This is a genomic window from Stenotrophomonas sp. YJH_SMC_135 (assembly GCF_059372355.1).
Map to the genome: position 1 here is coordinate 1 of NZ_JCAFVN010000011.1, position 52,727 is coordinate 52,727.

A 52,727-nucleotide genomic window follows, 5' to 3' on the forward strand; every position below is an offset into this window, starting at 1 on the left:
CGGCCAGCGGCCGGCGCTACCGGATAGCCAAGGCCTCGGGCCATTCGGCGTTCGAGGCCGACAACGTGGACGCGCTGGTGCGCGCCACCGATGGCTTCGCCTGATCGGTAGTGCCGGCCGCTGGCCGGCAACGCCTTGCCGGGTCGTTTCGCCGCCGCCCGATGTGGCTCGCCGGCCAGCGGCCGGCGCTACCGGATAGCCAAGGCCTCGGGCCATTCGGCGTTCGAGGCCGACAACGTGGACGCGCTGGTGCGCGCCACCGATGGCTTCGACTGATCGGTAGTGCCGGCCGCTGGCCGGCAATGCCTCACCGGTCCGTTTCGCCGCCGCCCGATGTGGCTCGCCGGCCAGCGGCCGGCACTACCGGATACCCAAGGCCTCGGGCCATTCGGCGTTCGAAGCCGAGAACGTGGACGCGCTGGTGCGCGCCACCGATAGCTTCGCCTGATCGGTAGTGCCGGCCGCTGGCCGGCAATGCCTTGCCGGTCCGTTTCGCCGCCGGCCGATGTGGCTCGCCGGCCAGCGGCCGGCGCTACCGGATACCCAAGGGTTCTGACCCCGCCGAAACCTTCATCCACGCATGGCGTGGATTTACCAATCCCCGGCCAGCAACGCGTCGGCCAGCACCTGCAGCTTCGGCGAGTGCTGGCGCGACGGTGGGTAGATCAGCGACAGCGCGCGGCTGCGGCCTTCAAGCGGCTGCAGCACGCGTTGCAGGCGGCCGTCAGCGAGCGCGTCGGCCACGGCGAAATCCATCACCTGCACGATGCCGATACCGGCGATGGCCGCTTCCACCAGCGGATCGCCGCTGTCGAACACCATCCGCGTCGGTGGCGTGAACTCGCGCAGTTGGCCCTCCTGCAGGAACTGCCAGTCCACCAGCCGGCCACTGCGCAGGTTGCGCACCGCCAGGCACGCGTGGTCCCGCAGCGCGGCCACATCGTCCGGTGCGCCACAGCGGGCCAGATACGCGGGGCTGGCCACCGTCACCCAGCGCAGCGGACGCAGCGGGCGCGCGACGATGCGCTGGTCGGCGATGACGCCGGTGCGCAGGGCGGCATCGAAACCTTCCTCGACCAGATCGACCAGACGGTCACTGAGCACGGCCTCCACCTGCAGTTGCGGGTGCTGTTGCAGCAACGGCGCCAGCAGCGGTACCAGCACCTTGCGCCCGAACATCGAGGGCGCGCTGATCTTCAGGGTGCCCGCGGGCGTGCAGGGACGGTCGGCCAACTGGCGTTCGGCATCCTCCAGGCCACACAGCAGCGGTGCCACCTGATCGACGAACTGGCGGCCATCCGGGGTCAGCGCCACGTTGCGGGTGTTCCGCTGCAGCAGCTTCACCCCCAGCGTGGCCTCCAGCCGGCCGATCGCGCGCGACAGGCCGGACTGGCTCAGGCCCAGCTGCCCGGCGGCGACGGTGAAACTGCGGGCTTCGGCTACCTGCACCAGCATGCGCACTGCATTGAGGTCCATCGAGGTTCCATTCATGATGAAAATCATGACAGATATGGCTGGCAGGGGGTTTATTGATTCGGTCGCATCAATGAGACTGCGCTCCCCCACCGCACCAGACCGCCGATGCCTCCCCTCAAGTACCCGCGCTGGGCGCTGACCCTGCTGGCCACTGCCCAGCTGATCATCGCCCTGGATGCCACCATCATCTTCGTCGCCCTGCACGACATGGGCCGCGCGCTGCAGATCAACGCGCAGCAGCTGCAATGGGTAGTCAGTGCCTACACCGTGGCGTTCGGCGGCAGCCTGCTGCTGGGCGGGCGCGCCGCCGACCTGATCGGCCGCCGCCGCTTCTACCGGCTGGGCATGCTGCTGTTCGCGCTGGCGTCGCTGTTCGGCGCGCTGGCGCCGAATGCCACCCTGTTGATCATCGCGCGCGCGGCGCAGGGCATCGGTGCCGCGTTGCTGTTCCCGGCCACGCTGGCGCTGATCAACACGTTGTATGCGGAAGGCCCGGTGCGCAACCGCGCACTGGCGATCTGGAGCATGGCCAGTGCGGTCGGCCTGGCGCTGGGCACGCTGCTCGGTGGCGTGCTGACCCAGGCGTTCGGCTGGCCGGCGGTGCTGGCGGTGATCGTTCCGCTGGCCACCGCCTGTGCAGTCGCGGCCGGCGCGTGGTTGCCGGCCGATGGCCCGCGTGTGCAGGGCCGTTCCTTCGATCTGGCCGGTTGCCTCACCGTCACCGCCGGCGGCAGCCTGCTGGTCACCACCCTGGTGCAAGGGCCGGAGTGGGGCTGGACGGCCCGCGCCACGCTCATCTGCCTGCTGCTTTCAGCCCTACTGTTGACGGTGTTCGTACAGATCGAAAAGCGCAGCCGTGACCCGCTGATGCAGTTTGCGCTGCTGCGCCTGCCCGGCCTGCGCGCGGCACTCGGCCTGACCTTCGCCTTCATGAGCAGCTATGGCGTGCAGTACTACTTCCTGGCGCTCTACTTCCAGGATGGTTACGGCTGGAGCCCGCTGCAGGCCGGCATGGCCTTCCTGCTGCCGACCGTGGTGTGCACCTTCGGCATCCGCATTGCCGAACGCATGCTGCGGCGCCGTTCGCCACGGCAGGTGCTGGCCTGGGGCTTCGCGGCCGGTGCCATCGGCATCACTGCGGTGGCGCTGGCGATGCCGCATGGCGCCGGTTACTGGCCGCTGCTGCCGGGCATCGTGGTGCTCAGCGTGGGCCAGGGCATGAGCTGGACGGTGATGTGGATCGTGGCCGGGCAGGGCGTGCCGGGGCCGCAGCAGGGTGTGGCGTCCGGCATGGCCGCCACCGCACAGCAGATCGGCGGCGCGTTGGGACTGGCGGTACTGGTGATGGTGGCCAACGCCGCGCGTGGCACGCAGGAGGCAACCAGTCCTGATGCGCTGCAGGGCATGGTCAATGCGCAGTACGGCGCCGCGCTGTTCGCCGCGCTCGGCGTGGCCATCGCGCTGGGCCTGCGCCCGGCGCCGGTCGAATCGGCTGCTGCCGTCTGCCCGGTCAACGAGGCATGATTGAAGGCGCTGCCGTAGGTGGATGTGCCACGCCTGCGGTGGTGCCGGCCGCTGGCCGGCAACCTCGGGGTGGTTGGATCATTGAGGTTGCCGGCCAGCGGCCGGCACTACCGATCCGGGATGGGTCCAAGAGCGTTCAACCGAACGCCAGCAACTGTGGCTGCAAGGCGCTGAGGATCCGCGCCAGCCGCTCCGCCCACGCCTGCTGCCCGGCGGCATCGGCGATCAGGTCCTGGCGGATCTCCAGTTCCACGTGCACCAGGCCGCGCCCTTCGCCGTGCACCGGTACCGCGTAGTCGCTGGTGCTGCTGACCGAATACGGTTCGTTGTCACCCACCACCAGGTCGCCTTCATCGCGCAGTGCCTGCAGCAGGGCATGCGCAAAGCGCGTGTCCTGGTGGTACAGCACGCCGGCGTGCCACGGCCGCTGCGTGCCGTTCATCACTGGCGTGAAGCTGTGCATCATCACCAGCAGGGTGGGGCGGCCGGCATCGCGGCGTGCATCCAGTTCCGCGTCGATGCGCGCATGGTAGGGCGCGTGGATCGCATCGATGCGCTGCTGCCGCTGTGCAGCCGACAGCCTGGCATTGCCCGGGACCACGGTGTGGTCGCTCACTTCCGGAATCAGCGTCGGCGAGGCCAGTGGGCGGTTGCAGTCGATCAGCAGCCGCGAATAGGTCTGTTCGATCGCCCATGCATCCAGCCGTTCGGCCAGTGCGCGGGTGGTGCCGGCGATGCCGATGTCCCAGCCGATATGGCGGTCCAGCTCGGCCTGGGCCAGGCCGAGCCCGGTCAGCGCGCGTGGCACCTGCTGGCCGGCGTGATCGGCCAGCAGCAGGTACGGCGAGGCGCCCTGCGGCCGGTGGAGGGTATAGATCGCCGGGTCGTCGGCGCCCAGCAGCGCCGGCAGTACGTGCAGATCGGCGTCAGCCACGCGGGCGCCCGTCCAGGTGGTGCTCGATCATCCACAGGCCCGCCCACAGCTTGGCATCCAGCTCATAGCCTTCGCCCATCTTCTGCACCAGCCAGGCCGCCGCCTGCGCGCGCGGAATCTCGTGCACGGTGATGTCTTCGCTGTCATCGCCGCCACCGTCGCCGATCCGGCGCAGGCCGGTGGCGCGTACGAAGGCGATCTTCTCGCTGCTGGCGCCGGAGGACGTCGGGCCGATCATCAGCACTTCGGCGTGATCGGCGGTCCAGCCGGTTTCTTCTTCCAGCTCGCGCACGGCCGAGACTTCGATCGATTCGCCGGCGTGGATGTCGCCGACCAGGCCGGCCGGCATCTCGATGGTGGGGGCCTGCAGCGGCACGCGGAACTGTTCGACGAACAGCACCTTGTCCTCCGGGGTCACCGCGATGATGATCGCGGCCAGGCCACCGGCATGGGTACGTTCGCTGTATTCCCAGGTGCCGCGTACCAGCATGCGCTGGTACTTGCCTTCATAGACGACACGCGGGGCTTCGGTGTTGCGCTGGCTCATGCGGGCTCGCTGTGGGTGGGAAGAATATCGGGTACGCCGGCGGCATCGAACAGCCGGCGGCGGGTCATCGGGCCGAAGCGCAGGGTCTGGCACAGGCCGCCGAGCAGCTCGGGGTCGGCGGTCTGGCGCAGCAGGCCGGGTTGGCTGCCTTCCAGCGGCGCGTCCAGCGCGATGGTGGTCAGCTGGCGCCAGAGCAGGGCGTGCTCGCGCTGCTCGCGCAGGCGCACCGCCATCTGGGCGGCACCGCGCAGGCGCAGGAACGGCACTTCGTCCAGGCGTTCGTACAGCGCATCCAAGCTGCCGAAATGGGCCAGCAGCACGGCGGCGGACTTGCTGCCGACACCACTGACACCGGGAATGTTGTCCACCGCATCGCCGCACAGCGCCAGGTAATCGGCAATCTGGTGCGCATGCACGCCGTGCCGTGCCTTCACGCCGGCCACGTCCCAGCGCTGGTTGCGGGCGTAGTCCCACTGTTCGTCGTGATCCAGCAGCAGCTGCGACAGGTCCTTGTCGGCGGAGATGATCACCCCGCGATGGCTGCCGCGGTGCACGTGCAGTGCGCTGCCGATCAGGTCGTCGGCTTCGTAGTCGTGGTGGGCGAGGATGGCAAGGCCCAACGCCGCGCACAGCGCCTTGCAGTGCACGAACTGGCGCTTGAGCGCTTCCGGTGCCGGATCACGGTTGGCCTTGTAGGCCGGATACAGGCGGTGGCGGAAGCCGCTGTCGAGCGCTTCGTCGAAGGCAATGGCGATGTGCCGCGGGCGCTCGCGCTCCAGCAGGTCCAGCAGGAAGCGGGCGAAGCCGTGCACAGCATTGGTCGGCCAGCCCTGCGCGTCCTGGAACTGGTCCGGCAGCGAGTGCCAGGCGCGGAACACGTAGATGCTGGCATCGACCAGGTACAGCGACGGCGGCGGTGCCGGCAGGGTCATGCCGGCGGCGTCCAGTCCTGCAGCAGGGTCGCTGGGTCGGGGCGCTCGCGCTCGGGCACGTCGGCCTTGGCGGTGCCGATGTGGATGAAGCCGGCGATGCGTTCACCCTCGACCAGGCCCAGGTGGGCCTGCACGACAGGATCGAAGGCCATCCAGGCCGTCAGCCACTGTGCGCCGAAGCCAAGCGCCTGCGCGGCCTGCAGCAGGGCGAAGCAGACGCAGCCGGCGGTCATCAGCTGTTCCTGTTCTGGCACCTTCGGGTCCGGGCGTGGGCTGGCGACCACCACGATCACCAGCGGGGCGTGGCTGAAACGCTGGCGGTCCTTCTCGAACACGGCCTCGCCGGCATGCGGGTCGCGCTGGCGGCTGCGCTTGGCCAGGAAGTCGCCCAGAGTGTGACGTGCATCGCCGGCGATCTTCAGGAAGCGGAACGGCACGCGCTTGCCGTGGTCGGGCACGCGCACGGCCGACGCCAGCATCCGCTGCAGGGTGGCCGGGTCCGGGCCGGGCTCGCCCAGTTGCCGCGAAGGCACTGAGCGGCGGGCATCCAGGGCGAGCAGGGCAGCGGGGTCGGGCATGGAGTCTGAACCGGTCATCACGGGTGTTTGATTATAGTCGGGGTGGTCAATGACGCCGTCTGTGTCGCGTCCGGCCCCTGAATACCAAACTGTGATGAACATCATGCCACTGGCGGGAAACGGACAGCCGCTTCCCCTCGCCTCGTGGGCCTTGCACGGCTTACGATACCCCTCTTGCCGGGCCGCCGGTCATGAGGTTTGAAGTGAGGACTGTTTCACTGTCCGTGACGGGCTGGCCGGCCTACCATCGACGTTCCGGTACATGGGGTGTGCCGGTCGTCGCGATGTCCATGCTGTCTGTCGTACCAGAGAAGGTGGGGAGCCTTCCCGAATGATGAGCGTGCCCACACCGATGGGATCGCCGGGCCGTGACCCGGCCCAGCTCCAGCTTGCCCGGGACATGGTCCTGCCCGCGCTGTGCCAGGCCTTCGGGGCCGCGCTGGCGCGTTTCGACGATGCCCTGTTCGACCGCGCCGGCAATGCCGGCTCGTCGCAGTTGCTGTTCCTGGACGCGATGCGCGAACTGCGCCGCCGCCGTGAGGAGATCGCTGCCGCCTTCGCCGGCCACCTGCAGCAGGCGTGGGCCGCATTGGCGGCCGGTGAGCCGCTGTCGGCCGAGGCGACCCTGTCGGGGCCGGCCGAGGATGGCCTGAGCCTGCTGGCCGAACACGTACTGGAATCGCGGTTGGCGGTGCGCAATTTCGCCACTGTATTGCTGCGTGACTTCAAGCCGGTGCTGGCGCGGCTGGACCGCCGCCTGGGCCGGTTGATCGGCGGCGTGGAACTGGACGCCGACCACAATCCCATCAGCCCCGAACATCTGGGCGTGGCCATCCACGAGGCCTTTGCCGGCTGCGAACTGGCCCCGGAAGTGCATCTGGTGCTGATCAAGCTGTGCGAGCGCGACCTGCGTGCACCGGTCGGCCGCATCTACGAGAAGCTGGACGAGCAGCTGGCCGCAGCCGGCGTGATGTCGCAGATGGGGGCTCCGCAGCGCCCACAACCGCCGGCACCGGATCCGCGCATGACCGGGATGCTGGATGACCTGGTCGAGCATCGCCACGGCGCGGGCGTCGATCCGGGGTTCAGCGATGACGAGCAGGCCGCACCGGCTTGGGCGCAGCGCTTTGCCGCCCGCTGGTCCGAGCGCCGCGGGCATATGCAGCAGCACCTGGGCGGCGATGATGGCGCCGCCGGCGAGGCCTACGCCGGCCAGCAAGGCATGCTGCTGGAAGCGTTGCACGAACTGCTGCAGCAGACCCGCCATGTGCGTGAGGACGCCACGTCTGCGGCACAGGTGGCGGTCGGCCAGCAGCGCCCGCTCAGCCAGCGCGAAATGATGTCGGTGCTGTCGCTGCTGCAGGCCACGCCGAGCGCGACGCTGCGTGCAGCCATCGGCGAGGACGGCGAATCGCTGGCGCAGCGGCTGAAGAGCGAAGTGCTGTCCAGCGCCACCCAGCTCGGCGTCGATCCGGGCCAGACCCGGCTGGACCCGCAGGATGAAGATGCCATCGACCTGGTCGGCATGCTGTTCGACGTGATGCTGGACGAGCGTGAACTGGAAGGCCGCTCGCGCGAACTGATCGGCCGCCTGGTCGTGCCTTTCGTCAAGGTCGCCATGCTCGACCGCCGCATGTTCGTGCAGAAGACCCATCCGGCGCGCAAGCTGCTCAATTCGCTGGCCGAAGCCTGCGAGGGCAACACCGGCGAAAGCCAGGCCGAGCGCATGCTGATGGCCAAGGTCGAGGAGATCATCGAGCGCCTGGTGGCCGAGTTCAACGAGAACCTGGCGATCTTCCTGACCCTGGAAGAAGAATTCCGCGAGTTCCTGGTGCAGCATCGCCGCCGCGTGGAAATCGCCGAGCGTCGCGCCGCAGAAACGCAGCGCGGCCAGGAAAAGCTGGAAATGGCCCGCACCCGGGCCGGTGCGGAACTGGATCGTCGCATCGGTGATGCCACCCTTCCGCCGGCCATTGCCGAGTTCCTGCGCCAGCCCTGGCAGCACCACCTGACCCTGGCGCTGCTGCGCGAGGGCGAAGAAGGCGCGTCGGTGGCCGAGGCACTGAGCCTCGGCGACGGCCTGCTGGAGGAAGTTGCCGAGGCACGCCGGCAGATTGTCGGCAAGCCATGGCTGCAGGCCTGGCAGCCGGTGCTGGCCAAGGTGTTTGCCAGCGTCGGTGTGCACGGCGATGCGGCTACCGGCGCGATCGACGCCCTGCACGACACGTTGCAGGGCATCGCCGAGTCGCGGCCGGAACTGCAGCGCGCGCTGCCCGAGCTGCCGCAGGTCGCGCTGCCGGCACCGCCGGTGGCCGAATCGCCAGCGGTGGAACTCAGCGGGCAGATCGATGCCGACGATTTCGACAACGCCGATGCCGACCGCTTCCGACGCATGGAAATCGGCAACTGGTTGGACTTCGTCGACAAGGACGGCAAGGTCCAGGCGGGCAAGCTGTCCTGGGTCAGCCCGATTTCCTCGCGCCTGCTGTTCGTCAACCGTCGCGGCGTGCGCTTCTGCGTGGCCTCGCCAGAAGAGCTGGCGGTGATGGTGCGGCTCGGCCGCCTGCGTGCCCACGTTGACGATGGCGCCTTCGACAGCGCCATGCAGGGCGTGATCGACCGCCTCGACCCGGGCAGCACCACCCTGCACTGAGTGCTGGCTGCCTGCTAGGATCGGGAAAACTCACCGATCAGCGGGGACCTGCATGGCCGTGGCGTTGCTGGGGATCAAGGAGACCGCGCCGGGTGAACGGCGCGTGGCGTTGACACCGGAAACCGCGCGCAAGCTCGGTGCCCTCGGCATTACGGTCTGGTACGAGGCCGGCGCCGGGCTGGCCGCCGGCTTCACCGATGCCGCCTATGACGACGCCGGCGCACGTGTCTTCGACGCGGGCCGCTGGGCCGAGATCGATATCCTGCTGTGCGTGCAGGCACCTCCTGCGACGGTGCTGGAGCAGCTCAGGCCCGGTGCCAGCGTGGTTGGCCTGCTGGCACCGGCCAACGATCCGGCGCTGGCCGCGCTGGCGGCCGATGATCGCCTGCAGCTGTTCCCGCTGCAGCAGCTGCCGCGCACCACCCGCGCGCAGGCGATGGATGTACTCAGTTCGCAGGCCGGAATGGCCGGCTACAAGGCCGCGCTGATTGCCGCCGAACGCGCGCCGCGCTTCTTCCCGATGCTGACCACCGCCGCTGGCACCGTGCGGCCGGCCAAGGTGCTGGTGATCGGTGCCGGCGTGGCGGGCCTGCAGGCCATCGCCACCGCGCGGCGCCTCGGTGCACAGGTGGAAGGTTTCGATGTGCGCCCGGAAACCCGCGAGCAGATCCAGTCACTGGGTGCGCGCTTCCTCGACCTCGGGGTGAGCGCGGCGGGCGAGGGCGGCTATGCGCGGGCGCTGACCGATGACGAGCGCGCCGAGCAGCAGCTTCGGCTGGCCGACCACCTGCGCGGCGTGGACGTGGTGATCTGCACGGCTGCCGTACCCGGTCGGCCGGCGCCGACCATCGTGACCGCCGCGATGGTGGAGGGCATGGCCACCGGCAGTGTCATTGTCGATCTGGCGGCCGAGAGCGGCGGCAACTGTGCACTGACCCAGCCGGGGCACTGCATCGAACACCAGGGCGTGACCATCGATGGTCCGCTGGGCCTGGCCAGTCGCGGCGCGACCCAGGCCAGTGAGATGTATGCGCGCAACCTGCTCAACTTCGTTGCGCTGTTCGTGCGCGAGGGGCGGCTCGGTTTCGACTGGGACGACGAGCTGCTGGCAAAGACGCGCTGGCAGGCATGAATGACGTGGGGTCAGATCCCTTTGCCTCTGGCAAAGGGATCTGACCCCGATCTCCCGCAATCTGCCAGGGGTCGGATCCCTTTGCGTCAGCAAAGGGCTCTGACCCCGTTCCCCGGGGCCTTACCGCGGCTTCGCCGGCGGCGGGTTGTCGCGCACCCAGTCCCGGCGCTGCTCCGGCGTCATCTGCGACCAGCGCTCGCGCAGCGCGTCGCGCTGTGCCGGCGGCATGTTGCGCATCTGCCCGAACAGGGCGCGCGCCTGCTCGCGCTGTTCCGGGCTCATGTGCTCGAAGCGGCGCAGGCCGCGGCGGGCCTTGTCGCGCTCCTCCGGGCTCATCGATTGCCAGCGCTGGCCGTGCGAGAGCATGCGCTGGCGCTGGCCGGCATCAGCGCTGTTCCAACGGTCGCGCAGCGGCGCCAGAAGGGACTCTCGCTGGGATTCGCTCAATTGCTCCCACGCAGGCAATGGCGCGACCGGTGCGGCAGGGGCGGGCGTGGCGTTCTGCGCCAGCGCCGGAACGGCCGGCAGCAGCGCCAGGGTCAACAGCAGTGGCAGGTCAAGCAGTCGGGACATGATTTACTCCATCGCCAGGTCGGTATCGCCCAGCCACAGGTACAGATCGGGATTCTCGTCGTAGAGCGCGCCGTTGTCTTCCACTGAAGCAAGCACGGGGTCCGGCGGCGGACCCGCAAGCGTGCCATGGCCGGTGAACTGCAGGCCGATGCCCAGTGCAACCACCAGTGAGCAGGCGCTGGCCAGCCACCAGCGCCAGCGCCCACGATGGGGGGTGGCCGTGGCGCCGTGGCGAGCTTGGCGCAGCCGGGCCAGCGTTGCCGGCGACAGCGCCTGCAGCGACTGCGCGTGCAGGCGGCGCAGGGTGTCATCGGAAGGCAGGGAGCGGTTCACGGGTGGGTCTCCAGGTAGTCCTGCAGCGCCTGCCGGGCGCGTGCCAGATGGGTTTTTACCGCGCCTTCGCTGCAGCCCATGGCGCGGGCGGTGGTGGCCCCGTCCAGGTCCTGCAGCACGCGCAGGGTGAAGGCCTCGCGCTGGCGGGCGGGCAGGGTGCGCAACGCGTCCACCAGCTGCTGGTACTGCTGGCGCTGCTCATGTGCCTTTGCCGGGTCCGGGCCGGGATCGGCCCAGTCGATCTCGCCGCCTTCCGCGTCCTGGTTGTCGCGCCAGAACGGCAGGCGGAAGCGGCGCCGGCGCTGCAGGTCGATCACCCGGCGGCGCAGGATGCTCCAGAACAGCGGCGCCCATTCGGCGGCCGGCTTGTCGGTGTAATCCAGCATGCGCAGCAGCGCGTCCTGCACCGCATCCATGGCGTCTTCGCGCTGGCGCAGGCCGGCCTCGGCGAAGCGGAACGCACGCGGGCCGACGCTGGCCAGGAATGCCTCCAGCGATGCCGGCAGGGCATCGGTCTCGGCGCTCGGGGGGGCGGGGCTGCTCACCAGCACAGGGTACGGTTCCTCGCTCGGGGTCACCATCGACAACGCGTGAGCGGCGCTCCGGTTGACGCCGGGTGCGCGCCGGGTTCAGCCCATGGTTATGATGGGCCGACGAAGACAGAGCAGGAGCGTTGCCGGTGAGTGACGGGTTCGTAGCGCTGTACATCTTCATGCTGGCGGCCATCGCCGGCCACGTGATCATTTCGCGGGTGCCGGTGATCCTGCATACCCCGCTGATGTCGGGCTCCAACTTCATCCACGGCATCGTGCTGATCGGCGCGATGGTGGTACTGGGGCATGCGCAGACGCCGCTGGAGAAGGCACTAGGCTTCCTGGCCGTGGTGCTCGGTGCCGGCAATGCCGCCGGTGGCTACGTGGTCACCGCGCGCATGCTGGAAATGTTCAAGCCGAGCGCGCCCAGGGGCGGCAAGGACGAACCGAAGGAGCCGCAGGCTTGAACATCAGCACCGTCGAACTGCTCGACTGGCTGGTCAAGGCCAGCTACCTGGTCGCCGCCACGCTGTTCCTGCTCGGCCTGCAGCGCATGGCCTCGCCGCTGACCGCACGCAGCGGCATCCGCTGGGCCGGGCTGGGCATGCTGCTGGCCACCGCGGCCACCTTCTTCCTGCCCGAACTGCACAACGTGCCGTTGATCCTGGTGGCACTGCTGCTGGGTGCGGGCCTGGCCTGGTGGTCGGCCGGCAAGGTTGCCATCACCGACATGCCGCAGATGGTGGCGCTGTACAACGGCATGGGTGGTGGCTCGGCGGCGGCGATCGGTGCGGTGGAACTGCTGCGCTATGCCTTCCTGGCCCACCGCGATACCAGCCACTGGAGCGCGCAGGCGCTGGCCGACCTGGCCGCGCGCCAGCCGTCCGGCACGATGCTGCTGCTGGCGGTGGTCGGCGCGGCGATCGGCGCGGTGTCGCTGTCCGGCTCGGTGATCGCGTGGGCCAAGCTGGATGGACGCCTGGACAAGCGCGTGACCTGGCCCGGCCAGCAGGTGATGAACCTGCTGGTGGCGCTGGCGGTGGTGGTGCTGGCGATCATCGCGGCCAGTACGCTCAGTGCCTGGGCGATCGTTGCCTTCTTCGTGCTGGCACTGGCGCTGGGCGTGCTGATGACGCTGCCGATCGGCGGTGCCGACATGCCGGTGGTGATCTCGCTGTACAACGCGTTCACCGGCCTGGCAGTGTCGTTCGAAGGTTATGTGCTGGGCAACGAGGCGCTGATCATCGCCGGCATGATGGTCGGCGCGGCCGGCATCCTGCTGACCCGGCTGATGGCCAAGGCGATGAACCGGCCGATCCGCAACGTGCTGTTCTCCAACTTCGGCGGCGGTGCTGGTGGCGAAGCGCAGGCGATCAGCGGCGCGCAGAAGCCGATCGAAGCCCCGGATGTCGCGGCGATGATGGCCTACGCCGAACGCGTGGTGATCGTGCCTGGATACGGCATGGCCGTGGCCCAGGCGCAGCACAAGATCTGGGAACTGGCGCAGCGGCTGGGCCAGCGCGGGGTGAAGGTGAAGTTCGCCATCCACCCGGTCGCCGGGCGCATGCCCGGGCACATGAACGTACTGCTGGCCGAAGCGGGCGTGCCCTACGACCTGATCGCCGACATGGATGACATCAATCCGGAGTTCACCAACACCGACGTGGTACTGGTGATCGGTGCCAACGACGTGGTCAATCCGGTCGCGCGTACTGATCCGGCCAGCCCGATCTACGGCATGCCGGTGCTGGACGTGGTCAACGCGCGCAACGTGGTGGTGATCAAGCGCGGCAAGGGCACCGGCTTCGCCGGTATCGAGAATGCGCTGTTCTACGCTGACAATACCCGCATGCTCTATGGCGACGGCGCCGAAGCGGCCGCCTCGCTGGTGAGCGAGCTGAAGGCGCTCGACGGCGGGCATTGAAGACCGGGGTCGGATCCCTTTCCGCAGGACAGGGCTCTGGCCCCTTTGCCGGCCAGCGGCCGGCACTACCGGATCCGCGCGTGGTGGTTGCACCTGGTAGGTGCGGACCTGGGGCCGCACGCTTTTGCCGGCCAGCGGCCGGCACTACCGGATCCGCGCGTGGTGGTTGCATCTGGTAGGTGCGGACCTGGGGCCGCACGCTTTTGCCGGCCAGCGGCCGGCACTACCCTCCATCGGCGCGTGGCGGCTGCATCTGGTAGGTGCGGACCTGGGGCCGCGCGCTTTTGCCGGCCAGCGGCCGGCACTACCGGATCCGCGCGTGGCGGTTGCATCTGGTAGGTGCGGACCTTGGTCCGCACGCTTTTGCCGGCCAGCGGCCGGCACTACCCCCCATCCGCGCGTGATGGTTGCCTCTGGTAGGTGCGGACCTTGGTCCGCGCGCTTTTGCCGGCCAGCGGCCGGCACTACCGGATCCGCGCGTGGCGGCTGCCTCTGGTAGGTGCGGACCCTGGTCCGCACGCTTTTGCCGGCCAGCGTCCGGCATTAACCCCATCCGCGCGTGGCGTGGATCTACGCGCTCAGCGCGCCAGCCAGGCGCCGACGACCACGGCCACGGCCAGCCACAGCCATTCCATCGCGCCATTGGCCAGGTTGATCAGGGTCCAGGCCAGGTGCGGGCCCATCCGCGTGGTGGCGTCCCACAGGTCCAGACCGATCGAGCCGCCCATCCAGGCGCTGGCGATGGCCCAGTTGGCCACGGCGGCCACCAGCAGGGTGCCGAGCACGACCAGGGCGATGCGCAACCGGCCCGGGCCCAGTGTGCCCAGGCGCAGCATGAACACCAGTTCCAGGGCGGACACTACCGCCATCCAGCCGACCTGCCGGCCGGTCATCAGCGCCAGGACCATCCAGGCGAGGGGAGCAACAAGCAGACCCAGCAACAGCATGAGGGACCAGAGCCAGGTGACGGTCCTGGCACGCGTGGCAATGGAGGACATCGAAGCTCCCTGAAGATCACCCACAGGATACTGTGGTTTGCCGCAGTGCACCGGCGGTGCCGGGGCGGCTGGGCTAGAATGCCGTCTTGCGTGGCCCCGGCCACGGCCCCATATCGGTCCCCATGTATTCCCGTAGCAGCGAACCTGTCCACTTCGAACGCGATTGCGAGGCCGTGATGGTCCCGCAGGGCGATACCGTGACCCTGCCTGCCGGCAGCTATGGGTACATCACCCAGGCGCTGGGCGGCAGCTATTCGGTGTTCGTCGAGGGCAACCTGTTCCGCATCGCCGGCAAGGACGGCGACGCCATCGGCAAGGAGGCGCCGGCACCGCTCGAGCTGCCGGCCGACGCCACCGATGAGCAGGTGGAACAACTGGTGTGGCAGCAGCTGCGCACCTGCTTCGACCCGGAGATTCCGGTCAACATCGTTGAACTGGGCCTGGTCTATGAAGTCGAGATCAAGCATCTGGACGAAGGCAAGCGCGAGATCGACGTGAAGATGACCCTGACCGCACCGGGCTGTGGCATGGGCGAGATCCTGGTCGACGACGTGCGCAGCAAGCTTGAAATGATCCCGACGGTGGCCGAGGCCGACGTCGACCTGGTGTTCGACCCGCCGTGGAACCAGCACATGATGTCCGAGGCGGCGCGGCTCGAGACCGGCATGCTTTGACCCAGGGCCCGCAGTGACGCGGGCCCGGCACTACCCGCAACCAGAACAGGAATCCTCCGGTGTCCCAGTCCATTCCCAGCTTCGCCGTCACCCGTTCGGACCACCCGCGCAGCGCTGAAGAGCGCGCCAAGATCCTGGAGAAGCCGGGCTTCGGCCTGCACTTCACCGATCACATGGTGGAAGTGCGCTGGGACAAGGATGCCGGCTGGCACAACGCCAGCGTGCGTGCCTACGGCCCGCTGCAGCTGGACCCGGCCGCGGCCGTGCTGCACTACGGCCAGGAGATCTTCGAAGGCATCAAGGCCTACCGCCATGCTGACGGCTCGATCTGGACCTTCCGCCCGGATGCCAACGGCCGTCGCCTGCAGCGTTCGGCGCAGCGCCTGGCGCTGCCGGAACTGCCGGTGGGGATCTTCGTCGAATCGCTGAAGCAGCTGATCGCCGTCGACAGCGAGTGGGTGCCGTCGGCCGACGAGTCGAGCCTGTACTTCCGCCCGTTCATGATCGGCGACGAAGCCTTCCTCGGCGTGCGCGGCGCGCACAAGGCCGGCTACTACGTCATCGCCAGCCCGGCCGGCCCGTACTTTGCCAAGGGCGTGGCCCCGGTGTCGATCTGGCTGTCCACCGAATACGCGCGCGCGGCCAAGGGCGGCACCGGCGCCGCCAAGTGCGGTGGCAACTACGCCGCCTCGCTGCTGCCGCAGCAGAAGGCGCAGGCGCAGGGCTGCTCGCAGGTGCTGTTCCTGGACCCGGTCGAAGGCAGGTACCTGGAAGAACTGGGCGGCATGAACGTGTTCCTGGTCTACAAGGACGGCACGCTGGTCACTCCGGAACTGTCCGGCAGCATCCTCGAGGGCATCACCCGCGAGAGCATCCTGCAGCTGGCGCGCGACCGTGGCATGAAGGTCGAAGAGCGCAAGGTCAGCATCGACGAGTGGAAGGACGGCGTGGCCTCCGGTGCGATCAGCGAAGTGTTTGCCTGTGGCACTGCGGCGGTGGTCACCCCGATCGGCCAGCTGAAGGGCGAGGGTTTCTCGGTGGGCGACATCAACGCGCCGGCCGGCGAAGTGACCATGTCGCTGCGCAAGGAACTGACCGACATCCAGTACGGCCGCCTGCCGGACCGGCACAACTGGCTGGTCAAGCTGGGCTGATCGCCCGCACCGGGTTGTAGACCCGAGCGCGCGCTCGGCTGCGTTGTTCCTGGAAAGCCCGTCCCTGTGACGGGCTTTCTGCGTTGTGGACAGGTGGGTGGGGTCAGATCCCTTTTCCGTGGGAAAAGGGATCTGACCCCACCCACTCCGACCCCGAATCGGCGGATGCCGATGTCGGCAAAGTCATCGCACGACAGGTGATGACCCAGTCAGGTGTGTGCAGGAGATGAGAAAGTTCCTTCACCTTCACAAACCCTCGACCCGGGAAGTCTCAGAACGAACATTTCATCTTGCTGAAAAGACGCTGAAAATCTTGTGGTGTCCGGTTTTGGTCATTAGCGTCATCTGCACGGCGGATCGATAGGGGGATCCGCTGACTCGCCGGACTTCGAACCTCGCCAACGCAAGCCAGCCCATGGTTCGGGCCGGTGCTTCTGCCGATTCCGGCATTCACACCACTAGAAGGGGAAATACGATGTCCCAGGTAACGCAACCGCGTGTGCGTCGAGTGTGGGTGGTCCTTGGTGCGTCCGTTCTGTCATCGCTGCTGCTGGCCACGCCTGCGCTGGCCGGTGACGTCCAGCTCAGCGGCCTGCAGTCCGCGCCGACGCACCAGCGCTTCATCGTGAAGTACCGCGACGGCAGTGCGCCGGTGGCCAACACCACCGCACTGGCCTCTTCGCTGAAGAGTGCCGCCGCCGGCCTGGCCAGCAGCCAGGGCCGTGCGCTGGGCCTGCAGCAGGTCCGCAAGCTGGCCGTCGGCCCGACCCTGGTCAGGACCGACCGCCCGCTTGACCAGGCTGAATCCGAGCTGCTGATGCGCAAGCTGGCCGCCGACCCGAACGTGGAATACGTCGAAGTCGACCAGATCATGCGCGCGACGCTGACCCCGAATGACACCCGCTTCAGCGAACAGTGGGGCTTTGGTACCTCCAACGCGTCGATCAACGTGCGGCCGGCCTGGGACAAGGCCACCGGCACCGGCGTGGTGGTGGCCGTGATCGATACCGGCATCACCAATCATCCCGATCTCAACGCCAACATCCTGCCCGGCTATGACTTCATCAGCGATGCCGCGATGGCGCGCGATGGCGGTGGCCGCGACAGCAACCCGAACGACGAGGGCGACTGGTATGGCGCCAACGAGTGCGGCTCGGGCATCCCGGCGTCCAACTCCAGCTGGCACGGCACCCACGTCGCCGGCACCGTGGCGGCGGTGACCAACAACAGCACCGGCGTGGCCGGCACGGCGTTCAACGCCAAGGTCGTCCCGGTGCGCGTGCTCGGCAAGTGCGGCGGCTATACCTCCGACATCGCCGATGCGATCGTGTGGGCCTCCGGCGGCACCGTCAGTGGCGTGCCGGCCAATGCCAATCCGGCGGAAGTCATCAACATGTCGCTGGGCGGCGGCGGCACCTGCTCGGCCACCTACCAGAACGCGATCAACGGCGCGGTCAGCCGCGGCACCACCGTGGTGGTCGCCGCCGGCAACAGCAACACCAACGTGTCCTCGTCGGTGCCGGCCAACTGCGCCAATGTGATCGCAGTGGCGGCCACGACCTCGGCCGGTGCGCGGGCCAGCTTCTCCAACTATGGTGCCGGCATCGACATTTCCGGCCCGGGCCAGAGCATCCTGTCCACCCTCAACACCGGCACCACCACGCCGGGCAGCGCCACCTATGCGTCCTACAACGGCACCTCGATGGCGGCGCCGCATGTGGCCGGTGTGGTGGCCCTGATGCAGTCGGTGGCGCCGAGCCCGCTGAGCCCGGCACAGGTCGAGAGCATCATCAAGAGCACCGCACGCCCGCTGCCGGGCGCCTGCTCGGGGGGCTGCGGCGCCGGCATCGTCGACGCCAACGCGGCCGTGGATGCGGCGATCAATGGCGGTGGCCCGAACCCGGGCGGCAACGTGCTGCAGAACAACGTGCCGGTGACCGGCCTGGGCGCCGCGACCGGTGCCGAGCTGAACTACACCGTCGCCGTCCCGGCCGGCAGCACCCAGCTGCGCGTGGCAATCAGTGGCGGCAGCGGTGATGCCGACCTGTACGTGCGCCAGGGCAGTGCCCCGACCGATACCACCTACACCTGCCGTCCGTACCTGAGCGGCAACAGCGAGACCTGCACCATCAACAGCCCTGCCGCCGGCACCTGGTATGTGCGGGTGAAGGCGTACAGCACCTTCTCGGGCCTGACCCTCAACGCCCAGTACTGAGCCCAAGTCCCTCTCCAAGGGCACGCCCTGGCTTCGGCCGGGGCGTTTTTGTCCGGGTGGGTGCCGACCTCGGCCGGCACGCTGTTCCTCAGACCGACTCGAAACGGTTCGCCGCCACGTTCTTGCGCACATGCTGCGGGTCGAAGATCCGCCCGTTCATCGCGATGTACACGCCGCTCGGCAGCGACTGCACCGCACCGATCGCACAACCGATGTTGAACTCCGCATCCGAGCCGCGGAAGCGTGCCGGGCTCAGCGCACCGGTCATCACGATGGTCTTGTCCGGGATCGTCGCCAGCACCTTGCCTGTCTGCACCATCGAATCGGTGCCGTGGGTCACCAGCACGTGCCGGGTGGGCTGCGCGGCGATGGTGGCGCGGATCAGCTCGCGGTCTTCGTCGTTGATGTGCAGCGAATCCTTGCGCAGGATCGGAATCACGTTGAAGCGGAACGTCACGCCCAGCTCGCGCAGGATCATGCCGATCTGCGGATCGCCGATCTGGTAGTCCGACTTGTCGTCGAAGTAGATCTTGTCGATCGTGCCACCGGTGGTGACGACCAGGAGCTCTTCCATCATGTGCATGCGCGAAACCAGGACAGGGACTGCGGCGCGGGGCCAGGAATGCAGATGATAAGGCCCTGGGCGCGCAGCGTCAGCGCCGCTTGCCGAAGCGGGCGCGCAGGCCGGGCAGGCTGGCGCTGAAGATCACCAGCAGCGCCAGCGCGATCTCGATCAGCGCCAGCCAGCGCGTTTCCGGGTGACTCCAGGCGCTCATCACGCCGTGGCTGAACCAGCCCAGCGCCAGCACCGAGGCCCAGAAGCCGACCTTGCGCCAGCCCAGGCGCACGGCGATGGCCAGCGCCAGCGGTGGCGCGGTGAACACCAGCTGGGTGGCCAGCCAGTGCCTGTCATTGATGAACCAGCCTGCGAACAGCGCGGCCAGCCCCATCAGGGCCAACAGCAGGACCGTGCGCGGCGCGCGGTTCATCGGGCCAACCGCTGCGCGATGTCGGCCACCCGGCGCCCCAGCGCGCGCGCCAGCACCGCTTCGTCGTCGGTCGGCTGCGGATCGTCGGCGGCACCGGCCACGTGGCTGGCGCCATAGGGCGTGCCGCCACTGGTGGTGTGGCTCAGCGCCGGTTCGGTGAACGGGATGCCGACGATCACGCAGCCGTGGTGCAGCAGTGGCACCTGCATCGACAGCAGGGTCGATTCCTGGCCGCCGTGCATCGAGGCGGTGGACGTGAACACGCCGGCCGGCTTGCCGGACAGGGTGCCATTGACCCATTCGGCGCCCAGCCCATCCAGGAAGTGCTTGACCGGCGCGGCCATGTTGCCGAAGCGGGTGGGGCTGCCGAGCAGCAGGCCCTGGCAGTCGACCAGGTCCTGCACGCTCACGTAGGGGGCGCCATCGTCGGGTACCGGTGGCTGCGCGGTCTGGGTCACGGCGGCCACCGGCGGCACCGTGCGCAGGCGCGCGGTCATGCCCGGCACTTCGCCGATGCCCCGCGCGATCTGGCGCGCCAGCCGTGCCACCGAACCGCCCCGGCTGTAGTACAGCACCAGAATCTCGCCCATCGTGCCCGCTTCTCCTCGTCGTGTGGCTACCAGTATGGCTATCCTGCCAGCATTCCGCATCGGGTACCCTTCCACCGATGGAACCTTTGGATACGCTCAACCTGTGGATGGAGCGCGCGCGGGATCGCGCACGGGCCATCAGTTTCGGCCGCTTCCTGTGGCATCGCTTCCTCGACGACCGCCTGTTCCAGGCAGCGGCGGCGCTGGCCTACACCACGGTGTTCGCGCTGGTACCGCTGGCGATCGTGGTATTCGGTGTGCTGTCGGCCTTCCCCGTCTTCGACCGCTGGAGCGATCAGCTCAGCGACTACGTATTCTCCAACTTCGTGCCCTCCGCGGCGCGTGCGGCCGAGGGCTACCTGCGGCAGTTCTCGGCCAGTGCCGGCCAGCTGACGGCGGCCGGCTTCATCGCACTGGTGGCCTCACTGCTGATCACGCTCAACAGTGTGGAAGAGACCTTCAACCAGATCTGGCGGGTCGGCTCGACCCGGCCCAAGCTGACCCGCTTCCTGGTCTACTGGACCGTGCTGACCTTGGGCGCGATGCTCGCCGCCGCATCGCTTGCGGTATCGGCGCGGGTGTTCGCGATGCCGTTGTTCGGTACCCAGGAGGGCCGTTGGTTGGCCGAGCTGGCGCTGCGGCTGGCGCCGATCCTGATCGAGTTCGTCTGCATCACGCTGATGTTCCGGGTGGTGCCGCACCACACGGTGAAATGGCGGCATGCCGTGCCCGGCGCGATCCTGGCGGCGGTCATCCTGGAACTGGTGAAGTGGGGCATCGGTGCCTATCTGGGCAGCTTCCAGTCCTACCAGAAACTGTATGGCACGGTGGCGTTCGTGCCGATCCTGCTGCTGTGGATCTACCTGTGCTGGGTGGCGGTGCTGCTGGGGGCGTCGCTGGCTTCTTCGATGGCCGCCTTCCGCTACCAGCCGGTGGAACTGCGCCTGCCGCAGGGGTATGAGTTCTATGGACTGCTGCGCCTGCTTGGCCGCTTCCAGCATGCACGGGCCAAGGGCAAGGGCCTGGCCGATGACGAGATCCTGCGGCTGGAGCCGATGCTGACCGATTCACTGCTGCAGGACCTGATCTGCAACCTGCAGGAGATCGACCTGCTGCGCCGCGACGAGCGGGGCGAGTGGCTGCTGTCGCGTGACCTGGACCAGGTCAGCCTGGCCGATCTGTACGAATGCACCCAGCTGCGCATCCCGGTGGCCGAGCAGCACCTGCCGTACCGTGATGACAGCCTGGGCCGTGCCGCACTGGCGGCGCTGGACGATCTGCGGCTGCCCCTGCGCGAACGCCTGAAGCGCAAGGTCAGTGATATCTATACCGACTCTGGAGACATGCCATGACCCGCAAGACGCCGTTGCCGCTGCTGCTCCCGTTGACCCTGCTGCTGGCCCTGGCGGCCTGCAAGCCGGCCCAGGAGCCGACACCGGCCAGCAGCCAGCCGCCGGCACAGGCGCCGACGCCGACCACTCCGGCACCGGTCGATGAAACCCCGGCCGAGCGCACCACTGCCGAATTCCCGACCTTGAAGATGAAGGCGGTGGATGGCAGCGACTACGATCTGGCCGCGCATCGTGGCAAGTGGGTGGTGGTGAACTTCTGGGCGACCTGGTGCGCCCCGTGCCGCAAGGAGATGCCCGAGCTGTCGGCGCTGCATGCGATGCGCAGCAACATCGAGGTGGTCGGCCTGGCCTACGAGGACATCGAAGTGCCGGAAATGCAGTCGTTCCTGACCAAGCATCCGGTGACCTATCCGATCGTGATCGTGGACCCGTTCGATCCGCCGGCCGACTTCGCCACGCCGCGAGGCCTGCCGTTGACGCATCTGCTGGATCCGCAGGGCAAGCTGGCCCACACCTTCCTTGGCCCGGTGACCGCCGCCGACATCGAAAAGCAGATCGCTGCTGGCAAATAGTGGGGTGGTCGGCAGGGCCTGCGGCCCTGCACCTCGGTACGCGCCATCGCATGCGCGCTGCCGCTCCCACGCTTCGCTGCGCGAACCGCGGGCCCCACTTACCAACACCCAAACCCCCGCCGCTTCGCGGCCGCCCCCTGACTCAGGGGGCTCTGCCCCAGACACGATCCGACGCCCGCCAGGCCAATGGGATTGCCGATGGGGTCAGATCCGCTTTCCGCAGGAAAACGGATCTGACCCCGGTTCCATTTCGATATCTGACAGATGTGTCGACCAAGGTCGACACCTACCAACAGCCGCAGGGATCTGTCAGAGGCGGGGCGGTTGGGTGGGTAGGACACGCCGTAGACCCGTCCATGGGGGCTCGATGTCGCCATCCATGGCACCAACGGTCGTGCCCACCCACCGCGCCGCCATCCCGCGGATGCCCGCTGTTGCTGTTGCCGTTGCCGTTGCGTTGAGCAGGTGCAGGGTGCAACCCTGCCGACCCACCCTATTCTTCGACCGGGAAGTCCTCGATCGGCTTCAGCACATCGTAGTGCTCGCGATGCAGCTTGCCCTTCAGCTTCGGCAGCTCCGGCAACGGCGCATCCACCCGTGTGTCCGGCAACCGGTCCAGCAGGTTGCGCACCAGGGTCAGTCGCCCCAGCCGCTGGTCGTTGAAATCCACCAGCGTCCACGGCGCAGCCTCGCGATGCGTCGCGCGCAGCATCGCCTCGCGGGCTTCGGTATAGGCGCTGTACTTGCTGCGCGATTTCAGGTCGACCGGGGACAGCTTCCAGCCCTTCAGCGGATCGAGGTGGCGTTCGGCGAAGCGCTTCTCCTGCTGCTCCTGGTCCACGCACAGCCAGTACTTGAACAGCAGGATGCCGTCATCCACCAGCAGCTGCTCGAACACCGGTGCCTGGCGCAGGAACTGCTGGTACTCGGTTTCGCTGCAATAGCCCATCACCCGCTCGACGCCTGCGCGGTTGTACCAGCTGCGGTCCATCAGCACGATCTCGCCGGCGGCGGGAAGATGCGAGGCATAGCGCTGGAAATACCACTGCGTGGCTTCGCGGTCGGTAGGCTTGGGCAGTGCTACCACCCGGCATTGGCGTGGATTGAGATGCTGGCTGATGGCCTGGATCGCGCCGCCCTTGCCTGCCGTATCCCGTCCCTCGAACAGCACCAGCAGGCGTTGCCCGCTGAGCTGCACCCAGCGCGCCATCGCGGTCAGTTCCAGCTGCAGCGGCAGCAGCAGTTCGTCGTAGTCCTTGCGCTTGAGCTTGGCCATCGTCACACCACGCGGGGAGGAAGCCCGAGCGTAACGCAGGGGTCGCTCAGGTGTTGTCGACACCTTGCCAGCCGTGTTCACCGGCAAGCCGCTGCAGCAGGGCCGACAGGTCGCGGGCAAACCCGGCCATGTCGAACAGGCCACTGCATTCGCGCGCCTGCACCAGCTCGGCGCGAAGCGAGGCCAGTGCTGCGGGGTCATTGCCCAGTGCGCTGGCGGTGGCGATGAACGCCGCATCATCGGCGACATTCATCCGGGCCAACCCCAGATGGTGGTTGAGGCTGCCGGCCACGCGCGCGGCGAAGGTGTCGCCCGGGCAGGTCAGCACCGGGCAGCCGGCCCACAGTGCATCGGAGGCGGTGGTGTGCGCGTTGTACGGATGCGTGTCGAGGAACAGGTCGGCCAGTGGGTAGCGGGCCAGGTACTGCGGATGCGGCAGCTTGGCCATGAACACCAGCCGCGCCGGGTCCAGGCCGGCAGCCTGCGCGGCGGTGCGCAGGCGGGCGTCGGCCTGGCCGGGGCCGGACAGCAGCCACAGCACGCTGCCGGGCACGGCCTGCAACACTGCGAAGGCGCGGCCCATGCTGCGCGGGTTGAGCTTGTAGCTGTTGTTGAAGCAGCAGAACACCACGCCGTGCTCGGGCAGCCCGCACTCGGCGCGGGACGGCGACGGCTCCAGCGTGCGGGTGTTGTCCGAGGGCTGGAAGGCCCGCGGAAGGCGCAGGACGCGTTCGCTGAAGTGCGGTTCCAGCGCTGCCGGCAGTACGAATTCGTCGGCGACCACGGCGTCCAGCCATCGCGCGCCCGAGGTGCCGGGGTAGGCCAGCCAGTTCAGCTGCAGCGGGGCCGGGCGCATCGCCAGCACTTCGGGCGCGCCGCCGCCGCCCCAGCCGCGCAGGTCGAACAGCAGGTCGATGCCCTGTGCGCGGATGCGGGCCGCGATGTCGGCATGCCGCAGTGCGGCCACCTCATGCAGCCGGGTCGCGGACTGCAGGCGTTCGCGGATGCCGCTGCCATCGGCGCGGTTCAGCGCGAACAGGTGCAGCTGCAACGCCGGGTCATGACGCAGGTGTTCGAGCAGGGCCACGGTCAGCAGCCCGGTGGGATGGGCGCCGAAGCCATTGGAAAGGAAGCCGACGCGCAACGGGCCGCGCGCGCGTACCGTCACTGCCGGCAAGGGCCGGACCGAGGCGGCGATCAGTGCGGCGCGCGCACGTGCACAGGCCAACTGCTCGCCCGCGCTGGCGTCTTCGCTGAGGAAGGCGAAGGGTTCCACCGCACCGTGGCCGGCGGCGAGCGCGGCGCGTACCTGCGCAGCCAGCGTGTCCACGTCCTGCCAGTCGCACAGGCGGCGCTGCCACGCCAGGCGCTGCGCGGCGATGTAGGGTTCATCCGGCATCAGCGCATGCGCGCGGCGATAGGCTGCTGCTGCGCCTTCGGCATCGTCGGCGTCTTCCAGCGCATGGCCCAGCCACAGCGCGATGCCCGGGTGCTGCGGGGCCAATGCCGAGGCCTGGCCAAGCAGCTTGGCCGCATCGCCATGTGCACCGGCCATCCACGCCACGCGGCCCAGCCGTGCCAGCGCTTCGGGGTGATTCGGGCGCAGCTGCAGCGCACGTCGCGCGGCCTGTTCGCCGGCAGCGATGTCGCCGGCTTCCAGTTCCACGTCGGCCAGCATCACCCAGGCGACGAAGTCGTCGGGCTGGCGAGCGATCGCTTGCTGCAGGTGCTGTCGCTGCTGCCAGGCCGACATCGTGCTCAGCCCGCCGAAAGCTGGGCCAGGGCGTCGACCTGGTGTTCGTGGCTGAGCCGCTGCAGCAGCGGGTCGAGGTCGCCGGCGAGGATGTTGGGCAGGTCGTACAGGGTCAGGCCTTCCACGCGGTGGTCGGTGATCCGGCCCTGCGGGAAGTTGTAGGTGCGGATGCGCTGGCTGCGGTCGCCGCTGCCGACCTGCAGGCGCCGCGATTCGGCCTGCGCGGCGTCCTGGCGCTGGCGCTCGGCATCGAGCAGCTGCGCCTTCAGGCGCTTCATCGCCTTGTCGCGGTTGGCGTGCTGGCTGCGCTCGGTCTGGCACTCTACCACCACGCCGGTCGGCACGTGGGTGATGCGGATGGCCGATTCGGTCTTGTTGACGTGCTGGCCGCCGGCACCGGACGAGCGGAACGTATCCACCTTCAGGTCGGCCGGGTTGATGACGATGTCATCGACCTCGTCGGCCTCGGGAATGATCGCCACGGTGGCCGCCGAAGTGTGGATGCGGCCCTGCGATTCGGTGGCCGGCACGCGCTGCACGCGATGCGTGCCCGATTCGAACTTCAGGCGCGAGAACGCACCACGGCCGACCACGCGCGCTACTACTTCCTTGTAGCCGCCATGCTCACCGGGGTTGTCCGATTCGATCTCGACCTTCCAGCCCTGGCGCTCGGCATAGCGGGCGTACATGCGGAACAGATCGCCGGCGAAGATCGCGGCTTCATCGCCGCCAGTGCCGGCGCGTACTTCCAGGAACAGGTTGCCTTCGTCGCGCGGATCGCGTGGTACCAGCAGCAGGGCCAGTTCTTGTTCCAGTTCCTGCAGGCGCGCCTGCGCCGCGGCGATTTCCTCGTCTGCCAGTTCACGCAGGTCGGGGTCGGCGCGCATGCCTTCGGCGGCGGCCAGGTCGGCCTTGGCACGGGCTTCCTCGGCGAGCGCGGCAGCGACCGGTTCAAGTTGGGCGAATTCGCGCGAAAGGTCGCGGAAACGGGTGTTGTCGGCGACCACATCGGGTTCGGCGAGCAGGCGTTCCAGTTCTTCGCGGCGCTCGGCCAGCGCTTCCAGCTTACGGCGCAGGGTCGGCGTCATCGGGTCTCACGGGTGGGTGGCGGTAACCCGGCGTGGCCGGGAACAGGCGCTCGGCGGCGCGGGTCAGGTCGGCATCGCCACTCAGCGCGGCCGCGCGCAGAGCGGCGGTCGGCGGATGCAGCAGGCGGTTGGTCAGGCCATGGGCCAGCAGTTCCAGCACTTCGTCGGCGGGCTTGCCGTTGGCCAGCTGCTGCCGTGCGCGCTCCAGCAGTTCGGCGCGGGTCGCTTCGCCGAACGCACGCAGCTGCCGCAGCGGTGCCTGGTGGGCGCTGGCCTGCTGGGTCTCGATGAAACGCGACACCTGCAGGTCGATGATCGCCTCGGCCTCGGCGGCGGCCTCGCGGCGGCCACGACGGTTGTCTTCCACCGCGCGTTCCAGGTCATCGACGGTGTAGAGGAAGGCGTCGTTGAGCGTGCCGACCTCGGCTTCGATGTCGCGCGGCACGGCCAGGTCGAACAGCAGCATCGGCTTGTGCCGGCGCGCGCGCAGTGCCTTGGCCACCATCTCGCGATGGATCACCGGTTCGCGCGCGGCGGTGGCCGAGAACACGATGTCGGCCTCGCCGAGATGGCGGTCCAGTTCGGTCAGCGGCAGGGCCACGCCGCCATGGCGGCTGGCCAGTTCCTGCGCGTGGGCGAGGGTGCGGTTGGCGATCAGCAGCCGCCGCACCTTGCCCTCACTCAGGTGGCGTGCAGCCAGCTCGATGGTCTCGCCGGCACCGACCAGCAGCACGGTGGAGTCATCCAGGCGCGCGAAGGCGTTCTGCGCCAGGCGCACCGCCGCCGAGGCCACCGACACCGGGTTGGCGCCGACCTGGGTATCGGTGCGCGCACGCTTGGCTACCGAGAAGGTCTGCTGGAACAGGCGGTCCAGGCGCTGGCCGAGCAGGCCGTGGTCACGCGCGGTCGACCAGGCATCCTTTACCTGGCCGAGGATCTGCGGTTCGCCCAGCACCATCGAGTCCAGCCCGGTGGCGACCCGGAACAGGTGGCGCACGGCCTCGGCATCGGCATGCTGGTACAGGTAGCCCTGCAGGTCGCCTGCCTGGCTGTGCAGCCACTGGTCCAGCGCCTGTGCCGACTCGGCCACGGCATACAGTTCGGTGCGGTTGCAGGTGGACAGCAGCACTGCCTCGGCGATCTGCGGGGTATCGCGCAGCGAGCCCAGCGCACGCGGCAACGCCTCACCGGCGAAGGCCGCGCGCTCGCGCAGCTCCACCGGTGCGGTCTGGTGATTCAGTCCGAGCACCCACAGGGTCATTGTTCAGTTGCTTGCGATAAGCTGCTGGCCATTGGACGACATTTTAAGGCCCCGATGCCGACGATGCCCGCATTGATTCGCATCCCCAGTGTTCTGCTGCTGTCCCTGGCCTGCGCCCAGGCCCTGGCGGCGGTGCCGGCCAAGGCCCCCGTGCGGGCCGCGGCCACTGAGGAACTGGCGCTGGAACCGGTGATGGCCGGTGAGTTCGCCCTGCAGGCCGGCAAGCTGGCCGAGGCCGCGCGCTGGTACCTGCAGGCCGCGCAGCAGACCGACGGCGACGCCGGCCTGGCCGAGCGCGCGACCCGTATCTCCATGCTGGCCAACGATGATGCCAGCGCCGCCAAGGGCCTGGCCCTGTGGCAGCAGCGCGCCCCGCGCTCGTTGACCATGCGCAGCGCCGCCGGTGCGCTGGCCATGCGCCAGGGCGATGTGAAGGCTGCCCGCACCGAGCTGCAGGCGCTGCTGGCCGACCCCGACGAGCGCGGCTGGAAGTTCGCCCTGGCCGCGCTGATCGGCGGTGGCCGCGACCCGGCGGTGCCGGCGCAGGTGCTCGGCGAGCTGGTCGATGCCAATGCGATTCCGCCGAAGATCGAGGCCTGGCAGGAGTTCGGTCGCCTGGCCCTGCGCATGGACAAGCCCGAGCTGGCGCGGCGCATGATCGATGAAGTGGTCAAGCGCTTCCCGGAAGAACCGCGCGTAGCGTTGCTGCGTGCCAGCCAGCTGCAGCAGGCGGGCGAGACCGACAAGGCATTGTCGCTGCTGCACGACGTCGAGCCGAAGACCCGCCAGGACCCCGAGCTGCGCAATGCGGTGGCCATCGCCTACGACAGCCTGGGCCAGCCGGCTGCGGCCGAGCGCGTGTTGGCGTTCGGCCCGCAGGACGTACAGACCTGGGGCATGCGCGCCTCGCTGCTGGCCAAGCAGGGCGACAAGGCAGCGCTGTCCAACCTCTACAACGAGCTGTCGCGGCAGGCGGCCAAGCCGGATCCGGCGCAGCGCCTGTTGCTGGGCAAGATCGCCGAATACCTTAAGCGTTACCCCGAGGCGGTGCAGTGGTACCACAGCGTGCCCGGTGGCGATGAGCTGAGCGAAGCGCGCCTGCGCGCGGCCAATGCCCAGGCCCTGGCCGGGCGCCTGCCGCTGGCGCTGGAGGAAGTGCACGCGATCCAGTCCGACGCGGTGGTCGACGACGATGTGCGCCGTGACGCCTACCTGCTGGAAGCTGAACTGCGCCAGCGTGGTGACGACAGCGCCGGTGAACTGGATGCGCTGGCCCGCGGCCTGGCCGCCTACCCGGACGACAACGGCCTGCTGTACGCACGTGCGCTCACCTGGGAGCGCCGCGACGACATCCCGCGCGCCGAGGCCGACCTGCGCAAGATCCTGGTGACCGACCCGGAAAACGTGCCGGCGCTGAACGCGCTGGGCTACACCCTGGCCGATCGCACCGGCCGCCTGCAGGAAGCGCTGGAGCTGATCGACCGCGCCCGCGTGGCCGAGCCGGACAACGCCGCCATCGTCGACAGCTATGGCTGGGTGCTGTATCGCCTGGGCCGCAAGGAAGAGGCACTGGTACAGCTGCGCCGGGCCTGGACCCTGGCCAAGGACCCGGAGATCGCTTCCCACGTCGGCGAAGTGCTGTGGGTGCTGGGCAAGCATGACGAGGCCCGCCACTTCTTCGACGAAGCGGCCAAGCTCGACCCTGAAAACCGCGCGCTGCTGCGCGCCCGTGAGAAATTCAATCCATGAGTGGTTCCCTGATCCGGCCGCTGCTGTTGGCGACCGTGACCCTGGCGGTGAGCGCCTGTACCAGTGTCGGCACGCAGAAGACCCCGGCGCCAGCGGTGGTCGAGATTGTTTCGGCTGAAGCGGCGCAGGCCGAGGCAGCGCGCGTGGCCGCGCTGCAGGCACAGCCGGACTGGGCCTTCCAGGGGCGGGTGGCGGTCAGCAAGGGCAAGGACGGCGGCAGCGGTCGCATCGACTGGAAGCAGGACGGCCGCCGCTACGTGGTCGAACTGAGCGCGCCGGTGACCCGGCAGAGCTGGAAGCTGACCGGCGACACCCATTCCGAAGCCGGTCGCCTGGAAGGGCTGTCCGGCGGTCCGCGCGAGGGCGAGGACGCCCAGCAGCTGCTGCTGGAAGCGACTGGCTGGGACATCCCGGTCAATCAGCTGCCGGAGTGGATCCGCGGCCTGGTGGCCGGGGATGCTGCCGGTCCGGAAAAGGTCGAGCGCGACGGTGAAGGCCGGCCGCGCCGCATGCAGCAGATGGGCTGGCAGGTGCAGTATCTGGACTGGTACCCGGCCGACGCCGGACGACCGGCGCTGCCGCGACGGATCGAGGCCAGCAATGGCGACGCCAAGGTGCGCCTGCTGGTGGACCAGTGGGGGCAGGGCACGCCATGAGCGCCGGGCGCGACGACGCGGGCTGGTCCTGGTGGCCGGCCCCGGCCAAGCTGAACCTGTTCCTGCACATCACTGGCCGCCGGGCCGACGGCTACCACGAGCTGCAGACCGTATTCCGCCTGCTGGACTGGGGGGACCGCATCGGCCTGCGCCTGCGTGAAGACGGTCAGGTGCGTCGGCAGGGCGAGGGCTTGGCCGGTGTGGCCGAGGCCGATGACCTGGCGGTGCGGGCCGCGCGCCTGCTCCAGGATGAGGCGAAGGGCGCGCAAGGTGCTGACATCATCGTCGAAAAGCACGTTCCTGCCGGTGGTGGCTTCGGCGGCGGTTCGTCCGACGCGGCCACCGTGCTGGTGGTGCTGAATCGGCTCTGGCGCGCCGGCCTGGACGAGGATGCCCTGGCCGCGCTGGCCCTGCGCCTGGGCGCCGACGTGCCGGTGTTCGTGCGTGGCCACAACGCCTGGGCCGAAGGGGTGGGCGAGCGCCTGCAGCCGATCACGCTGGCGCCGGCCTGGTATGTGGTGGTTGAACCGGGTGTTCATGTTCCTACGCCGGTCCTGTTTGCAGACCCGGATTTGACGCGCGACAGCCCAGTGGCGAAAATAGAGGACTTCGCTTCCGGGACCCTGGTCGGGAACGCGTTCGAACCGGTGCTGCGCCGCCGTGAGCCTGCCGTCGAGGCAGCGCTTGCCGCGTTGAGCGACATCGGCGCGGCGCGGCTGACCGGTTCGGGAAGTGGTTGTTTCGTCGAGTTCGCATCGCAGGCTGCTGCAGAGCAGGGGCGGTCGAAGTTGCCGAAGGAGTTGCGGGCAAGGGTGGCAGCGGGCGTTGCGCGTTCGCCACTGCTGGATGCACTCGAGCAACACTGATTTATCAATGCAGGGGCGTCGCCAAGAGGCCCAAGGCACCAGGTTTTGATCCTGGCATTCGTAGGTTCGAATCCTACCGCCCCTGCCAATAGCGGCTGTGTCCGCGCCTTCCAGCGCATCGCCCGCGCGGGACGTGGAAACAACCGCGGTGTTGTCAGCAGCAAGGGTCCATCGGGGTCCTTGCCGACTCCGGATCCCCGCCACTCGTCCCCGCCCGAGACAATCATGATGCAAGAGTCCCCGAACCTGCTGGTCTTTTCCGGCAACGCCAACAAACGTCTGGCGCAGAACATCTGCAAGGAACTGGGGGTCCGCCCGGGCAAGGCGCTGGTGTCGCACTTCTCCGATGGTGAAGTGCAGGTGGAAATCGAAGAGAACGTCCGCAAGCAGGACGTGTTCGTGATCCAGCCGACCTGCGCGCCGAGCGCGGAAAACCTGATGGAACTGCTGGTGCTGATCGACGCGCTCAAGCGCGCATCGGTGGCCAGCGTGACCGCCGTGGTGCCGTACTTCGGCTACTCGCGCCAGGACCGCCGCATGCGTTCCTCGCGCGTGCCGATCACCGCCAAGCTGGCGGCCAAGATGTTCAGCACCGCTGGCGCTGATCGCGTGCTGACCGTCGACCTGCACGCCGACCAGATCCAGGGCTTCTTCGATATTCCGGTGGACAACGTGTATGCGTCCCCGCTGCTGCTGGCCGACATCTGGCGCGCCTACGGCACCGAGAACCTGATTGTTGTCTCGCCGGACGTGGGCGGCGTGGTCCGCGCCCGTGCGGTGGCCAAACGCCTGGATGACGCCGACCTGGCGATCATCGACAAGCGCCGCCCGCGCGCCAACGTCTCCACCGTGATGAACATCATCGGTGACGTCGAAGGCAAGACCTGCGTGATGGTCGATGACATCGTCGATACCGCCGGCACCCTGTGCGCCGCTGCCGCTGCCCTGAAGGCGCGCGGTGCGCTCAAGGTCGCCGCCTACTGCACCCACGCGGTGCTGTCGGGCCCGGCGGTGGACAACATCACCAATTCCCAGCTCGACGAGCTGGTGGTGACCGACACCATCCCGCTGAAGGACGCAGCGCGGGTGTGCAGCAAGATCCGCCAGCTGAGCGTGGCGGAAATGCTGGCCGAAACGATGCGCCGCATCGCCTTCGGCGAGTCGGTCAGCTCGCTGTACGTCGACTGAGTTTTCGTCCCTGCCGGCAACGGCGGGGACATACCCGGATGCTTCTGGTCGCGGAAGCATCTTCAACCGCCACGCCGCAGGGCGCGGCAACAACCTGAGTAGTCGAAAATGTCGAAGACCCATGAAATCAAGGTCACCAAGCGTGAACTGCAGCGTAAGGGTGCGAGCCGCCGCCTGCGTCACGCTGGTGTGATCCCGGCCATCGTGTACGGCGGCAACGCCGAGCCGGTCGCCATCAGCCTGGACCACAACGAAATCTGGCTGGCCCAGCAGAACGAGTGGTTCTATGCCTCGATCCTGGACCTGAACCTGGATGGCCAGGTGCAGAAGGTCCTGCTGCGTGACATGCAGCGCCACCCGTACAAGCAGCTGATCATGCACCTGGACTTCCAGCGCGTGAACGAGAACGAAGCCCTGACCGCTTCGGTCCCGCTGCACTTCGTCAACGAAGACACCTCGCCGGCCGGCAAGGCTGCCGACGTCGTGGTCACCCACGAACTGAAGGAAGTGACCATCACCTGCCTGCCGAAGGACCTGCCGGAGTCGATCGAAGTCGACCTGGGCGAGCTGAAGGCCGGTGACGTCGTGTACCTGTCCAACATCAAGCTGCCGAAGGGCGTGGAAATCCCGGCGCTGGCGCTGGGCAAGGACCACGACGACGCCATCGTCACCGCCAAGGCCGGCAAGGCCGACGAGGCTGACGAAGAAGCGGCTGCCGCCGAGTAATACCGTTACGGTGCCTGCCTCCGGGCAGGCACCGTACTGGAAGGAACCATGGCAGGACTGCGACTGATCGTCGGTCTGGGCAATCCCGGATCGGAACACGCCCGGACCCGGCACAATGCCGGGTTTCATTTCGTTGAGGCCCTGGCGGAAAAAGCCGGTGCGCGATGGAATGTGGACAGCAAGCTGTTCGGCGAGACCGCCAAGGTCGAGATCGCCGGGCAGACGGTGTGGCTGCTCAAGCCCGCCACCTTCATGAACCTCAGCGGCAAGTCGGTCACCGCCGCGCAGCGGTTCTGGAAGATCGAGCCGGAAGAAACCCTGCTGGCCCACGACGAGCTGGACCTGCCGCCCGGTGCGGCGCGGCTGAAGTTCGACGGTGGCCACGGCGGCCAGAACGGCCTGCGCGATACCATCCGCCTGCTGGGTCATGGCAAATTCCACCGCCTGCGCGTGGGCATCGGCCACCCCGGCCACAAGGACCGCGTGGTGGGTTGGGTGCTGGGGCGCCCGTCCAAGGAGGATGACGTGCTGATCGCACGCGCCATCGACGATGCGATCGACGTGCTGCCGCTGGCGGTGCAGGGCGATTTCAACGAAGCGATGAAGCGGCTGCACACCCCGCGCTGACCATGACCGACCCGCGTACTCCCTGCACCGTGTGTGGCGCCATGATCCTGCTGGCGACGGCGGCCCGGAACGATGGGCTCTGCATGCCGTGCCGGAATGGTACGCGGCAGAGCATGGAAGAGGCGAAGGTGCGAAACAAGGAAATGCGCGAAGAGCTGGACCGATACGAGAATTCCGCTGCGGGGCGCCACTGGAACTGGCTGGTGGAACAGGAAGGCGGCTCGGGCTGTGGATTCTCAGGTCTCCTGACGCCAGATCAGCGCTACTTCGCGGTTTCGGTGACAAGTAGCGAAGTCTGGCGTGGCGGCATTGGTACGTACTTCGACAGTTACTCGGGTGCCTATTACGAAGAGACGCTCGCAGGTCTTGAAGAAATGGGGCTGGTCGAATTGGGAGACGTGCTGAAAGAAGCCAAGATGGTGCTGTTCGGTGACGACGCCGTGCCCAAGGATGAAGGTGTCCGGTGGGAGAAAATGTACGGTCAGCATAATGAGTTGCCGGACGGTGTCGAAGCTCTGCTGGGCCGCTTGAGCCAGAGATTTTGTGAGACTGAGGAGAGGCTAGAGCTTTCTACTGCACTGCAGACCTACGCTGAGAAGCACAAGCTGTACGCTGCGTTCTAGCTTTGGCTACTGGAAGGACGATTGGGGATTGAGGGCATGCCCGCAGGCGAGCCTTGAATCCCGAATCATCCACTTACACTCAAACCCGGATTCAACCCATGGGTATCAAATGCGGCATCGTCGGCCTGCCCAACGTCGGCAAGTCGACCCTGTTCAATGCGCTGACCAAGGCGGGCATCGCCGCGGCGAACTTCCCGTTCTGCACCATCGAACCGAACGTCGGCATCGTGCCGGTGCCGGATCCGCGCCTGAACGAGCTGGCGGGCATCATCAACCCGCAGAAGGTCATCCCGACCGCGGTCGAGTTCGTCGACATCGCCGGCCTGGTCGCCGGTGCCGCCAGCGGTGAGGGCCTGGGCAACAAGTTCCTGGCGCACATCCGCGAAGTCGATGCGATCACCCACGTGGTGCGCTGCTTCGAGCACGGTGACATCGTGCACGTGGCCGGCAAGGTCGACCCGATCGCGGACATCGAAACCATCGACACCGAACTGGCGCTGGCCGACCTGGACAGTGTCGAGAAGGCGCTGAACCGTGCCGAGCGTGCGGCCAAGGGTGGCGACAAGGATGCGGCGGCGCGCAAGCCGGTGCTGGCCAAGTTGCAGGCTGCACTGTCGGAGGGCAAGGCTGGGCGCTCGGCCGGGCTGGACGAGGAAGAGAAGGCGCTGGTGCGCGACCTGTTCCTGCTGACCCTGAAGCCGGTGATGTACATCGCCAACGTGCTGGAAGACGGTTTCGACAACAACCCGCACCTGGAAGCCGTGCGTGCGCATGCTGCCGCCGAAGGCGCGCAGGTGGTGCCGGTGTCGGCCGCGATCGAAGAAGAGCTGTCCCAGCTCGACGACGAAGACCGCGATACCTTCCTGGCGGACCTGGGCCTGAGCGAGCCGGGCCTGAACCGCGTGATCAACGCGGCCTACAGCCTGCTCGGCCTGCAGACCTACTTCACCGCCGGCGTGAAGGAAGTCCGTGCGTGGACCGTGCGCAAGGGCGCCACCGCTCCGCAGGCTGCCGCCGTCATCCACACCGACTTCGAGAAGGGCTTCATCCGCGCCGAAACCATCGCGTATGACGACTTCATCAAGTACAAGGGCGAAGCCGGCGCCAAGGAAGCCGGTCGCCTGCGCCTGGAAGGCAAGGAGTACCGCGTGCAGGAAGGCGACATCCTGCACTTCCGCTTCAACGTCTGATCCTGCGGCATCGGATCGACCCCGGACGCCCCGCCCTGTGCGGGGCGTTCGCGTTTCCGGTGATGGACAAAAAAACACCAGGCTGCGAAACGCTTGCGGTGTGACGTTCGCCGGTACTTGTCCACAGCAAACTCCCATCGCTTTCCACGTCGGGTGTGGAAAACCGACGAACCTGATGTAGAGCCGAGCCCATGCTCGGCTGATGCCAGCCGGAGCCGAGCGTGGGCTCGGCTCTACAAGGGGCTCGCCCGCACGACCTGGACAAATTTTCACCACGCTTCGAAACGCCTGCGCTGCAATGCTCACAACTACTTGTCCACACCTAGTTCCCATCGCTTTCCACGCGCGTTGTGGAAAAGAACTGCAGACGTGGACAAAAACTCACCACGCCCGGAAGCGCCTGCCCCGCAACGCTCGAACCCACTTGTCCACACCAAACCCCCATCGCTTTCCACGCCGCATGTGGAAAAAGTGCCCGGCATTCCCTTGCCGGGCACGTCCCGCGTCACCAGGTGTACGACACGCCCAGCTGGGCACCGACGTCGTGGAAGCCCATGCCACCGCTCTGCCGGCTCAGTTCACCCCAGCCGCGCCAGCCGCCGGACAGATCCACCTGCACGCCGGCCTTGGCTTCGTAGATGTCACGCGGCAACTGCCGCTGCAGGCGCTCGCCGTCCATTGTCAGGCCCGCACCATTGCCGCCGGACCACCAGTTCACCGCCACGTACGGGTGCACCTGGCCCTGCGCCGGGCTCAACCCACGGCTGTACAGGCGCAGGCCGAGGCGGGTGCTGGTCTCGCCACCACCGCGGTCCTCGACTACCGTGCCGTTGGCCTCGACCACGCGGTCGCTGTCATAGCGGCTGTGCACCACCTGCACCTGCGGTTCCAGGTAAATGCCGCGCTGCGCGGTGCGCCGCAGGGGCAGCACATAGCCGGCCTCGGCCGACGCACTCCAGTTGCGGGCGTCATAGCGCTCCTTCTGCAGGCCTTCGCCCTGCACGCTGTTGCGGAAGCGGCCGTATTGCAGCCAACCATCCACATAGGCGCCGCCTTGCATGTGCGCATCCTGCAGCCAGGTAGCATAGGCACCCACGCTGGTGCCGGTGACCACGCCACGCGCGGTGTAGCCGGTCACCTGCGAGCGGCTGTCATTGCGCGCGCGGCCGTGGCCGAGCATCGCACCGGCCTGCAGCTCGCCCGTGCCACCCACTTCGAAGCGGCGGCCGACGCCGACCAGCATGCTGCTGATCTGCCCATCGACCTGGACCTGGCGGTTGCGGTCGTGGCTGTCGGGCTGCGCGCTGCGAAGGTGCATCCAGGCCACGGCATCGCCGCTGGCACTGGCCACGGCGGCGGGATCACCGGCGCGGTCGTGCAGGCTGTGCCGGAACATGCCCAGTGCGGCGCTGCGGTTGGCCAGGTAGGCCGCCGGTTCCGGGCGTTCCACCTGCGGGCGCGGCGGATCGATCGGCGGCTCCGGCGGCAATGGTGGATCGATCGGCGGCTCCGGCGGCAACGGCGGATCGATCGGCGGCTCCGGCGGTGACGGTGGGTCGACCGGCGGTTCCGGCGGCTGCGGCGGGTCGACCGGCGGATCCGGCGGCTGCGGCGGGTCGATCGGGGGATCCGGCGGCTGCGGCGGATCGACCGGCGGCACGTATTCCGAGCGCAGGTACCAGTTGCCATCGTCCGGGGTCGACACACCGCCCTTGAACAGGAAGTAGTCGTAGGCACCGGCAACCGCGCGCCCCTGCAGGCTGAATTGTGCATCCGACTGGCCGGCCACGGTGATCAGGCGGATGCCCTCCTGGGTCAGCGCACCGGCGCCGCCGGCATTGCGCACACTCACGCTGGCGGTGCCGCTGCTGTTGCCGTTGATCACCAGCTGGTCGCCCAGCGAAGTGTCGTCGCCCAGCGCGCGGTTGAAGATCCACTGGCCACCGTTGCCCACGTAGTCGCCGCTGACGGTAACGGTCTTGAAATCGCCGGCCGCCGGCGCATCGAAAGCGATGGTGCCGGCGTGTTCGAGCGTGCCGACGCTGGAACTGGCGCGTACGTTCCACTGGCTGCTGCCATCCAGCGCCAGTTGTGCGACCTGGTAGCCGGAGTCGTTGCGCAGGGCGCCGCTGAACGTGGTGCCGTTGCCCAGCACCATGTGCACCTCAGCCGTTGCGCTGTCGACCACCACGTCACCGCGCAGCATGCTGGCGTCGGCGCTGAAGTCGATGCGGCTGGTCGCCACGCTGCTGCCATCGGTGAATACCGTGTCGCTGACCCGCAGCAGGCGGCCGCTGCCGTCGCCCGCAGTCACATCGCTGCCATTGACGTTCAAGGCATGGTTGCTGCCCTGCAGCCAGAACGCTGCGCCGCTGGCGGTCTCTATGTGGCTGTCATTGAAGGTGGCACGGTTCCAGTACGGGCCGAACGCGGTCAGGTAGGAGCGGTAGCCGCCGCTGTTGCTGCCGGTCATGCGGATATCCAGGCGATCGGCCTGGGTCAGCCGCGCGGTGTTCATGTGCACGATGCCGAACACGTTCTCGCCATCGCTGCGGATCGCAACGGCATCGAGCAGCGCGGTGGCGGTGGAGCCGCCGATGAACACGCCACCGCCGCCGTTGCCGCGCACGTCGATCACGCTGCCGTTGGCTTCGATGCGGCTGGCGGTGCTGCCGGTGGAGCCGGTCACGCGCACGCCGTAGGTCGCATCACCGTGCGTGGTGATCCGGCCGCCCTGCACGGTGGCAACTCCGCCGGCGATCTCAACGCCATAACCGTAGGTGTCGGTCCAGGTGTCGATGCTGCTGTCGGTCAGCTGCAGGCGCGACTCATCGCTGGCCAGCCAGAATCCGGAGTAGCCATCACGAACATCGAACGCGGCATCGCTTGCGGTCAACTGTCCCCAGCTGTTGATGTTCACGCCATAGCCACCGACGGTGTAGAAGCTGCCGCCGTTGATCACTGCACTGGAATAGGTCTTGCTGATACGGCTGCCGAGCAGGCGCATGCTGCCGCCCACCGAATGGGCTTCCACGTTCTCCAGCAGCAGGCTGCCGCCGCTGTCGATATCGAACCAACCGCCCTGCAGGTAGGTGTCGTACAGCTCGGCGCGGCTGCCCACGCCGTTGGCCGCCACGCCGGCAAGGATGCCACCGGGGGCGAGGGTGATGCGGCTGTTGCGGATCGTCAGCAGGCCGGCACTGTCGGCGCGCAGGCGGGCACCGCCGTCGGCGCTCATCCGCAGATCGGCCAGGTGCAGCTCGCTGCCCTTGCCGGATGCACCGGCCAGCGTGCCACCGGTCCCGGTCATTGAAAGACTGCCCCCGGCATAGTGGATCACGCCACCGTTGTAGGCCTGCACGCTGCCGAATCCGCTGCCGTTGCGCGTGGCATCGATGTCGACATCGCGCGCATCGATCACGCTGCCGGCACCATTGGCATACAGCGCATAGAAGCCCGTGCCGGTCGCCGGTGCGATCGACAGCGTTGCGTCGCGCAGCTGCACCTGGCCACCATTGGCAGCGGACACGCCGCTGCCATTGCCGGTCACGTGGATGCGGCTGCCGTCGATCAGCGCATTGCTGCCGGTACCGGTGACCGCAAGTGCGAAGCTGCCCGCACTGTGGGTGAGGACGTCGTCGGCACCCAGCTGCAGGGTGTCACCGTCGTTGACCAGCAGCGGGCCGGTGAGGTCTGCGGCATGCGCCGGCAGGGCTGCCCACAGCGCAGTGGCCAACAGGCTGGGAATGAGGGGTACGCGCTTTCCGTGCGCGCGCCCGTACGCACGGCCGTGCCGTGTGGGGGAGGCGTTCATGCTGATGGACTTCCTGTGGCAGGGCGCAGCGAGGCTGCGCGGACTGACGCGGCAGGGCCGCGTCGCTGCGGAAGTCCCACGCCACGGCAATTGCAGGCGCCATCGGACTTCCGTCCCCCACGGCGATGCGGCAACAGCCGGCAGGCGCACCTTGGCGGGATGTCTCCAGCCTAGAAATCGGCACTGTCCGATGGAATCAGGCGTTTCCTAAAGCGGTTGCAGGCCCCGTCGCAGGGCCGGCGGCATTCAGCCGGGAGTGGCCTCAGCCGAACAGCGAGGCCTGCAGGCAGTACTCGATCAGCGCCTGGTCGCTGTCCACACCGAGCTTGCGCATCGCGCTGATCTTCTGCGTGCTGACCGTCTTGGCGCTGCGCTGCAGCTGGCGTGCGATGTCGCCCACGCTCATGCCACTGGTGAACAGGCGGATCACCTCCAGCTCGCGCGGCGACAGCCGCGCACGGACCGCATCCGCATCGGCCGGTTCGCTCGCGGCTACCGGCAGCAGTCCCGGGGGGCGGTAGACGCGATCGGCCAGCACCACGCGCAGGGCCTGTACCAGGCTGCCCAATCCATGGCTCTTGAGCACCACGCCACCGGCGCCGGCGGCATACATCGCCGCGACCAACGACGGATTGGACACCATCGTCAGCACCAGCAGGCGCGTCTCCGGGAAGCTGCGGCGCAGGAACGAGATCAGCTTGATGCCGTCCCCGAAGCGATCGCCTCCCGGCATGCTGTAGTCGGTGATCACCGCCTGTGGCCGGGTCCGGGTCATCAGCTCGATCAGCGTCGCCGGATCGGCCGCTTCGCCCACGATGTCCAGGTCCAGTTCCCCGGCCAGTACGTCGCGGATGCCGGCAAGCACGATCGGGTGGTCGTCGGCGATGAGGATCCGTGTGGTCATGGCAGGGTCGGGTCGTCGGGAAGGGAGGGGGATGCAGCGTCGCGCAACGGATGCAGCAGCTGCTCGAGGCGTCGCTGGAACCCGGCAAGAGCGGCCGCCTGGGTGGCCAGGTCATCGCCGCCGGCAAGGCACTGTTCGATCTGCAGGCCGCTGTCCACCAGCGCAGGTGCACCGACGATCACCAGCGCGCCGCGGATGCGGTGCAGAACCTGCGCCACCCTGGCGGGATCGGCAGCGGCGATCGCCTGGCGCAGGCTGTCCAGGTCGGCCTGCATGGTCTGTACGAACAGCGACTGCATCTTCGCGGGAACCTGCAGCGGGGGATCCTTGTCGTGCGACGCAGTGGACGCAGGGCGCTCCTGCATCGCGACGGCCGGTGCATCACCGTCGGTGATCCGGGTCAGCAGGCGCTGCAGGGCTTCCAGCGTGATCGGCTTGACCAGCACGCCCTGCATCCCCGATTCCTGGCAGCGTTGGCGTTCGGCCGGGTCGGCATTGGCCGTGGCGCCGTGGATGGGCACGCTGACACCCCGTGCCCGCAAGGCACGGGCCAGGCCGTAGCCATCCAGCCCGGGCATGTTCAGGTCGGTCAGCACCAGCGCGAACGCCCCTTGTTGCCAGTAGCCCAGCGCTTCATTGCCATCGCTGGCGACCACGGCGCGGCAGCCGAGCTGTTCCAGCTGGTCGCGCAGGATCGCCTGGTTGATCGGGTTGTCCTCGGCGACCAGCACCTGCAGGCCGAAATGGCGCGTCGCCGGCAGGCGCCCTTCGGCGCTGGCCGCCAGCGGTTGGCCGCTGGCCGCGGCCAGGGCCAGCACGATCGCGTCGAATCGATGCAGGCCGACCTGCCAGGCGCCATCGACCTGCCGTGGCCGCACCCCGCCTTCGCGGCAGGCGATCACGCGCGGTCCACCCGCCCATGCGGGCAGAGGGTCGTCCAGGACCAGCTCGAGCAGCACGGCGGACGATGGCAGGCCTGCTGCGCTGTCCTCCCGGTACACGCTGGCCTGTGCACCGCGCTGCTGCAGGCGCTCGCACAGCGATTGCACCAGTTCGCGCACGCTGCCCCGCACCTGTACCTGCAGGCCGGCGGGTAGTTGCGGCGGCGGGGCCTGCTGTGGATCCGGTGGAGCCGAGGGCAGCGGCAGTTCGACGCTGAAGCTGCTGCCCAGGCCGCTCTCGCTGACCACGCGCAGCTGGCCTTCCATCAACGCCACAAGATGCGCGCAGATGGCCAGCCCCAGGCCGGTGCCGCGCATCGCATCGGTGCCCGGGTTGGCCTGGAAAAATGGCTCGAACAGATGCGCCTGGTGTTCGCTGGCAATGCCGATACCGGTATCGGCCACCTGCCATTGCAGCCAGCAGCGTTGCTCCTGCCAGCGTGCCGAAACACGGACCACCACGCGCCCGCTGTCGGTGAACTTCAGTGCGTTGCTGATCAGGTTGTTGAGCACCTGTCGGATCCGCGCGGCATCACCGCACACCCCGGGCGGTACGTCGGCATCGATGCAGGCGTAGAACTGCAGCCCCTTGTTGGCGGCCGCGGCAGCATACGAGTCGAGCGCGTCCTCGGTCAGCCGCACTGGATCGAATGGGCTTGGCTCCAGGCTCAGTTGCCCGGCCTCGGCCTTGCTGACATCCAGGATGTCGCTGATCAGCTGCATCAGGGTCGAGGACGAACGCTGGATCGTTGCAAGGTAGTCCTGCTGCCGTGCATCCAGTGGCGTCAGCCCCAGCAGTTCAAGCGTGCCGAGCACACCGTACAGCGGCGTGCGGATCTCATGGCTCATCGTGGCCAGGAACTGGCTCTTCGCGCGGTTGGCCTGGTCGGCGGCGCGGCGCGCCTGCTGCAGCACCTGTTCGGCTTCATGCTGGCTGCTCAGGTCAATGAACAGGCACAGCACCGCCGGCTCACCGCGATAGCGCGCCGGTGTCGCCGTTACCAGCAGGTGGCGGCCTTCGGGCGTGGCGTAGGCCAGGCCATCGCCCAGCGTGGTGCCGCCGGCAGCCAGTACGCTGCGCCGCCACGGGCCATGCCAGCCGCCGGCGTGATAGTCCTCGCCCAGCCAGCGGCGGGCGAGGGCGTTGTCCAGCAGCACATTGCCATCGGTACGACGCAGCAGGCACAGCCCGATCGGCGCGTTGTCCAGAATCGTGCGACTGAAGGCTTCGCTTTCCAGCAGGCGCGCGTGGTTGCTGCGCAGCGGCTCGATGACCGAACGCCGGTACGCGCGCAGCACCAGCGTGCCGCCCAGTGCCAGCAGCAGGGCGACCACGGTCGCGCCCAGCAATGGCCCCTGCGGGTGCTGAAACACCTGCCGCCAGCCGACGTGGTAGACCGCCAGCCAGCCGCGCTCGCTGCGCATGCGGAACTGCAGGCCAGCGAGGCCGGCCTGCCAGGAGGTGCCAGCCTCGCTGGCATCGGCTGCATCGCCCAGCAGGCGCTGGCCGTTGGCATCGAACAGCGACAGCCGCTGGAACACCGGGACACCCAGCACCTGGCGATAGTCATCGACACGGCCAGGATCGAGCAGGCAGGCCAGTGCGGCCTGCGAGTCCTTGTCGTCCTCACCCCACAGGCGCGCATCCTGCGGGGCGTGGGCGATGGCCAGCAGCCAGGTCTGCCGGTCGCGCCATGGCACGCCCACCCAGACGATGCCACCACGTTGCACCGCCGGTCGCGTACCCAGCACCCGGTGGATGTCGGCGATCGCCGGGCGCAGGTGATGCGGGCTGTTCTGGCTCGCGTCGGTACCGGCGATCTGTACCGGTGCCAGCAGCCCGCGCGTGCCTTGGCCATCGACCAGCAGGCATTGCGGCGGTGGATAGCGCGAGGCCGACCAGAACGTGCCGTAGAAGCGCAGGAAACGGTCCCCCAGTTCAGTCGGTGGCGAAAGACTGGCCCCCTCGCTTCCGATCACCGCAAAGTTGGCGAACAAGGGCCCGCGTTGCAGCTCCACGCTGGCATCGGCCACCGGCTGCCCATGCGTGCCGACATCATGCAGCCGCCACTGGCGCAGAAAGCGCTCCTGCTCGCGCAGCGTGCCGTCCAGGCGGCGGAAGTGGTACTCGATCTTGCTGCGCTCTTCGTTGAACAGCTGCGAGCCGGCCGACAGCAGCAGTCCGGCCTGCAGCGTGGCCAGCACCACAACGCCGATCAGCAGGGCGTGGACGCGCAGTGAGCGGCGAGCGAGTCGGCGTACAGGAGCGGCCTCGGCCGGCATGGCAGGTCTCAGGGCAGGGAGCGGTCAGCGGCACCATGGGCAGCAACGGAGGGACATCCGCCACCGCTGCACAGACAGGATCGTCAATGCCACTTGATGATTTCGTGAAGCGGACGTGGAATCCGTGTCAGCGCAGGGCGGCTCGCGGCGACTCGTCCAACTGCGGCGCTTCTTCGTCCAGCAGGCGGGTGAACTCGTCCGACGGCAGCGCCTGCGAGATCAGGAAGCCCTGCACTTGGCTGCACCCCAGCTGGCGCAGGGCAGCCAGGTCGGCATCGCTTTCCACGCCCTCTGCCACGATGGTCAGGCCCAGCTGGTTGGCCAGCGCGATCACCGTCGACAGGGTCAGGTGCAAGGCCGGGTCGCGCGCGCATCCGCTGACCAGCGCGCGGTCGATCTTGACCTCGGTGAAAGGGGTATTGACCAGGTTGTGGACCGAGCTCAGGCCCTGCCCGAAATCGTCCTGGGCCAGGCCGAAGCCCTTCATGCGCAGGCGGCAGGCGCCGGCATAGAAGTCGCTGACGTGCCGCGTGGTGCTGTTTTCCATCAGTTCGAAGCACAATTCACCGGGCGTACCGCCGTTGGCCAGGGTCAGTGCCAGCAGTTCGTCGGGCAGGTCCGACTGCTCCAGCAGGTGAGGGGGCAGGTTGATCGATACCGGTACCCGGAACCCTTGCTTGCGCCAGCGTGCCTGCGCGCTGATGCTGGCCTTGAGCATCATCCGCAGCAGATCGCCCTCCAGCCCGTAGCGGCAGATTGCCGGCAGGAAGCTGCCAGCGGCCAGCGTGCCCAGCTGCGGATGTCGCCAGCGCACCAGTGCTTCGGCCGCCACCACGCGTCCTGACTGCAGTGACTTCTTCGGTTGGAACCAGGCCGTCAGGCTGCCATCGGCCATGGCCTGGCGCAGCTGCGATGCATCCGGTTCGGGCGCAGCCGCCGCGCGCGTAGGGGCCTCGCCGGCGGCCGGACGCGCCTGCGCCAAGGCCTCGAACAGGGCGTCCACATCGGCGGCCGCCACCGGCTTGGGCAGCAGGCCGACCACATCCAGCCCCAGCGATTCGGCCATCAGCCGTGCCGAGGTCATCATCCGCCGCGGGGCCGCGCTGACCACCGCGAGGCGTGGCGGGCGCGGCTGTGCCGCCAGCGCCTGGATGAACTGGATGCCGTCCTGCCCGGGCATCAGCAGGTCGCTGACCACCAGGTCGTAGGGCTGGCACGCACACAGCGCGATGGCCGCATCCACGTCTTCGCAGGCGTCGACCTGCACGCCTGCGTGGCTGCCGAACAGGTTGGCCAGGAAACCACGCTGGAAGGGCTGGTCTTCCAGGATCAGGACACGCTGGGTCATGCGGGGTCTCCTTGGCGCAGTGAGGTGAGCGCCTTGCGCAGGCGTGCGATGTCGATGGGTTTGCTCAGGTAGCCCTGCATGCCACTGGCCAGGCAGCGCTCGCGCTCCTCGGCAGTGGCATTGGCGGTGGCGCCGATCACCGGCACCGGGTTGCCGTCCTCGCGCAGCTGCCGGGCCAACGCGTGGCCGTCCATGCGCGGCATGTTGATGTCGGTCACCACCAGATCGAAAGACTGCTCTCGGCATCGCTGCAGGGCTTCCACGCCGTCCTGTGCCAGCTCCACGTCGCAGCCGAGGGTGCGCAGCTGCTCGGCCAGGATCACCCGGTTGATCGGGTTGTCTTCGACGGCCAGCACGTGCAGGCCCAGCGGCATCGGCGTTGCCGCGCGCGATGTTTCCGGCAGCGCCGCACGTTGCTGCTGCACGTTGGCCAGTGCATTGCCGATCGCGGTCATCCCATGCAGGGTCACCACCAGGCTGCCATCGGCGGCAACGGTGGGCTGGTCGCCGCCGTCGATCGATGCCACCACGCGAGGGCCTGCCCAGGCCAGCGGCATCCCGGCCTCGCCGTCCATCAGGATCGCGCCGTCATGGTCCAGCAGTGCAGGGTCGCCCTGCAGGGGCTGTGCGTTGGCACCCCAGCGACGCAGCCAGCCGCAGGCACTGTCGACCAGTTCGCGATCACGGCCGCGCACCAGGATCGGCGGCTCCGGCAGCAGGGTCGGGCCATCCTCGGCGGCGGCCAGCACCGGCAAGGGCAGGCGCACGCTGAAGCTGCTGCCCAGGCCGGGCTCGCTCACCACCTGCAGCTCGCCGCTCATCAGGCGCACCAGGCGGTCGCTGATGGACAGACCCAGCCCGGTGCCCTGTGCACTGGCCGCGCCGCGGACCTGGCGGAACGGTTCGAACAACCGCGCCTGTTCCTCCGCGGCGATGCCCACGCCGGTATCGGTGACCTGCCAGGCCAGCACGCTCGATTCACCTTCGCGCTGTACCTGGCGCACGCGCAGTACCACCCGGCCATGCTCGGTGAACTTGATCGCGTTGCTGAGCAGGTTGCCCAGCACCTGGCGGATGCGGTCGGCATCACCCAGCACGCGCGTGGGCAGGCGCGGGTCGGTGCAGACCAGGATCTGCAGGCCCTTGCAGGTGGCCGATGCGGCGAAGCTGCGCAGCACGCTCTCGGTCAGCTCGCGCGGCGAGAACGGCGCCGGCTCCAGGCTGAGCTGCCCGGATTCGATCTTGGAAACATCCAGCACATCGCTGATCAACTGCAGCAGGACCGATGAGGAACTCTCGATGGTGCGCAGGTACTGCGACTGCCGGGCGTCCAGCGAGGTGTGCCCGAGCAGCTCCAGCGTGCCCAGCACGCCGTAGAGCGGAGTACGGATTTCATGGCTCATGGTGGCCAGGAACGCGCTCTTGGCCTGGTTGGCCGCATCGGCGGCCTGGCGTGCCGACGACAGCGCGGCCTGTGCCTGGCGGTGCCGGGAAATGTCATGGAACACGCACAGCAGCACGTCGTCGCCCTGGTAGCGGCAGGCCGCGTGCAGCACCTGCAGCTGACGACCGTCGCGGGTGGTGAATTCCAGTCCACGCCCGCGCTCGCCGGCATGTCCGCGCCATGGCGCCTGCCAGTCGCTGTGTTCGCCTTCTTCGCCAAGCCAGTCGCGTAGCAGCTGGTTGGAGAGCAGCAGCGCGCGGTCGCTGCGGCGCAGGACGCAGATGCCGACCGGCGCCATGTCGATCACCGTCGAACTGAAATCCAGGTTCTCCAGCAGCCTGCGCTGTTGCTGCAGGGCCGGCTGGATCAACTGGAGGTCCACGCGATGCCGCAGCAGGCGCAGCGCGACGCCGGCCAGCAGCAGCAACAGCGCGCAGACCAGCAGCGGCACCGCCAGGTCACCCAGCAGCAGTTGCGACGGCAGGTGGTAGACCAACCGCCAGCCGTCGTTGCCGACACTTTTCACCAGCGCTACACCGCGCGGAAGCCCGCCACTCCACAGCGTGCCGAAGCTGTCGTCCTGGCGTTCCCGCAGGGTCTTCCAGCCCGCACCATCCAGACGCGGGGTCTGGCTGGACAATGCCGGCTGCCCCGCACGGTCGAGCAGCGCATAGCCGCCGATCCCCTGGCCGTCGATCATGCTCGCCGCCGCCGCGCCATCGAGCAGCAGCACCAGCCACTGCGTCGGATGCGGGCCGGCCTGTACCGGCTGCGCCAATGCAACGCCACTGTCACCCGGGCGCAGCCAGTGCACCGGGTCGGCCGCCTCCAGGCTGCCGCTGCGTGCCTGCAGCGCACGCAGCGATGGCAGGTGCGCCAGGTCCACGTCGACCTCGCCGCCGGCCAGCCAGTGCGTGCCGTGCGCATCGACCAGCAGCAGATGCGTCTGCAGTGCCTGCAGCGTGTGTTCGGCGCGCGCTGACAACAGCAGCCGCTGGCCCGGTTGGCCGCCAGCACCATCCAGCGGCACCTGGCGCATGCCTTCGCTGTCCGCCGCAGGTGCATCCGGGTTGCCCCTCACTACCGAATCGCCCAGATAGCGCAGCAGGGCTTCGCGCTGGTCGAAATAGATCTGGGCCCTGTAGGCCGCTGCATTCATCTCGCGGCGATGGGTCGAGATGTCCTCGGTGAATGCCGTGAGCAGGTAGAAGCCGGCCGCGGCGGCCAGGCAGACGAAGACGCACACGGTCAGGCAGCGCAGCAGCACCGACGCGGTGGTCGATGGCACGGCCTGCTGCAGCGAAGGGCGGGGGAAGCGGAACATGCAACGATGCTAGGGAGCGGCGCGCGCGGCGCGGAATCAGCTGTTTCCTAAAATCCCCGGCTGGCCGGTCGGGCCGGAGCCTGCGCGCGGGTACCGTTCAGGCGGCGGAAAAAAAGAACCCCCGCCGAAGCGGGGGTCTCCTGTATCTGCGCTGGCCGGGCGCTTACAGCGCGCTGCCACCGAACTTGTGGGTGTACTGCAGGTTGATCGTGCGCCCCACGCTGTCGAACCAGGACACGTCGTAGTACGGGTATGCAGTGTAGGTACGGTCCATCGGCGGCATCTTGTTGAACACATTGACCACCGACAGCGACAGGCGCGAGTGGCCGTCGAAGCGGTACTGCAGCGAGGCGTTGTAGCGATAGGTCGCCTTCACGTACGGGCTGTCGCCGCTGTCCCAGTCGAACACCTGGTCGTAGCTGTCCGAGGTCGGCAGCTTGCCCAGGCGCGAACCGTACACCGTTGCCGACCACGCATCCTTTTCCCAGGTCACGCTCAGGCTGGTCTTGGTGCGTGGGATGTCGAAGCCGCTGTTCACTGCGAACTGGTCTTCGGTGCGGTCGCCCGGGTAGCGCTGGAAGTCATGCTTCTTCACCCAGGTGTGGGTGCCGTTGAAGATGAAGTCGCCGATGCCCGTCTGCAGGCGGTAGCGCAGGCCGACGTCGATGCCGGAGGTGGATTCGCGGGCGACGTTGATCGGCGCCACGCGCACGCCATACAGGCGCCCGTCGTTGCTGCGGGTGATGCGGGCGAGTGCATCCACGCAGGTCGGCGAGGTGATGTCGGCGCTGCCCAGGCGGCAGTTCGCTTCGTTGGCCAGGATCGTGCGCACGTCCATGTCCTGCACCTGGTCGCGCATGTCGATGTCGAACCAGTCCACCGACAGGTCCAGGCCGACGGCCGGCGACCAGACGAAGCCGGCACTCCACGAGGTGCTGGTTTCCGGGTCGAGCTGGCGGTTGCCGGTGCGGCTGCGGGTCAGGTTGCGCTCGTAGTCGGCGCAGTCGGTGGCGCCGTCGGCGCGGCAGCTGTACAGGTCTTCGGCGGTGGTCTCATCGTTGCCCGGGCCGGCGAATACATAGTGCAGGTCCGGCGCACGGAACGCGGTGCCATACGAACCGCGCACCAGCAGCGTGTCGATCGGGCGCCATTCCAGGCCACCGCTCCAGGTCGCCTTGCCGATGGTGTGGCCGGAATAGCGGTACTGGTCGTAGCGGCCGGCCACGCTCAGGTTGACCGTTTCGTGCAGCGGCATGCGCAGCTCGGCCGCCGTAGCCCAGCGGTTGCGCGAACCTTGGCCGTCCGAATCCTTCCAGCTGTAATAGTAGTACTGGGTCGCCAGCGGATCAGGATTGAGCGAGTACGCCTGCTGGCCCACTTCCACGGTCGCGGCGAAACCGGCGTCACCGCCGGGCAGGCCGAACAGCGCGGAATTGGTCAGAGTGAATGCCGCCGTCTCCGTGCGCGACTTCGGCGTGTAGGTGGTACGCGCGGCGATCGAATCGTACTCGGCGCGGGTCAGCGGCCGGTACAGGCGTGACGGATCGGCGTTGTAGATCGGGAAACCGTCGTCATCCACGCCCAGCTGCGGGCCGAGGAACAGGTCATTGGCCTTGGCGGCGATGATCTGCGCCCAGCTGATCCGCGACTGGTACTGCGAATGGCTCAATGCCGCTTCGTAGTCCCAGTTGCCGGCCAGGTTGCCCTTGAAGCCGGTGGTCACGCTGAAGGTCTTCTGCGTGCTGCGCACCATGGCATTGCGCAGGCCACCCATTTCCTCGGGCGAGAACTGGCGCTGCCAGAACTCGATCTCGCCGGTGGCTTCGTTGTTGAAGTAGCCCGACTCATCGCCGTTGGCGTCCATGCGGCCCCACTTGGTGACGTCGCGCATCAGCGACATCGTGTGGTAGCCCAGCTGCACGTCGGCGAACCACTGCTGGCCATTGTCGAAGTCATGGCTCAACGACGCGTAGCCGTTGGCACCGCGGCGCTTGCTGAGGATGGTGCCGTAGCCGATCGAGCTGTCGCTGCCACAGTAGTAGCCGTACTTCGGGCGGTAGGCGCGGTAGGTGCTGCCCTGGTTCTGGCCGGACAGCGCTTCGCAGGTGGCGGCGCCGGGGTCCAGATAGTCATCGTTGTAGTCGGTGCGCAGGTACGCACGGCGCGCGATGCGCGAACCCTCGGTGGGGCCGTCCTGGGTCGAGTCCTGGATGTCGCGCTCATAGGCCCACAGCGGCGTCTGCGACTGCAGTTCGACGCTGTATACCGCGTTGAAGTTGCCACGGCTGAAACCGCTGGCGATGCTCATGTCGAACGACTCGCCACCGCCTTCAGTGGTGGTGCCCATGCGCATGTCGATCGTGGTGCCGTCGGCCTTCTTCTTCAGGATGAAGTTGACCACGCCGGCGATCGCGTCCGATCCATAGATGGCCGAGGCGCTGCCGGTCAGTACTTCAATGCGCTCGATCATCCCCAGCGGAATGTTGGAGACATCGGTGAAGTTGCTGCGGCCCTTGAACGGCATCGGGAAGTCGGCGATACGGCGGCCATTGACCAGCACCAGCGTGTGGTTAGGGCCCAGGCCGCGCAGGTCCACCTGCTGGGCACCCGGCGAGAAGTCTGCGCCGCTGGAAGACTGCTGGCTCTGCGTCTCACCGCCGTTCTGGGTCATCGCACGCAACACGTCCGGCACGCTGGTGAAGCCACTGGAGCGGATCTGTTCGGCGTTGATCACCGTGATCGGGGCGGGGCCTTCCACCTGGGCGCGCGGAATGCGCGAACCGGTGACCTGCACCGCGTCCAGTTGTTGTACCGGAGAGGACGCCGGAGCCTGGGCGGCCGCGGAAGCAGCCACACCCATCAACGCTAGCTGGATCGACCACGCCATCGCCTTTCTACGCATGAGGAATTCTCGGAAATGAAGCCGGCCCGCAGAGGAGGGGCCTGTCCCCCATTCAGATTTCCGGAATGGGCGCGCGCATTTAACGCCTTTTTTATGTCCTTGACTACTGGGTCCCCATCTGGCAAAGAGTGAAAACGCTTGCAAGTCGATTTTGTTCAGGGAGATCAAGATGCAACGCGTTCACCGGACCCTGCGTACCCCTGTTGCCTGGCTGGCGCTGCTGGTGCTGGCCTGGCCGTTGGCCGCGCCCGCGCAGGATCTGCAGGGCCCGGGCTTTTCCTATTACGAGGTCGGCGACCTTGAGGCCCCACGTCCCGGGCCGCGTGCATCCGCGATGATGCTGATGGGTGGTGGCGAGTGGGTGCCGGAGGCCTTCCAGTGGTGGTTGAAGCAGGCCGGCAATGGCCGTGTACTGATCCTGCGTGCCTCCGGTGGCGATGAACTGCAGGACCGCCTGTACCGCGAGATAGGCGGCACCACCGCGGTACAGACGCTGGTCTTCGACAGCCGCCGCGGTGCCGATGATCCAGCCGTGCTGCGCGTGGTCGCTGCGGCCGATGCCATCTTCATTGCCGGCGGCGACCAGTCGCGCTACATCCGCTTCTGGAAGGGCACCGCACTCAACCGCGCGCTCAACGCCCATGTACGCGCCGGCAAGCCGATTGCCGGTACCAGCGCTGGCCTGGCCATCCTCGGTGGCTATGCCTATGGCGCCATGGATGGCGGCAGCATCAGCTCGGCCGGTGCGCTGGCCGATCCGATGGGCAGCGCAGTCACCATGGACAGTGGCTTCCTGCAGATGCCCTACCTGCAGCGCGTGGTCACCGACACCCATTTCGACAAGCGTGACCGCCTTGGCCGCCTCATCGTGTTCGTGGCACGCGCCGCGCAGGACAGCGGCGACCCTGACATCGTCGGCATCGGCGTTGATGAGGACACCGCCCTGTGCGTGGAGCCCGATGGCCAGGCCCAGGTCTACAGCGCTGATGGCGAGGGCAAGGTCTGGGTGGTCAGCCCCGGTCGTGATGCCGATCGCCTGGTCGAGGGCGAACCATTGCGCTTCCATGCCGTTCCGGTGACCGTGGTCGCCAGTGGCAGCCGTATGCGCCTGGACGATTTCCAGGCCGAGGCCGACTACCAGGCCGTGGCCGACATCAGCGACGGCCAGATCGAGTTCACGCTTCGGTAGCGCCGGCCGCTGGCCGGCAACTCACTTTCCCTGAGCTGATGCGCCCCTTGCGGCCAGCGGCCGGCGCTACCCTGCAATCCATTCCCTTGTCCTGCTGGAGACGTACCTGATGAAACTGCGCCTGGCGCTGTCCGCGCTGCTGTCCTTGCCATTGATCGCCCAGGCCGCCCCGGCTGCGTCGCCATTGCTGGTCATCCATGGCGGCGCCGGCGTCGAACGCAAGGACCTGTCGCCGGCCGAAGAGAAGGCTGCGCGCGATGCGTTGCGCGCCGCACTGCTGAAAGGCCATGCCGAACTGGCGGCCGGTCGTCCGGCGCTTGCAGCGGTCACTGCGGCAATCACCGTGCTGGAGGACGATCCGACCTTCAACGCTGGCAAGGGCGCAGTGTTCACCCATGACGGCCGCAACGAGCTGGATGCGGCGGTGATGGACGGTGCCACCCAGGCAGCAGGTGCGGTGGCCGGCGTGCAGCGGGTGCGTAACCCGATCCTGCTGGCGCAGACCGTGATGCAGAAGTCCAGGCACGTGATGATGGTAGGGCAGGGTGCCGAAGCCTTCGCGGTGGAGCAGGGCATTGCTCTGGTTGATCCCTCCTACTTCCGCACGGAGAAGCGTTGGCAGCAGCTGCAGCGCGCGCTTAAGGAAGAGGTCAATGGCCAGGCCCATGCCGACCTGGAGACCGCAAAGCACTTCGGTACCGTCGGTGCGGTCGCGCTGGATGCGCAGGGGCAGCTGGCCGCCGGCACCTCCACGGGCGGCATGACCAACAAGCGCTATGGCCGGGTGGGTGACTCGCCGATCATCGGCGCCGGCACCTGGGCCGATGCGCGCTGTGCGGTGTCGGGCACCGGCTGGGGCGAGTACTACATCCGCACCGCGGCCGCGCACGAGATCTGTGCGCGCATGCGCTACCAGGGGCAGAGCCCGGAGCAGGCCGGCAAGGGCGTGATCAACGAGACGATTCCGCAGATGGGCGGCGACGGTGGAGCGATCGTGCTTGCCGCGGACGGCAGAATGGCCACGCCGTTCAACACCCAGGGCATGTATCGGGGCTGGATCGGCGCCGACGGAGTCCCCCATGTCGCAATTTTCGCCAGCGAGACCCTGCCGGTCCCCGGTCAATAACCTTGCGTATCAATGGGTTTGCGACAACGTGTGAAAAAGATGGAAAAAAGCGTTGACAGCCCCCCGTCCCATCAGCAGAATAAGCGGCTCACCACCACACACCGCAACGCTTCGGCGGCAACGGAATGGGGTGGTAAGGAGGGATACCCAAGCGGCCAACGGGGGCAGACTGTAAATCTGCTGGCTTACGCCTTCGGTGGTTCGAATCCACCTCCCTCCACCAGTTTCACGTTGTGACATTCCCAGCGCGGGAGTAGTTCAATGGTAGAACCTCAGCCTTCCAAGCTGATGGTGCGGGTTCGATTCCCGTCTCCCGCTCCATTGAATGAACTTTGAATCTTATCGAGTTCATGTCATAATGCAAAACTCGGCTCACGTAGCTCAGTCGGTAGAGCACTTCCTTGGTAAGGAAGAGGTCGAAGGTTCGATTCCTTTCGTGAGCACCATCTTAAGCATCACCTCTCAGACGAATTCGAGATAAGCAGCCATGGCCAAGGGTAAGTTCGAGCGCACCAAGCCGCACGTCAATGTCGGCACCATCGGTCACGTCGACCACGGCAAGACCACGCTGACCGCCGCACTGACCAAGATCGGTGCCGAGCGCTTCGGTGGCGAGTTCAAGGACTACTCCTCGATCGACGCCGCGCCGGAAGAAAAGGCTCGTGGTATCACGATCTCGACCGCGCACGTCGAATACGAATCCCCGATCCGTCACTACGCCCACGTTGACTGCCCGGGCCACGCTGACTACGTCAAGAACATGATC

At 67.9% G+C, this 52,727-nt stretch carries 44 protein-coding genes and 4 tRNA genes; 26 read left to right on the forward strand and 22 right to left on the reverse strand.

Going from position 1 to position 52,727, the window contains the following annotated elements; all coding sequences use genetic code 11:
• Positions 1-135 precede the first annotated feature (135 nt).
• On the forward strand, positions 136-276 hold the full coding sequence (locus AC5P98_RS21190) for a hypothetical protein (protein WP_154583308.1): 141 nt from the start codon (positions 136-138) through the stop codon (positions 274-276).
• A gap of 315 nt (positions 277-591) precedes the next feature.
• On the opposite strand, the gene AC5P98_RS21195 is transcribed toward AC5P98_RS21190, so the two are convergent.
• On the reverse strand, positions 592-1,476 hold the full coding sequence (locus tag AC5P98_RS21195) for a LysR family transcriptional regulator (protein WP_049408496.1): 885 nt from the start codon (positions 1,474-1,476) through the stop codon (positions 592-594).
• Between the two features lie 105 nt (positions 1,477-1,581).
• On the opposite strand from AC5P98_RS21195, the gene AC5P98_RS21200 reads away from it, so the two are divergent.
• Complete coding sequence (locus AC5P98_RS21200) at positions 1,582-3,000, forward strand: MFS transporter (protein WP_049408494.1); 1,419 nt, start codon at positions 1,582-1,584, stop codon at positions 2,998-3,000.
• Positions 3,001-3,136: 136 nt separating this feature from the next.
• On the opposite strand, the gene AC5P98_RS21205 is transcribed toward AC5P98_RS21200, so the two are convergent.
• Genes AC5P98_RS21205 through AC5P98_RS21220 form a run of 4 tightly spaced genes read right to left on the reverse strand, consistent with a single transcriptional unit; the run spans position 3,137 to position 5,991 of the window.
• A complete protein-coding gene (locus AC5P98_RS21205) occupies positions 3,137-3,934 on the reverse strand; it encodes an N-formylglutamate amidohydrolase (protein WP_495230207.1) in 798 nt (265 codons plus the stop codon).
• A complete protein-coding gene (locus AC5P98_RS21210; RefSeq protein ID WP_049408489.1) occupies positions 3,927-4,481 on the reverse strand; it encodes an NUDIX hydrolase in 555 nt (184 codons plus the stop codon). The genes AC5P98_RS21205 and AC5P98_RS21210 overlap by 8 nt, the downstream gene beginning before the upstream one ends.
• A complete protein-coding gene (locus AC5P98_RS21215) occupies positions 4,478-5,413 on the reverse strand; it encodes a 5'-3' exonuclease (RefSeq protein ID WP_049408486.1) in 936 nt (311 codons plus the stop codon). The genes AC5P98_RS21210 and AC5P98_RS21215 overlap by 4 nt, the downstream gene beginning before the upstream one ends.
• Positions 5,410-5,991, reverse strand: coding sequence for a nitroreductase family protein (locus AC5P98_RS21220; protein WP_014646012.1), 582 nt, complete (start codon positions 5,989-5,991; stop codon positions 5,410-5,412). The genes AC5P98_RS21215 and AC5P98_RS21220 overlap by 4 nt, the downstream gene beginning before the upstream one ends.
• Positions 5,992-6,322: 331 nt before the next feature.
• Here AC5P98_RS21220 and pacR point away from each other — a divergent pair, with 331 nt between their 5' ends.
• Together pacR and AC5P98_RS21230 are read left to right on the forward strand one after the other, a co-directional pair.
• Entirely contained in the window at positions 6,323-8,644 is a 2,322-nt protein-coding gene (gene pacR / locus AC5P98_RS21225) for a PacR family protein (RefSeq protein WP_041863077.1), read from the forward strand.
• 52 nt (positions 8,645-8,696) lie between these two features.
• Positions 8,697-9,776: an NAD(P) transhydrogenase subunit alpha gene (locus AC5P98_RS21230; RefSeq protein WP_049408483.1), complete on the forward strand. Its 1,080-nt coding sequence runs from the start codon at positions 8,697-8,699 to the stop codon at positions 9,774-9,776.
• Positions 9,777-9,896: 120 nt separating this feature from the next.
• On the opposite strand, the gene AC5P98_RS21235 is transcribed toward AC5P98_RS21230, so the two are convergent.
• From AC5P98_RS21235 to AC5P98_RS21245, 3 genes are read right to left on the reverse strand one after another with little or no spacing between them, the layout of a single operon-like run.
• Positions 9,897-10,349 carry a DUF3106 domain-containing protein gene (locus AC5P98_RS21235; RefSeq protein WP_049408481.1) on the reverse strand — a complete coding sequence of 151 codons (453 nt, stop codon included), beginning with the start codon at positions 10,347-10,349 and terminating at the stop codon, positions 9,897-9,899.
• Between the two features lie 3 nt (positions 10,350-10,352).
• Entirely contained in the window at positions 10,353-10,682 is a 330-nt protein-coding gene (locus tag AC5P98_RS21240) for a membrane protein (RefSeq protein WP_049408479.1), read from the reverse strand.
• On the reverse strand, positions 10,679-11,263 hold the full coding sequence (locus AC5P98_RS21245) for an RNA polymerase sigma factor (RefSeq protein ID WP_080354563.1): 585 nt from the start codon (positions 11,261-11,263) through the stop codon (positions 10,679-10,681). Before AC5P98_RS21245 ends, AC5P98_RS21240 begins: the two co-directional genes overlap by 4 nt.
• A 98-nt stretch (positions 11,264-11,361) precedes the next feature.
• On the opposite strand from AC5P98_RS21245, the gene AC5P98_RS21250 reads away from it, so the two are divergent.
• A complete protein-coding gene (locus tag AC5P98_RS21250) occupies positions 11,362-11,682 on the forward strand; it encodes an NAD(P) transhydrogenase subunit alpha part 2 (RefSeq protein WP_014646018.1) in 321 nt (106 codons plus the stop codon).
• Positions 11,679-13,139: an NAD(P)(+) transhydrogenase (Re/Si-specific) subunit beta gene (locus tag AC5P98_RS21255; protein WP_032956961.1), complete on the forward strand. Its 1,461-nt coding sequence runs from the start codon at positions 11,679-11,681 to the stop codon at positions 13,137-13,139. The genes AC5P98_RS21250 and AC5P98_RS21255 overlap by 4 nt, the downstream gene beginning before the upstream one ends.
• 578 nt (positions 13,140-13,717) lie before the next feature.
• On the opposite strand, the gene AC5P98_RS21260 is transcribed toward AC5P98_RS21255, so the two are convergent.
• Positions 13,718-14,137: a hypothetical protein gene (locus tag AC5P98_RS21260; protein WP_046429036.1), complete on the reverse strand. Its 420-nt coding sequence runs from the start codon at positions 14,135-14,137 to the stop codon at positions 13,718-13,720.
• A 122-nt stretch (positions 14,138-14,259) separates the two neighbouring features.
• On the opposite strand from AC5P98_RS21260, the gene sufT reads away from it, so the two are divergent.
• The 3 genes from sufT (at position 14,260) to AC5P98_RS21275 (ending at position 18,180) form a co-directional block, all read left to right on the forward strand.
• The gene (gene sufT / locus AC5P98_RS21265; RefSeq protein WP_005415385.1) at positions 14,260-14,811 is read left to right on the forward strand and encodes a putative Fe-S cluster assembly protein SufT; all 552 of its coding nucleotides are present in this window, start codon (positions 14,260-14,262) and stop codon (positions 14,809-14,811) included.
• Between the two features lie 59 nt (positions 14,812-14,870).
• Entirely contained in the window at positions 14,871-15,965 is a 1,095-nt protein-coding gene (locus tag AC5P98_RS21270) for a branched-chain amino acid aminotransferase (protein ID WP_049408759.1), read from the forward strand.
• A gap of 475 nt (positions 15,966-16,440) precedes the next feature.
• Complete coding sequence (locus AC5P98_RS21275) at positions 16,441-18,180, forward strand: S8 family peptidase (RefSeq protein WP_046429039.1); 1,740 nt, start codon at positions 16,441-16,443, stop codon at positions 18,178-18,180.
• 88 nt (positions 18,181-18,268) lie between these two features.
• Here the strand turns inward: AC5P98_RS21275 and AC5P98_RS21280 are convergent, their stop codons facing one another.
• The 3 genes from AC5P98_RS21280 to wrbA form a co-directional block, all read right to left on the reverse strand.
• Positions 18,269-18,754: an asparaginase domain-containing protein gene (locus AC5P98_RS21280; protein WP_010481766.1), complete on the reverse strand. Its 486-nt coding sequence runs from the start codon at positions 18,752-18,754 to the stop codon at positions 18,269-18,271.
• 79 nt (positions 18,755-18,833) lie between these two features.
• Positions 18,834-19,169: a DUF2069 domain-containing protein gene (locus AC5P98_RS21285; protein ID WP_049408758.1), complete on the reverse strand. Its 336-nt coding sequence runs from the start codon at positions 19,167-19,169 to the stop codon at positions 18,834-18,836.
• Positions 19,166-19,759 (reverse strand): NAD(P)H:quinone oxidoreductase, encoded by a 594-nt coding sequence (gene wrbA / locus AC5P98_RS21290; RefSeq protein WP_014646025.1) that lies wholly within the window; start codon positions 19,757-19,759, stop codon positions 19,166-19,168. The genes AC5P98_RS21285 and wrbA overlap by 4 nt, the downstream gene beginning before the upstream one ends.
• Positions 19,760-19,836: 77 nt before the next feature.
• On the opposite strand from wrbA, the gene AC5P98_RS21295 reads away from it, so the two are divergent.
• Positions 19,837-21,111 (forward strand): YihY family inner membrane protein, encoded by a 1,275-nt coding sequence (locus AC5P98_RS21295; RefSeq protein ID WP_032956948.1) that lies wholly within the window; start codon positions 19,837-19,839, stop codon positions 21,109-21,111.
• Complete coding sequence (locus tag AC5P98_RS21300) at positions 21,108-21,683, forward strand: TlpA family protein disulfide reductase (protein WP_049408756.1); 576 nt, start codon at positions 21,108-21,110, stop codon at positions 21,681-21,683. Before AC5P98_RS21295 ends, AC5P98_RS21300 begins: the two co-directional genes overlap by 4 nt.
• 493 nt (positions 21,684-22,176) lie before the next feature.
• On the opposite strand, the gene ppk2 is transcribed toward AC5P98_RS21300, so the two are convergent.
• Genes ppk2 through hemA form a run of 4 tightly spaced genes read right to left on the reverse strand, consistent with a single transcriptional unit; the run spans position 22,177 to position 27,061 of the window.
• Positions 22,177-22,959, reverse strand: a complete 783-nt coding sequence (gene ppk2 / locus AC5P98_RS21305; protein ID WP_049406807.1) for a polyphosphate kinase 2 — start codon at positions 22,957-22,959, stop codon at positions 22,177-22,179.
• A 46-nt stretch (positions 22,960-23,005) separates the two neighbouring features.
• On the reverse strand, positions 23,006-24,712 hold the full coding sequence (locus AC5P98_RS21310; RefSeq protein ID WP_049406805.1) for an O-linked N-acetylglucosamine transferase, SPINDLY family protein: 1,707 nt from the start codon (positions 24,710-24,712) through the stop codon (positions 23,006-23,008).
• Between the two features lie 5 nt (positions 24,713-24,717).
• Positions 24,718-25,800: a peptide chain release factor 1 gene (gene prfA / locus AC5P98_RS21315; protein ID WP_014646030.1), complete on the reverse strand. Its 1,083-nt coding sequence runs from the start codon at positions 25,798-25,800 to the stop codon at positions 24,718-24,720.
• Positions 25,778-27,061, reverse strand: coding sequence for a glutamyl-tRNA reductase (gene hemA, locus AC5P98_RS21320; protein ID WP_014646031.1), 1,284 nt, complete (start codon positions 27,059-27,061; stop codon positions 25,778-25,780). Before hemA ends, prfA begins: the two co-directional genes overlap by 23 nt.
• Positions 27,062-27,124: 63 nt before the next feature.
• Between hemA and AC5P98_RS21325 the strand changes: the two genes are divergently transcribed.
• The 9 genes from AC5P98_RS21325 (at position 27,125) to ychF (ending at position 34,686) form a co-directional block, all read left to right on the forward strand.
• A complete protein-coding gene (locus AC5P98_RS21325; protein ID WP_173390336.1) occupies positions 27,125-28,810 on the forward strand; it encodes a tetratricopeptide repeat protein in 1,686 nt (561 codons plus the stop codon).
• Complete coding sequence (lolB, locus tag AC5P98_RS21330; RefSeq protein ID WP_049406798.1) at positions 28,807-29,466, forward strand: lipoprotein insertase outer membrane protein LolB; 660 nt, start codon at positions 28,807-28,809, stop codon at positions 29,464-29,466. The genes AC5P98_RS21325 and lolB overlap by 4 nt, the downstream gene beginning before the upstream one ends.
• On the forward strand, positions 29,463-30,332 hold the full coding sequence (gene ispE / locus AC5P98_RS21335; RefSeq protein ID WP_014646034.1) for a 4-(cytidine 5'-diphospho)-2-C-methyl-D-erythritol kinase: 870 nt from the start codon (positions 29,463-29,465) through the stop codon (positions 30,330-30,332). The genes lolB and ispE overlap by 4 nt, the downstream gene beginning before the upstream one ends.
• Positions 30,333-30,343: 11 nt before the next feature.
• Positions 30,344-30,420, forward strand: a tRNA-Gln gene (locus AC5P98_RS21340).
• A gap of 140 nt (positions 30,421-30,560) precedes the next feature.
• Positions 30,561-31,520 carry a ribose-phosphate diphosphokinase gene (locus AC5P98_RS21345; RefSeq protein WP_005415400.1) on the forward strand — a complete coding sequence of 320 codons (960 nt, stop codon included), beginning with the start codon at positions 30,561-30,563 and terminating at the stop codon, positions 31,518-31,520.
• 108 nt (positions 31,521-31,628) lie between these two features.
• Positions 31,629-32,246, forward strand: coding sequence for a 50S ribosomal protein L25/general stress protein Ctc (locus tag AC5P98_RS21350; protein WP_010481743.1), 618 nt, complete (start codon positions 31,629-31,631; stop codon positions 32,244-32,246).
• A gap of 48 nt (positions 32,247-32,294) precedes the next feature.
• On the forward strand, positions 32,295-32,873 hold the full coding sequence (gene pth, locus AC5P98_RS21355) for an aminoacyl-tRNA hydrolase (RefSeq protein ID WP_032956928.1): 579 nt from the start codon (positions 32,295-32,297) through the stop codon (positions 32,871-32,873).
• A gap of 41 nt (positions 32,874-32,914) precedes the next feature.
• A complete protein-coding gene (locus AC5P98_RS21360) occupies positions 32,915-33,496 on the forward strand; it encodes a DMP19 family protein (protein WP_157806022.1) in 582 nt (193 codons plus the stop codon).
• A 98-nt stretch (positions 33,497-33,594) separates the two neighbouring features.
• Complete coding sequence (gene ychF / locus AC5P98_RS21365) at positions 33,595-34,686, forward strand: redox-regulated ATPase YchF (protein WP_049406789.1); 1,092 nt, start codon at positions 33,595-33,597, stop codon at positions 34,684-34,686.
• A 505-nt stretch (positions 34,687-35,191) separates the two neighbouring features.
• On the opposite strand, the gene AC5P98_RS21370 is transcribed toward ychF, so the two are convergent.
• The 6 genes from AC5P98_RS21370 to AC5P98_RS21395 all read right to left on the reverse strand — a co-directional run bounded on the left by AC5P98_RS21370 (position 35,192) and on the right by AC5P98_RS21395 (position 49,646).
• A complete protein-coding gene (locus tag AC5P98_RS21370) occupies positions 35,192-38,500 on the reverse strand; it encodes an autotransporter family protein (protein ID WP_099475978.1) in 3,309 nt (1,102 codons plus the stop codon).
• A 262-nt stretch (positions 38,501-38,762) separates the two neighbouring features.
• Entirely contained in the window at positions 38,763-39,404 is a 642-nt protein-coding gene (locus tag AC5P98_RS21375) for a response regulator (protein WP_014036089.1), read from the reverse strand.
• Positions 39,401-42,628 carry a hybrid sensor histidine kinase/response regulator gene (locus tag AC5P98_RS21380; protein WP_032956923.1) on the reverse strand — a complete coding sequence of 1,076 codons (3,228 nt, stop codon included), beginning with the start codon at positions 42,626-42,628 and terminating at the stop codon, positions 39,401-39,403. Before AC5P98_RS21380 ends, AC5P98_RS21375 begins: the two co-directional genes overlap by 4 nt.
• A gap of 127 nt (positions 42,629-42,755) precedes the next feature.
• Positions 42,756-43,976, reverse strand: a complete 1,221-nt coding sequence (locus AC5P98_RS21385; protein ID WP_032956914.1) for an EAL domain-containing response regulator — start codon at positions 43,974-43,976, stop codon at positions 42,756-42,758.
• Complete coding sequence (locus AC5P98_RS21390) at positions 43,973-46,744, reverse strand: response regulator (protein WP_049406781.1); 2,772 nt, start codon at positions 46,742-46,744, stop codon at positions 43,973-43,975. The genes AC5P98_RS21385 and AC5P98_RS21390 overlap by 4 nt, the downstream gene beginning before the upstream one ends.
• Before the next feature lie 163 nt (positions 46,745-46,907).
• Complete coding sequence (locus AC5P98_RS21395) at positions 46,908-49,646, reverse strand: TonB-dependent receptor plug domain-containing protein (protein ID WP_495230208.1); 2,739 nt, start codon at positions 49,644-49,646, stop codon at positions 46,908-46,910.
• Between the two features lie 169 nt (positions 49,647-49,815).
• Here AC5P98_RS21395 and AC5P98_RS21400 point away from each other — a divergent pair, with 169 nt between their 5' ends.
• The 6 genes from AC5P98_RS21400 to AC5P98_RS21425 form a co-directional block, all read left to right on the forward strand.
• Positions 49,816-50,835 (forward strand): cyanophycinase, encoded by a 1,020-nt coding sequence (locus AC5P98_RS21400; protein ID WP_049419250.1) that lies wholly within the window; start codon positions 49,816-49,818, stop codon positions 50,833-50,835.
• 109 nt (positions 50,836-50,944) lie between these two features.
• A complete protein-coding gene (locus AC5P98_RS21405) occupies positions 50,945-51,961 on the forward strand; it encodes an isoaspartyl peptidase/L-asparaginase family protein (RefSeq protein ID WP_049406775.1) in 1,017 nt (338 codons plus the stop codon).
• 137 nt (positions 51,962-52,098) lie between these two features.
• Positions 52,099-52,184: transfer RNA gene (locus tag AC5P98_RS21410), tRNA-Tyr, on the forward strand.
• Positions 52,185-52,208: 24 nt separating this feature from the next.
• Positions 52,209-52,282 (forward strand) — tRNA-Gly (locus tag AC5P98_RS21415).
• Between the two features lie 49 nt (positions 52,283-52,331).
• Positions 52,332-52,407: transfer RNA gene (locus AC5P98_RS21420), tRNA-Thr, on the forward strand.
• Positions 52,408-52,448: 41 nt separating this feature from the next.
• A partial coding sequence (locus AC5P98_RS21425) for a GTP-binding protein (RefSeq protein WP_308307142.1) occupies positions 52,449-52,727 on the forward strand: 279 nt, incomplete at its 3' end.

What these genes read in the sequence shown, in the direction of transcription:
- AC5P98_RS21195 (WP_049408496.1), bottom strand. Translation starts at nt 1,476, where the DNA reads ATGGACCTCAATGCAGTGCGCATGCTGGTGCAGGTAGCCGAAGCCCGC.
- AC5P98_RS21200 (WP_049408494.1), top strand. Translation starts at nt 1,582, where the DNA reads ATGCCTCCCCTCAAGTACCCGCGCTGGGCGCTGACCCTGCTGGCCACT.
- AC5P98_RS21210 (WP_049408489.1), bottom strand. Translation starts at nt 4,481, where the DNA reads ATGAGCCAGCGCAACACCGAAGCCCCGCGTGTCGTCTATGAAGGCAAG.
- AC5P98_RS21215 (WP_049408486.1), bottom strand. Translation starts at nt 5,413, where the DNA reads ATGACCCTGCCGGCACCGCCGCCGTCGCTGTACCTGGTCGATGCCAGC.
- AC5P98_RS21220 (WP_014646012.1), bottom strand. Translation starts at nt 5,991, where the DNA reads ATGCCCGACCCCGCTGCCCTGCTCGCCCTGGATGCCCGCCGCTCAGTG.
- pacR (WP_041863077.1), top strand. Translation starts at nt 6,323, where the DNA reads ATGATGAGCGTGCCCACACCGATGGGATCGCCGGGCCGTGACCCGGCC.
- AC5P98_RS21230 (WP_049408483.1), top strand. Translation starts at nt 8,697, where the DNA reads ATGGCCGTGGCGTTGCTGGGGATCAAGGAGACCGCGCCGGGTGAACGG.
- AC5P98_RS21235 (WP_049408481.1), bottom strand. Translation starts at nt 10,349, where the DNA reads ATGTCCCGACTGCTTGACCTGCCACTGCTGTTGACCCTGGCGCTGCTG.
- AC5P98_RS21245 (WP_080354563.1), bottom strand. Translation starts at nt 11,263, where the DNA reads ATGGTGACCCCGAGCGAGGAACCGTACCCTGTGCTGGTGAGCAGCCCC.
- AC5P98_RS21260 (WP_046429036.1), bottom strand. Translation starts at nt 14,137, where the DNA reads ATGTCCTCCATTGCCACGCGTGCCAGGACCGTCACCTGGCTCTGGTCC.
- sufT (WP_005415385.1), top strand. Translation starts at nt 14,260, where the DNA reads ATGTATTCCCGTAGCAGCGAACCTGTCCACTTCGAACGCGATTGCGAG.
- AC5P98_RS21275 (WP_046429039.1), top strand. Translation starts at nt 16,441, where the DNA reads ATGTCCCAGGTAACGCAACCGCGTGTGCGTCGAGTGTGGGTGGTCCTT.
- AC5P98_RS21280 (WP_010481766.1), bottom strand. Translation starts at nt 18,754, where the DNA reads ATGGAAGAGCTCCTGGTCGTCACCACCGGTGGCACGATCGACAAGATC.
- AC5P98_RS21285 (WP_049408758.1), bottom strand. Translation starts at nt 19,169, where the DNA reads ATGAACCGCGCGCCGCGCACGGTCCTGCTGTTGGCCCTGATGGGGCTG.
- wrbA (WP_014646025.1), bottom strand. Translation starts at nt 19,759, where the DNA reads ATGGGCGAGATTCTGGTGCTGTACTACAGCCGGGGCGGTTCGGTGGCA.
- AC5P98_RS21295 (WP_032956948.1), top strand. Translation starts at nt 19,837, where the DNA reads ATGGAACCTTTGGATACGCTCAACCTGTGGATGGAGCGCGCGCGGGAT.
- AC5P98_RS21300 (WP_049408756.1), top strand. Translation starts at nt 21,108, where the DNA reads ATGACCCGCAAGACGCCGTTGCCGCTGCTGCTCCCGTTGACCCTGCTG.
- ppk2 (WP_049406807.1), bottom strand. Translation starts at nt 22,959, where the DNA reads ATGGCCAAGCTCAAGCGCAAGGACTACGACGAACTGCTGCTGCCGCTG.
- AC5P98_RS21310 (WP_049406805.1), bottom strand. Translation starts at nt 24,712, where the DNA reads ATGTCGGCCTGGCAGCAGCGACAGCACCTGCAGCAAGCGATCGCTCGC.
- prfA (WP_014646030.1), bottom strand. Translation starts at nt 25,800, where the DNA reads ATGACGCCGACCCTGCGCCGTAAGCTGGAAGCGCTGGCCGAGCGCCGC.
- hemA (WP_014646031.1), bottom strand. Translation starts at nt 27,061, where the DNA reads ATGACCCTGTGGGTGCTCGGACTGAATCACCAGACCGCACCGGTGGAG.
- AC5P98_RS21325 (WP_173390336.1), top strand. Translation starts at nt 27,125, where the DNA reads ATGCCCGCATTGATTCGCATCCCCAGTGTTCTGCTGCTGTCCCTGGCC.
- lolB (WP_049406798.1), top strand. Translation starts at nt 28,807, where the DNA reads ATGAGTGGTTCCCTGATCCGGCCGCTGCTGTTGGCGACCGTGACCCTG.
- ispE (WP_014646034.1), top strand. Translation starts at nt 29,463, where the DNA reads ATGAGCGCCGGGCGCGACGACGCGGGCTGGTCCTGGTGGCCGGCCCCG.
- AC5P98_RS21345 (WP_005415400.1), top strand. Translation starts at nt 30,561, where the DNA reads ATGCAAGAGTCCCCGAACCTGCTGGTCTTTTCCGGCAACGCCAACAAA.
- AC5P98_RS21350 (WP_010481743.1), top strand. Translation starts at nt 31,629, where the DNA reads ATGTCGAAGACCCATGAAATCAAGGTCACCAAGCGTGAACTGCAGCGT.
- pth (WP_032956928.1), top strand. Translation starts at nt 32,295, where the DNA reads ATGGCAGGACTGCGACTGATCGTCGGTCTGGGCAATCCCGGATCGGAA.
- AC5P98_RS21360 (WP_157806022.1), top strand. Translation starts at nt 32,915, where the DNA reads ATGATCCTGCTGGCGACGGCGGCCCGGAACGATGGGCTCTGCATGCCG.
- ychF (WP_049406789.1), top strand. Translation starts at nt 33,595, where the DNA reads ATGGGTATCAAATGCGGCATCGTCGGCCTGCCCAACGTCGGCAAGTCG.
- AC5P98_RS21370 (WP_099475978.1), bottom strand. Translation starts at nt 38,500, where the DNA reads ATGAACGCCTCCCCCACACGGCACGGCCGTGCGTACGGGCGCGCGCAC.
- AC5P98_RS21375 (WP_014036089.1), bottom strand. Translation starts at nt 39,404, where the DNA reads ATGACCACACGGATCCTCATCGCCGACGACCACCCGATCGTGCTTGCC.
- AC5P98_RS21380 (WP_032956923.1), bottom strand. Translation starts at nt 42,628, where the DNA reads ATGCCGGCCGAGGCCGCTCCTGTACGCCGACTCGCTCGCCGCTCACTG.
- AC5P98_RS21385 (WP_032956914.1), bottom strand. Translation starts at nt 43,976, where the DNA reads ATGACCCAGCGTGTCCTGATCCTGGAAGACCAGCCCTTCCAGCGTGGT.
- AC5P98_RS21390 (WP_049406781.1), bottom strand. Translation starts at nt 46,744, where the DNA reads ATGTTCCGCTTCCCCCGCCCTTCGCTGCAGCAGGCCGTGCCATCGACC.
- AC5P98_RS21395 (WP_495230208.1), bottom strand. Translation starts at nt 49,646, where the DNA reads ATGCGTAGAAAGGCGATGGCGTGGTCGATCCAGCTAGCGTTGATGGGT.
- AC5P98_RS21400 (WP_049419250.1), top strand. Translation starts at nt 49,816, where the DNA reads ATGCAACGCGTTCACCGGACCCTGCGTACCCCTGTTGCCTGGCTGGCG.
- AC5P98_RS21405 (WP_049406775.1), top strand. Translation starts at nt 50,945, where the DNA reads ATGAAACTGCGCCTGGCGCTGTCCGCGCTGCTGTCCTTGCCATTGATC.